Origin of the sequence: Plebeiibacterium sediminum, from assembly GCF_026013605.1 — a bacterium.
Lineage (GTDB): Bacteria > Bacteroidota > Bacteroidia > Bacteroidales > Marinilabiliaceae > Saccharicrinis > Saccharicrinis sediminus.
On the sequence record NZ_JAPDPJ010000050.1, the window covers coordinates 1 to 47558 of the forward strand.

Genomic DNA, 47558 nt, shown 5'->3' on the forward strand with positions numbered 1-47558 from the left:
GCGGAGAGAGAGGGATTCGAACCCCCGGTACGTTGCCGCACAACGGTTTTCAAGACCGCCGCATTCGACCACTCTGCCATCTCTCCAATACTTTTATATTTTATCTGAAATCATCCGTTTAAAGTCTCTTTCAGTGTGTATCTCTTTTGATAACGGCTGCAAAAATAGAGCATTTTTTTATATCTGCAAAACTAAAAAATAAAAAAAACATCAAGTTTTTTTCGGAGGGTAATCTAAGTGCTTTTTCTTCAGTGAAGTAAGTTGTAAAGTTTTTTTGAAAAAAAAAGTTGAATTTTGTTTAGGCAGTTTAATTTTACCCTAATTTCATTGTGTAATACAATTTCCATTGCATAATGCGGCTTTTTTAAGATTATAGGTACTTATTTTATTTTATAGTATTAAATTCGTCTTTTATTACAAACAAAATTAATATACTGAATTTTATCTCATGGATGGATTGAGAGCGTTAAAAGACCTAAGAGATGATGTTGTAAATAAAGCTCTTGTAATAGGTTTTGGCTTTGGTGTAATTTCATATTTGGTTACAGTAGTCAGGGCTTTTTCCTATGGTTTTAACTGGACTCTTTATGCCATAACATTGGTAGTTGTTTATTTAGGTATATTGGTTTATTATCGAAAAAAGGTAAAACTCGGATTTAAGGTACTTTCTGTTGCTTTTATCATATTGATGGCTTTAATTACTGGTTTATCTAAATATGGTTTTTTAGTATCCTCTAAAGCTTATATTATATTAATACCCATTTTTGTTTCGTTTGTAATGGGATACCGAAGAGCAATACTATTACTTATATTTTTTAGTTTTATATATGCTCTTTTTGGCGTTTTGTTTGTTTACGAAATTATTCCTTATACCATAGATGTCAGGGCTTATATATTATCACCCATATCCTGGGCCATGGATATTACCATAATTATACTTACAGCAGCTGCATTATTGGTTGTGGGAAAAAAATATTCCGACTCAATATTATTAAATCTGGCATTAATTAAGCAGCAAAATAAGGAATTAAACGAACGTGAGCGTAAGTTCTATTTGCTCTTTGATCATTCATTTGATGCTATTTTAATAGTTAAAGATGGTTTTATTGTAGATGTAAATACCATTGCAACTAAAGTGCTTAAAGTAGGTAAAGATGAAATTGTAGGAATGCATATTGAAGACTTTGCGCCGGAAAAGCAGCCGGATGGCACTGTTTCTGCATTGAAGATGAGGGAATTTGCAGATGAAGTAAGAGCAAATAAGTCAAAATCTTTTGAATGGAGACATCAACGTTATAATGGAGAGGAGTTTGATGCGGAAGTACATATAGCAGTTATTGATGTAGAGGAGAATGAGTTATTTCAGGTTTTAATCAAGGATATTACGGAGCAAAAACAACAGCAATCTGAAATTGAAAAATACAGGTTACATCTTGAGAACCTGGTAGAGAAGCGAACTGAAGCATTAAATCAGGCTAATCAGGATTTACTCAATTCCAATAATCAATTACGAAAACAACATGCCAAACTAGAGAAGTCAATTGCAGAGATAAAGTCCATGCAGGAAAAATTGATTGAAAAAGAAAAAATGGCTTCGCTGGGGGTTATGACATCAGGAGTAGCCCATGAAATTAATAATCCATTAAATTTTATTCAAACCGGATTGTATTCTCTTCGAAATACTTTTGATACAGATTTACAAAAATATCTGAGTCAGGATGATTTAACGACAAACAGGCAGGTGATTGACTATATGGAAGAAGGCGTAAATCGTATTTCAAGTATTGTTAATAGTTTGGGTAGTTTTAGTAGTAAAGGTACAGCCGGATTTACCGTATGTAATATAAACGACGTTATTGAGGATTGTTTGGTAGTTTTAAGTCACGAAATTAAGAATCGTATAGAGATTGTTAAGGATTTTTCAGCAAGCAAAATAGAAGTCATGGCATCTGAAGATGGTTTACATCAGGTGTTTTTTAGTATATTATATAATTCAGTTCAGGCTATAAAGCATGATGGAGTCATAACAATTAAGCTTTCTGTGGATGAAAACAATAATGTGATCGTATTTGTTAGGGATAATGGAATGGGCATGTCGAAAGTAACCATGAAAAAGATGTTTGATCCATTTTATACTAAAAAATCTCCGGGAGAAGGCTCTGGTTTAGGAATGACTATTGTGTATAATATAGTAAAAGAACATGGAGGAAGAGTAAAAGTGGATTCAAAATTGGGTGAAGGAACATTAATTGAAGTAGTATTGCCTATATTAGCGTAGGAAAAGAAATATATTATGATTTTATATGTAGATGATGAACACATTAATTTAAAATTATTTGAGTTAATGTTTAAAGATAAATACAAAACAGTTTTATCGGAGTCACCAGAAAAGGCTTTGGATATTTTAAAAGAGAATAACGAAATAAAAGTAGTTATTACAGACATGAAGATGCCTGTAATGAGTGGAGTGGAGTTTGTTGAAAAAGCCAAAACCTATAAACCAGAGCTTGCTTATTATTTATTGTCAGGATACGGGATGAATGAGCCCATATCAGAAGCTTTAAATTGTAAACTCATTGAGGGTTATTTTCAAAAGCCTTTAAAAAAAGGATTAATAGAAAAAGAATTGGATGAGCATTTGAAATAATACAGTTCTTTTATAAGATATTGTAAGCTGAAATTCTATTTTATATAGGATTTCAGCTTTTCTGTTTTTAAAAGGGGTAATTTGTAATTAAAAACTGTTGTAAAGTTACAAAGGGTAGTTTAAAGTGGGGTGTATGCTTTCGAAAAATATAAAAATTTGGAGGTAATACTTTAAATTTATAAGTTTGCATCCAGAGAAATGATTATTACCACCTATTAAGAAAAATTTTATGAAGAAAGCAATTCTTTTAGCAACTCTGTTGCTAGGGTTTTTTGTGAATGGATGGGCCAATACCGGTCCGGAAGTAGATGCCGGAGCTACGGCTTGGATGTTAACATCAACTGCATTGGTATTATTAATGATACCAGGATTAGCCATGTTCTATGGCGGTTTAGTAAGATCAAAAAATGTTTTAGGAACCATGATGCATAGTTTTGCAGCTATGGGCGTTATGAGTGTTCTTTGGGTATTGATAGGATACTCAATGAGTTTTGGAGATAGTATTCTTGGAGGTTTGTTCGGATGGAACAAAGATTATGTGTTACTTCAGGGTATTGATACTACTATTATGGAAGGTGGAGTGCCAGAATTGGTATTCTCTATGTTTCAGGGTAAATTTGCTATAATTACCCCGGCGTTAATAGCAGGAGCTTTTGCCGAGAGAGTTAAGTTTAAAGGTTATTTAGTATTTATTGCATTGTGGGGAATTATCGTGTATAATCCTTTATGTCACTGGGTTTGGTCTGCAGATGGTTTCTTACATCACTGGGGAGCTGCTGGTGCTATTGACTTTGCAGGAGGTACTGTTGTTCATATTTCAGCCGGTATTAGTGGTTTGGTTGCTGCTATTTATTTAGGTGCAAGAAGAGGATATCCTCACCGTCAGCAACGTCCTAATAATTTGGTTATGACAATGATGGGTGTTGGTTTGCTTTGGGTAGGCTGGTTTGGATTTAATGCCGGAAGTAGTATTAATAGTGGACTGGATACAGCTCAGGCGTTAACGGCAACTCAGGTTGCTGGTGCAGCGGGTGCTTTAATGTGGGTAATTATTGAAATGGTACACCATGGAAAAGGTACAGCTTTAGGATTTGCTTCAGGTATTTTAGCCGGATTGGTTGCTGTTACTCCTGCAGCGGGAGTTGTTCAACCATCAGGAGCGTTGTTACTGGGAGCTATATCTTCAATTATTTGTTATGGAGCCTTAATGCTTAAAGATAAATTAGGATACGATGATTCATTGGATGCTTTTGGTGTTCATGGTGTAGGAGGAATTGTGGGAGCGCTTTTATTATCATTCTTTATTAGAGATAGCTGGATGGCTGATGCTGCAGCAAATACTGCTGATGGAATCTGGACATCATGGGATCAATTTTGGGTACAAGGCGTTACTGTTGTAATTGCTATTGGATATTCAATAATTACAACTATTGTTATTATTTGGGTTGTTGAGAAATTTGTTGGATTGAAGGCTACTGATGAAGAAGAGATGACAGGTTTGGATCATTCATTCCATGGAGAACGTGGTTATGGTATGTTAAATCCAAACTAGAGTTAATCTATAATTGAGATGTTGTATTTTAATTAAAAATTTAACAGATTAAATGCGTTATAACTAAACTTTCTTCAATCAAAGAACGTTACGTTAATTGATAAGATTTATCTGGCAAATGAAAGAAAATTTAAGCAAATGAAACGAGCCATGTGAAGTGTTTCGCACACACGAGCATGATTAAATTTGGCGAGTTCCATATGGCTTATGAAAACAAATTATAATCATATGAAATTAGTAACCGCAATTATAAGAGCATACCAATTGGATCAGGTTCGTGAAGGATTGATTCAGGCTGGTATTACACGTATTACCGTATCCAGAGTATCGGGACATGGAAATCAAGTAAGTAAAGAAGTTTATCGTGGTAAGGAAGTAATTCCTAACTTAACTCCTAAAATGAGAGTTGAGATAGCGGTAAATGATGAATTTGTAGAAACTACAATCGAAGCAATTATACGAGCAGCTAAATCGCACAATGGTAACCAAGGAGAAGTTGGAGACGGAAAGATATTTGTAACACCCCTAGAACAATGTATTCGTATCCGTACAGAAGAGCGAGGTAGTTCTGCTATATAAAGTAGAGATTTGTACTCTAATCTAAACCAAGGCCCCATTGATATTTTTATCAGTGGGGTTTTTTTATGTAATATGTAGTCATTAAAACATACATTCCGGCATTAATGTCAGAGGTACTGACATAAAATATGTCTATATGTCATTATCTCCTGCTTGGCATACCATTTGAAATGATGCCTCCGGAAAAAATGTTTAATCAATAAAAAAACAAATAATACTATGTCAAAAGGTCATATTGGGGTAACGTCCGAAAATATATTCCCCATCATTAAAAAGTTCCTTTATTCAGATCATGAAATCTTTTTGAGAGAGTTGGTGTCTAACGCAGTAGATGCATCTCAAAAATTAAAAACTTTGTCTAGTGTAGGAGAGTTTAAAGGTGAAATGGGTGATCTGAAGGTTAAAGTTTCTATCGATGAGAAAAAGAAAACATTAACAATTTCGGATAGAGGGGTAGGTATGACTGCCGAAGAAATTGATAAGTATATTAATCAGATTGCCTTTTCAGGAGCTGAAGAGTTTCTTGATAAATATAAAAATGATGCTAACGCAATTATTGGGCATTTTGGATTAGGATTCTACTCTTCATTTATGGTATCGAAGAAAGTGGAAATTATCACTTTGTCGCATAAAGAAGGCGCTCAGGCTGTTAAATGGTCTTGTGATGGTAGTCCTGAATATACACTTGAAGAAGTTAAAAAAGAAGACAGAGGAACTGACATTGTTTTATATATCGATGATGAAAACAAACAGTTTCTTGAAAAAGCAGAGATCACTCGTTTATTAAATAAATATTGTCGCTTTTTACCTGTTGAAGTTGCTTTTGGAAAGAAAACAGAGTGGAAAGATGGTAAAGAGGTTGAATTAGAAGAGGATAATGTAGTAAACGATACAAATCCTTTATGGACTAAAAAACCTGCTGATTTAAAGGATGAGGATTACAATAAATTCTACAGGGATTTATATCCAATGAGTGATGATCCTATCTTTAATATCCATCTAAATGTAGATTATCCGTTTAATCTAACCGGAATTTTATATTTCCCTAAGATTAAAAACAATGTAGAGGTTCAGAAAAATAAAATTCAGTTATATAGTAATCAGGTGTTTATTACTGATTCGGTTGAGAATATTGTACCTGAATTCTTAACGCTTTTACATGGTGTAATTGATTCTCCTGATATTCCTTTAAATGTTTCCCGTTCTTATTTACAAGCTGACGGTAACGTTAAAAAGATATCTAACCATATCACTAAAAAAGTAGCAGATCGTTTAGCTGAAATCTTTAAAGCTGACAGAAAAGGTTTTGAAGAAAAATGGGATTCTTTGAAGTTATTCATCGAGTATGGTATGCTAACAGAAGAGAAATTCTATGATAAAGCACAGAAATTTACACTGTTAAAAAATACTGACGGTAAGTATTTTACTTTTGATGAATACAAAGATATCATCAAAGAAAATCAAACAGATAAAGATAAGCAATTGGTATATTTATATACCACAAATGCTGAAGAGCAACATAGCTTTATTGAAGGAGCAAAAGCAAAAGGTTATGATGTGTTGTTAATGGATGGACAGTTAGATACACACTTTATCAATCACATGGAACAAAAACTGGATAAGAGCAGATTTGTACGTGTAGATGGTGATGTAGCTGAAAAACTGATACCAAAAGAAAATACATTAGAGTCTAAATTATTAGCTAAAGATAAAGACGACTTAACAACTGTATTTACTGCTAAAGTGCCTAATAGCAATAAAATGAACTTTATTGTTGCTTTTGAAGCTATGGGTACAGATGCTAATCCTGCAATTATTACTCAGCAAGAGTTTATGCGTCGTATGAAAGAGATGAGTGCAATGCAAGGTGGCGGTATGAACTTTTATGGAGAAATGCCGGATAGTTACCAGTTGGTTGTAAACGAAAACCATCCGTTAATTGAGCGTATTTTAGAAGATAAAAATAAATCAGTTGGAGAGCAGGTTGATTCAGTTCGTAATAAGATTGAAAGCCTGAATGGTAAACGTCAGGAACTGGAAAAAGCGAAGGAAGGCAAGAAAGATGAAGAAATTCCTCAGGCTCAAAAAGATGAATTAGCTGATGTTGATAAGAAAATTAGTGAGTTGAATACTAAGAAAACTGAAATTTTAAATGGTTTTAGTAATGATAATAAATTAGTATCTCAATTAATTGATTTGGCATTGCTTTCAAATAATATGCTTAAAGGTGAAGCGCTTACTAAATTTGTTAAGCGAAGCATTGATTTGATATAGAGATTGATAAGAAGTTTTTTAAAGCTGTTTGAATTTTTCAAACAGCTTTTTTTGTGCTTTGTTAATAAAAATCACATTTCAAATGAAACAAAATCAGGTTACAAAAGTACATGGGTAGGAATGCTTACACACTTTAAATCGGGGTTTGGTTGATTGATTGAACTTTGGTTGTTAATATGGGGACAAACAGTGTTTTTACGGGAAAAAATCAAAATATGGTTTAGTAGCTTATTCCGGTCTTTACGGTTTCATTTGCTGTTCTGGAATTTTGCCCTTTTCTTTTATGTTTTTATAACAGGAAATCAATCTTTGTTTGTTAACTATTTCAATCTGCTTGCTGTAGATTCTATTTATACAAACACTGTTTTTTTGGCAGTTTCAATATCAACATTATTTACCTTTTTAGATACCCTTTTTTCTGATAGAATAATGCGTTTTTCGCCTATCAGATCAATGATCTTCTTAAGATCATTACTATACTTTTTGTTGGCTTTTGCTATTCTTTATCTGGCCGCAAACAAAACAGTTACGCTGGATTCTTTGAAAGATTATCGTACGATTCTGGCTAAGATGCCAAAGTTGGAAATGGAGCATATTCGCTTTCTGGCTTATTTTTATTTAGCGTGTATTGCCAGTAATTCCGTTAAGGAAATGTATAAGAAGATTGGAATTACAAACTTTTTCAATTGGTTTTTCGGCAGGTTAAATAAACCCTATGAAGAAAAGAAGATTTTTATGTTTGTTGACATGAAAGCTTCTACTACAATTGCAGAAAGACTAGGGCATGAAAAGTTTAGTCGCCTGGTTCAGGATGTTTTTAATGACCTTTCTATCATATATAATTATCACGGAGAAGTTTATCAGTATTTGGGAGATGGTGCCATTATTTCCTGGAATGTAAGAGATGGTGTTCGAAACAACAATTGTATTAAAGCCTTTTATTCTTTTCAGAGAACTGTTGAACGCAGGTATTGGTATTATCGCAGAAAGTATGGTGAGGAGCCTAAATTTAAAGCAGGTATTCATGTGGGTAAAGTAATGGTATTGCAGGTAGGAAGTATTCGTAGGGATATTTCGTATAATGGTGATACCATAAATACTGCCGCCCGTATAGAATCCATGTGTAATGAGTACAAACAGAATTTGTTGATTTCCGGAGTTTTGTATGAGTACTTTGAAAATAAGGATGAGTACAATTTTAAAGATGTGGGCACGATTAAACTAAAGGGGAAAAAGCAGGCAATTCTGTTGTATCAGGTAAAGCAGAAATTGCGACCTAAAAAGTGAAAAAATGCATTATTAAGAATTTGAGAATTTTTATAATGTTAAAGAGTGTTAATTTGTAAAATATTTTTAAATTGCAACGGTACAAAGTAATATAATCGTTGGGTAAAATTAATTTAAAATATTTGCTTCTCTTAATGCTGTTTGTTGGTGTATTTCATTCAGCTATAGCTATTAAGCCATTTTACGGGTTTGGTACTTTTGATAAGAATGTTCGCACAATGACAACAGAAGTAACCAAAACTTTGGTGAATAATGGTTTTGAGGTTGTTGGTATGTATCATCCTTCTCATGAGGATTCCTTGTGTGTGATCATTTTTACATGTGATGAATTAACAAGTATGGCAACCGGAGTAGGTGATAAAGCTGCTTTTGGCTCTACTATCAGGGTTGGGATTATTGGAAAGGGGCAGCAAAGTTTGCTGACTATGCTTAATCCCCATTATTTTGTACATGCCTATTTTAATAGCAAGGCTAATGGCGAGGATGTAGAGTTTATGACTTCGAAAATCGATTCTTTGGCCTTAAGTGCAATGTCTGTATTTTCTAAATCACCTATTAAATATGGAGATGATTTATCGGTGGAAGAATTAAGTTCCTATCGTTTTTTACCCACCATGGCAAAGTTTAATGATGTAGTTGAATTAGGAGAGTTTGATGAATATATAGAAGCAATTACTGTTGTTCGTCAGAATATTATGTCAGGAGTTGGTGATGCAGAATTAGCTTACGAAATTTGCTTTGAGGATAAAGAGATTGCTGTTTTTGGGGTTACATTTAATAATGCAGTCGAAAAGGAGCTATTGGAATTTCTTGGTGTGGAGTATATTTCATCGTTACCCTTTGAAGTGTTAATTCAGGATAATATGGCTTATATGTTGAGTCCTAAATATAGAATACCTCTTTATAAACCGGGATTAAGTTCATTCAAACTTCTGAAACTGATGTCTTTATCTTCAGAAATTAAAGATGGTTTATATGGAGTTTCAGAAGTTGACGAGTAGTGTTAAAGGTTATTCTTCTTCCTTGAGTTTTAGTAAATATCCACTTCCGTGAATGTTAATAATTTCAATTCTTGGTTCAGCTTTTAAATATTTGCGGAGTTTGGTAATGTATACATCCATACTTCTGGTTGTAAAATAATTGTTTTCACCCCAAATAGAGTTTAAAGCTTTTTCCCGGAGCATTACCTTGTTCATGTCAATGCATAAAAGCTTTAGGAGTTCAGCTTCTTTTGGCGACAGTTGATGTACACCTTCCTTTGATGTTAGTGTTCTTAGTTCAAAATTAAATTCAATACATCCTAAATTAAACGTGCTGGGAGTTTCCTCTTCCTCTTTTTGTGCTCTACGGTTTAAAATAGCATTGATTTTGGCAATAAGAATTTCAGAGTCAAAAGGTTTGGTAACGTAATCGTCAGCTCCAATTCCAAATCCTTGCAAAACATCTTCTTTTAATGTTTTTGCAGTTAAAAATATTAAAGGAATACTTTCTTCTTTTTCCTTAATTTCCTTTCCAATAGTAAAGCCATCAACGTTAGGTAACATCACATCTAAAATACAAATGTCAAAATGACCAACAACAAAGGTTTTCATGGCATTAATACCATCCTTGATCCAGGTAACATCAAAGCCATTAATTTCCAGATATGATTTCATTACTGTACCAAAATTTTGGTCGTCTTCTACCATGAATACTTTTTTCTTATCGCTCATTTTGATATTGTTTTACGCTGAAGTATGATGTTAAGTTGATTGTTATTTAAAGGGCAAAAATAATTTAAATTCTGAACCTTCGCCTAATTTACTTTTTACAAATATGTTTCCGCCATGCTGAAGCATGATAGCTTTTACATAACTAAGTCCTAAGCCAAAACCCTTTACGTTGTGAATATTTCCTTTTGTAGCTCTAAAAAACTTCTCAAATACTTTTGCTTGTTGTTCTTTGCTCATTCCAATTCCATTGTCGCGAATTAAAATGTCAATACCATTCTTATTGTTTTCGGTAATGATATCTATAACCGGATTTTCTTTAGAGTATTTTAAAGCGTTTTCGAGCAGGTTAACCAATACATTAGTAAAATGAACTTCATCTACATTAAAAACAGTTGATTCAGCATTTAAATGGCTTGATATTACAGCAGATTTTTGTTCTGCTAATAACTGCATTTTTTGCGTGGCGTCATTTATCAATTGGTGTATGTCTTTTTCAACCGGCAATAACTGAAAATCACGTTTTTCAATTAGCGACATTTGTAAAACGCGCTCAACCTGATTATTCATCCTTTTATTTTCTTCTTTTATAATTTTTAGAAACGAAGAAATATGTTCCGGTTTGTTAATGATCATTGGGTTGGCAATATTATCGGTTGCCAGATTTATGGTTGCAATAGGTGTTTTAAACTCATGAGTCATATTATTAATAAAATCTGACTTTATTTCTGAAAGTTTTTTCTGATTAACTATGGTTCGTAAGGTGTATAAAAACGTAAGTAAAATAAACAGTGTAAAAACAATGGAGGAGCCGAATAGTACCCCTAATGATTTTAAAATAAATTGTCCCTGATGAGGGAAATAAATGTCCAATGCAATAGGAGACCAGCTTCTGAAAATATCATTAGGAAACAGATTGGCAACAAACTTAAAATCACTATCATCCTTATAGTAATTACCAGTGTATATGTTGGTTAATTTACCGGTGTTTCTGTTAATAATACCATATTCATAATCTAAATCAATACCTCTGGCATTTAATTCGTAGTCTAAAACATTATTTAAGTTTTTAGTATTTAATCTTTGTAACGGATTAACAGAACGCATTTGTAATTCGTAGCTGAATTGATTAAACATATTTAATGCATCCATATTTCCGTTATTGCCTAAAACTCTTTTGATGGAATCTTCCATAAGAGAAATGGCTTGCTCCATAGCCTGAACATCGTCTTTGTTGTTGAAGTCAATGTTTTCTTTTTTAATGGTTACTTGTTGAGGTTCTCCATTGCTTTGTATTTCAAAATGAGCTTCAAAAGTACCACCACCTGAATTTGAAAGATCTTTATTTTCACCATCAGTTATATGGTCCAGAATATTTTCATTGTTTAATTTTGGTTGCGGGAAATAAGGTATGGTGTTTCTGTTGTTGTTACTTAAAGGTTGTTGCGATGGAATTTGATTGGATAAAAACTGTTGCATAAAAAAGTTTGCAGCCTGTTCTTTTTCAACCCTTCTAATAGATGCATTTAATGCATCGTATACTGTAGCTGTAAATTTTTCATTTTGAACTTGTATGGCATTGTTCATCCACAAAAATTGAACGAGAATTATTCCTAATAATGAAAATCCCATTAACACAATTAATCCTATTATTGATTTCTTTTTCATTGCTTGTTCTAATAATTCATTGCGTAAATATAAAGTATTTTCAATCTCGTATTTTTACTTTAACTTTTCCTTAACTGACTTTAACCCCGCCTTAACCGTAATGAATGAAATAGTTCTGTACTTTTGCTTCTGTCAAATGATAATTGATAACAAAGTATTGTGGTTGCTTAATGATTTGTCTGATTTTAAAAAGTAAATCAGTATATGTTTTGAGTAAACCGACAGATAAAAGTAAATAGAGTATTAATATATAGAAAAGAGCATTTAGTATTATGTAATAAAAAGTTCATTAAGTTTTTTCATACAAAGGTTTAGGTTAAGAAAAGAAAAGCATGGAAGTGATTCGCCATGCTTTTTTTTGTTTTCTGCTATTTAACCCGGATTACGTATGATAACTTTGTAATGAACATTGAAAGTGCCATAAAACAAGGCATTACTGAAATGAGGCATAGCATCGTTTTGGTGAATTGAAGCTACGTAGTTTCTTGTTTTAAAGCGATTTCAATGTATAATAGGCTTTTTAATGCATATTTCGGGTTTTAGTATTGTTATTTTACAAATGATGGAGAGGTGGCTAGCTGGCCAATTATGACATCACTAAAGCTTATGTTTTCTGTGTTTTCCATACTTAAAGGATTGGCGGTGCTGTCAATCTTGATGTTTTTAAAATAGATGTCAGACAGTTTCTTATCGGGAAAACCTTGCATAACAATTCCTGAGCTTTTTGCTTTTTGACATGAAATATTTTCGAAATAGATGTCTTTTATATCGGTAATATGCCCTTCGCCTTCGTTATGATAGTATGAGGTGATGTAAATACAGTCCTCAACTTCTCCAAATTTAACATCATTAATAAAGATGTTCTTGATATATCCTCCTCTGTCAGGATTTGATTTTAAGTAGATACCACGTTTTAGTTTTCCTGCAAAATCGCAGTTCTCAACATAAACATTTTCAACCCCAGCCGACATTTCGCTACCTATTACAATGGCATGTAGTCCTTTAAAATGGCAATTACGGACAATGATGTTTTCTGAATGGAACTCCGAGGCTCTGCCTTCGTCATCTCTTCCTGATTTAATGGCGATATTGTCGTCAGAATTATTAAAGGTGATATCTTCGATTAAGATGTTTTTAGAGTATTCAGGATCAATACCATCGTTGTTTTTATTGTAGGCCTCGTATTTTATATTTCTGACTGTAATATTTTCGCAGCGAAGAAGGTGAAGGCACCAAAAAGGAGAATCTTCAATTTTAACTCCCTCTACTAAAATGTTTTTACAGTCGTAAAGCTGAATTAATTGAGGACGCAAATAGTGACCCTCTCCAAAAATACGTTGGTCAATGGGTGTGTTGTTGTGATTCATTTCGCGGCTTAAAAGTTGATCTTTTTTTTGCAGACCATGCCATTTTGCCCATGTTTCTGATGCTTCTCCGTCAATGATTCCTTCTCCTGTTATACGAATATTTTTACAATTGTAGGCATAAATAAACGGACTGTAGTTGTATAGAAAAGTGCCTTCCCAACTGGTTTTTACAACGGGTAAATAATCGTTGTAATCAGAGCTAAAGAAAATTCGGGCACCTTTTTCAATGTGTAAATCCATGTTGCTTACCATATGAATGGGGCCATCCATAAAATATTGCCCGGCAGGAAATATTAATGTTCCACCGCCTTTACTGTTTAAGTCTTTAATTGCTTTAGCTACTGCAGCTTTATTAGGTGTAACAGAATCACCTTTAGCACCAAAGTCTGTTACACTTATTGAATATTCAGGAACAGAGGGTGCCTTGATGTTTTTTAATATAGAGTCAATAGTTGGAATTTCATTGGTATCAACAGAAACTTGAATTTGACAGGCTAAAATGCCAAATATTAAAAACAGGAAGTATATTTTTTTCATAGGTAAATATGTTTTATAAGTTGAATTTACTGTGTTCTATTGCAATTTTAGCTAAATAAAAGGAGAACTCAATGTATTAATGGGAGAGATGAAAATTATGATGCTGCAGTTCTATAATAAAATAGTAAAGGACTTGAGAATAAACATCAATAGATACCTTAAGAGTGTTTGATAATTTAGCTCCTTGGTGAGTATTGAAAATGAGGATGGTAACAGTATTGATTTGTTTGTTGTTTGTATTGGTGTAATATTCAGAAATACAGAGTTTTATAATGTTGATAAAAACATGTGTTTTGTGCTTTTAAAAGCGCCTAATTTTGTTATATTTGTAAGTCTTTTTTATTATGGTGAAAGCCATTGTTAAAGAACAATATAGAAGAAATAATGCAACGAAATCTATAATTGATGAGCGAAGAAAATATTAAAGAAAACAACCCAGGTCAGGGTAATGGTTATTCCGCAAATAGTATTACGGTATTAGAGGGATTGGAAGCTGTTAGAAAGCGTCCAGCCATGTATATTGGAGATGTTGGTGTGAAAGGATTACATCACCTTGTATATGAGGTTGTGGATAACTCAATTGACGAAGCATTAGCTGGACATTGTGATACAATAGATGTAAAAATACTTGAAAATAATTCAATCTCAGTTAAGGATAATGGTAGAGGTATTCCTGTGGATCATCATGAAAAAGAAGGAAAATCTGCTTTAGAGGTTGTAATGACAGTGCTCCATGCCGGTGGTAAATTTGATAAGGATTCTTATAAAGTATCTGGTGGTTTGCATGGTGTTGGTGTTTCTTGTGTTAATGCATTGTCTACCTATTTAAAAGCTGAAGTTCACAGAGATGGTAAGATTTATCAACAAGAGTATTCAATAGGTGTTCCTCAGGGGGAGTTACAGGAGATAGGTACAACAGACATTACTGGTACAACTGTAACTTTTACTCCGGATGGATCAATCTTTACTACTACCGAATATAAATATTCTATTTTATCAAATCGTTTAAGAGAATTGGCTTTCTTAAACAAGGGTATTACAATTACTCTTACTGATGAAAGAGAAGTTGATGGAAATGGAGATTTTAAAACAGAAGTGTTTCATTCAGAAAATGGATTAGAGGAATTCGTAAGATTTATTGATGAAACCAGAGAAACACTTACAGAAAATATCATTCATATCACTACGGAAAAGAATGATGTTCCGGTAGAGTTGGCAATTCAATACAATACTTCATTTAGTGAAAATGTATATTCTTATGTGAATAATATCAATACTATTGAAGGAGGTACTCATTTAACTGGATTTAGAAGAGGTTTAACCCGTACTTTAAAGACCTGGGCTGAGAAATCAGGAATGTTATCAAAATTAAAGTTTGATATAGCTGGTGATGACTTTAGAGAAGGTTTGACAGCTGTTATTTCAGTAAAAGTTCAGGAGCCACAGTTTGAGGGACAAACAAAAACTAAATTAGGAAACTCAGAAGTGAGTCTTGCTGTTGATCAGGCTGTTAGTGCTGCTTTAGGTCATTATCTGGAAGAGAATCCTAAAGATGCAAAAGTTATTGTAAATAAGGTGATTCTTGCAGCAACTGCTCGTCATGCAGCTCGTAAAGCGCGTGAAATGGTTCAGCGTAAAACAGTGATGTCAGGAGGTGGCTTACCTGGTAAGTTAGCTGACTGTTCTGAAAAAGATCCTTCTTTATGTGAGGTATTTCTTGTGGAGGGAGATTCGGCAGGAGGAACTGCTAAGCAAGGTAGAGATCGTAAGTTTCAGGCTATTCTTCCGTTGAGAGGAAAGATTCTTAATGTTGAGAAAGCGCTTCAACATAAGGTGTTTGATAGTGATGAGATTAAAAATATATTTACAGCTTTAGGTGTAACAATTGGTACCGATGAAGATAGTAAAGCTTTAAACCTTGCAAAATTAAGATATCATAAAGTTGTAATTATGACGGATGCCGATGTGGATGGTAGTCACATTACTACTTTGATCATGACTTTCTTCTTTAGATATATGAGGGGCTTAGTTGAAAATGGTTATTTATACATTGCAACACCACCTTTGTATTTATGTAAAAAGGGTAAAGCAGAAGCGTATTGCTGGAATGAACAGCAACGACGTGAATTTATTGAACAATATAGTGGCGGTAAAGAAGATTCTGTACACATTCAACGATACAAAGGTTTAGGTGAGATGAATGCAGAACAGCTTTGGGAAACAACTATGAATCCGGAGCAAAGAACTTTACGTCAGGTTTCAATTGAGAGTGCAGCTGAGGCTGATAGAGTGTTCTCAATGTTGATGGGAGATGATGTTCCACCTCGTAGAGAGTTTATTGAAGAAAATGCAACTTATGCAAACATTGATGCTTAATTGCTGAGTTTGCTTTAGATATTACAAAGTCGCCTTAATTTTTTAGGGCGACTTTTTTTATAAAAAAAATCCACCTCATAACGAAGTGGATTTTATATTGTATATTTTGAGAAATAGAAATTACGATCTGTCAGCTTTAAGTCTGTCGGCCATTGCTTTACCAAGTGCAAGACAAGCCTCATATTTGTCGGCTTTTAAAGCATGCTTTTCTTCAACACTTTCACCAACTAATTCCCAATTTAGTTCTTCACCAACAGCTGTTAATTTTTTAACTGCAGCACCAGCCCAAGAGAATGAGCCAAGTATTCCTAAATAGTGATTTTGAACTCCCATGTGAACCAATTTTGTAGTTAATGATTCCATGTTTGGATGAAGTTCGTTGCAATAAGTAGGACTGGCAAGAATTAATCCTTTGTATTTAAAAATATCTGAAATAATAAATGATGCATGTGATTTTGAAACATCATGTACGCGAATGTGTTTGATGCCATTTTCTGCAAGCTCTCTGGCAACAGCTTCTGCCATTTCTTCTGTATTTCCATACATTGAAGCATAAGCAACTACTACTCCTTCTTCAGTTTCGTATTTACTCCAACGATCATACATAGAAATTACTTCAGAAATGTAGTTTCTCCAGATAGGACCATGAGTAGATGCAATCATGTTGATTTCTAAGCCACCTAACTTTGATAATGCTTTTTGAACAGGAGAGCCATACTTTCCAACAATGTTAGAATAGTATCTTCTCATTTCATCACGATAGTAATCAAATTCAAACTCATCATCAAAAATACCTCCGTCAAGAGTTCCAAAAGTACCAAAAGCATCAGCAGAGAAAAGAATTTTTTCTGTTGATTCAAAAGTAACCATAGTTTCAGGCCAGTGTACCATAGGAACCATATAGAAATTTAAAGTGTGTTTACCTAAGCTTAAGGTATCACCTTCTTTTACTTCGATAGTGTTGTCAGAAATACCAAAGTAACCTTCAAGCATTGGTAAGGTTTTTTTGTTACCAACAATTTGAATGTTAGGATACATTTTTTTGATAATATCAATAGAACCACCATGATCAGGTTCCATGTGATTAACAATCAAATAGTCGATTTCCTTGTCTCCAATAATAGCCTTAATTTTCTTCAGGTATTTTTCAACTTGTCCTATTTCAACAGAGTCAATGAGAGCAACTTTTTCATCATCAATAACATAAGAATTGTAAGCAACTCCTCTGTCAATAGGCCACATGTTTTCAAACAAATGTGTTCTACGATCGTTAACTCCTACGTAATAAACACTGTCTGTTAGTTTTACTGGCTTGTACATATATTATTTAATTTATTATTTCGGTAATTAAGTGCTGCAAATATAGATAAAACTATTAAATTTCTTAATGGTCTTTATTTATGTAAAATGTTACATTTTTCTAATTAACAGCCAGGTGTCATTGTATTTCTCGTACTGATTTCTGATCATTCCAACTTTGTTTCTTGCATCCATTTCGTCGTTATAGGCGGCAACAGAAACTCGATATAAACCATTTTCATTTTCAAGAATTACAGGAGTAAAACCCTCTTCTATTAAAGTACTTTTATATGTTTTAGCATTGGATAAAACCTTAAAAGAACCAATAATTACATAGTATTTAAAAGATTTGTCTTCCTCTTCAATAACTTTAACCTTCTCTTCTTTTACAACAATATCCTTTGTTTCTTTAACTACAGGTTTAACTTTAGGCTCTTCCTTAACATATGGAGAATTGCTATCGCTAAAACTTGAACTTCCAGTATCACTTAATGATCTACATCCAATTAGTCCTATAAAAATAGCAACAGGTAAAATTATTTTTCGCATTTTCCTTTATGTTTAGTGTTTTCTTAAATCAAATAAACTTCAAAAATATAATATTCTATTTAATTCTATTTTATTTCTTAATTGAAATTGTGTTAATATGTGAGAATATTTGATTGAATTAAATATATTTGAAGTCAATATTAATTTTGTTTAATGAATAGCAAGGTGCGAAAAACAAAAATGAAGATGACCAAGACTCTCAGGAGAATGTGGCTTTTTATAGTTGTATTAGTATTGTTGGCTGTTTTGTTAGGAGGACGATTTTATCGTTATATATATGGTAATAATGTAGATCTGACAAAAGTAGAATCCCCTTATTTATATGTGCCTAATGGTACTACATTTTCCGGATTAAAAAAGATTATAGAAGATAAAGGTGCTTTAAAAGACATTGAAAGCTTTGTTTGGGTAGCTCAGAAAAAAGGGTACAACGATAATATTAAAGGAGGAAGGTATCTTCTGAAGCAAGGAATGAATAATAATCAGTTGATTAATTTATTGCGTTCCGGGCGTCAGGAAGCCATAAATATTACTTTTAATAATATTAGAAAACCAGGACAATTAGCATCTGTAGTTTCTGCCAAATTGATGGCTGATTCGGCAGAGCTTGTGTCGCTTTTTAGTAATGATAGTTTAATCAGAGAATTAGGTTTTACCAGAGAAACGTTTTTAGCCATGTTTATTCCTAATACATATCAAATGTATTGGAATACGGATGCAAAGGCTTTTGTTATCAGAATGAAGAAGGAGTATGATAGATTCTGGTCAGAAGATAAGAGAAATAAAGCTAAAGCATTGGGGTTAAGTCCTGTTGAAGTTAGTATTCTGGCTTCAATAGTAGATGAAGAAACCATCATGTCTGATGAAAAACCAGTGGTGGCCGGATTGTATATAAACAGGTTAAATAAAAAAATCAGGCTTCAGGCGGACCCAACGGTTAAATATGCGTTGGGAGATTTTACGATTCAGCGCGTGCTTAGTAAGGATTTAGAGATTGATTCTCCTTATAATACTTATATGTATGCAGGCCTGCCTCCCGGACCAATACGAATTCCATCAATAGTAGGTATTAACGCTGTTTTAAACAGAAAAGAACATAGTTATTATTATATGTGTGCTAAGGAAGATTTTTCAGGATATCATAATTTTGCAAAAACTTTAGCTCAGCATAATATTAATGCAGCCAGGTATCGTAATGAATTAAGAAAAAGAGGAATTAGACGATAATAAAAGATATAAATAAAAAAAGAGTCAATAGATAAGATTTTCTATTGACTCTTTTTTTATGTCTTAAATTGAATTATAAGTTTACTTCAATAGTACCATTAAACACAAATGTAGCCGGTCCGATTAACCAAATGTTTTTGAATCCATTTGTTTCGTCTCCTTCAAACTCAACTTTAAGTTTACCGCCTTTTACATCAATATCAAACGATTTACTTTTTTTATCCTTAACAAAAGTACTAATAGCAGAAGCTACAACACCGGTTCCGCAAGAATAGGTTTCATCTTCAACACCTCTTTCATAAGTTCTTACCTTGATGTGAGTGTCAGTTAATGCTTCAACAATATTTACATTTGTTCCACCCGGTTTAAATTGATCAGAATATCTGATTTCAGAACCGTATTTTACAATATCTACGTTGTCAATTTCATTTTTATGACTTACATAGTGTGGGGAACCTGTGTTTAAAAAGAAATAATCTTCCCCAGTTGTAATATTGGTAACGTCAGTCATCATTAAACTTACTATACCATCTTTATAACTGGCTTCATGCATTCCGTCAACCGCCTCAAAAAGGAATTTTTCAGTGTTGGTTACTGCATTCTGATGAACAGCAAAGGCTGCAATACATCTGCCTCCGTTTCCACACATCGAAGCTTCTTTACCATCGCTATTGAAATATCGCATGGTAAAATCAACATCTGGTTTGGCATTGTTTTCCAGTAACATTAATCCGTCAGCACCAATCCCCATTCTTCGATCACATAAAAAACTGACAAGTTGTATGTTTTCGCTGTCAAAATTACCGTTTCGATTGTCAATAACCACAAAATCATTACCGGTACCCTGATATTTGAAAAAGTTTATTTGCATCTTAATTTATAGAACTTATTGATATTTAGATTGTTTTGTATTTGTATTCTGTTTTAAAACCTGTACAAAGTTAAGGAAAATTGAGTTAAAATTAGGTTAATGGTGCTTTAACACTCTTTGAAAGGTATATAATTTGCGATTTTTGAAATAGAATTTATTAAATGCTTTATCGATAACTTTAAAATATACAGTTATGAATGTTAAAAAAATATTTTATGTGTTTTTAATAGCCGTGTTGGGAGCTATTGTTGGGGTTTATGCTTTTGTTTTAGTTGTCAAACCTCAATCGGGAATGGTTACAGTTGAAAAATCAGTTATACCGGCAGCCAGGTATGCATCATTACCAGGAAGTAGTGCACCTGCAGAAGTACCGGATTTTACAACTGCAGCTGAAAAATCAGTTGAAGCCGTTGTTCACGTAATGACTAAAAAACAATCTCAATCTAATGGATATTCGTATGGAAATCCACTTTTTGAATACTTCTTTGGTCCAAGAAGAGGAATGCCTGATCAAGGTCAGGGATTAGTTATGGGATCCGGATCAGGAGTTATTATTTCTGAAGATGGATATATTACTACTAATAATCACGTGATAGATGGCGCTGATGAAATTGAAGTCATATTAAATGACCGACGTTCTTATACAGCAGAATTAATTGGTACAGATCCTACTACAGATATTGCTTTGTTAAAGATTGATGAAAAAGGGTTGAAATATTTGACCTATGGAGATTCAGATGCACTTAAAATCGGAGAATGGGTATTGGCAGTCGGAAACCCTTTTAACTTGACATCAACAGTTACAGCCGGAATTGTAAGTGCAAAATCGCGTAATATTAATATTATGCGAAACAACAATCAACCAATGGGTATTGAGTCGTTTATTCAAACAGATGCTGCCGTTAATCCAGGAAATAGTGGTGGTGCCTTGGTAAATACCTATGGGCAGTTGGTTGGAATTAATACAGCTATTGCTTCTCAAACCGGTTCATATGCAGGTTATTCATTTGCTGTTCCTGTAGGAATTGTGCAAAAAGTAGTGGCTGATTTAAAAGAATTTGGAGAAGTGCAACGCGCCTTTATTGGAGTTCAAATCAGAGGCGTTGATGCCGAGTTGGCTAAAGAATTAGATATTGACAAAGTAGAAGGTGTTTATGTTGATGCGGTTACAGTAAATGGTGGTGCAGATAAGGCTGGAATAGAAGAAGGTGATATTATTATTAGTATAGATGGCATTAAAGTAAATACAAATTCTGAGCTTATTGAACAGGTTAGTCAACATCGTCCCGGAGATAAAGTAAATTTAATTGTAAAAAGGTCTGGAAAAAATAAACAATTTACCGTAATTTTACGTAATAGTTATGGTTCAACTGAATTAGTGAAAGAAAAAAAGGGAATTTCTGATTTGTTAGGAGCTGAACTTAGAGAACTAACAGAAGAAGAAAAAGAGAAATTAGGAGTAGGTTATGGTATGAAAATTGTTGAACTAACTGGAGGTAAACTAAAACAAAGTGGTATAAATGAAGGATTTATAATTTTGAAGGCCAATAGGTTGCCTATAAAAACTATATCAGACTTAAAAAATGTAATAGCTACCACTGACGGAGGATTGTTTATCACCGGAGTATATCCAAATGGACAAGTTGCTTATTATGCTATTAATCTTGAAGATTAGTAATAAAAATTAATTTGTCTCAATTATAATAAATTGTTGGATTTTATGTTTTAAAAGTATAATTTTGCGCCACATTTTGCATATCGGAATATGAGACAACTTAAAATAACAAAATCAATTACCAATCGTGAGAGTGCTTCCTTAGATAAGTATTTACAGGAAATTGGTCGCGAGGAATTGATATCTGTAGAAGAAGAGGTAGAATTAGCTCAAAGGATCAAAAAAGGTGATCAAGTAGCTTTGGAGAAGCTAACAAGAGCAAACTTAAGATTCGTAGTTTCTGTAGCAAAGCAGTATCAAAATCAAGGATTAAGTCTTCCGGATTTAATTAACGAAGGAAACCTTGGATTGATTAAAGCTGCTGAAAAATTTGATGAAACAAGAGGTTTTAAGTTTATATCTTATGCAGTTTGGTGGATTCGTCAATCTATATTGCAGGCTTTGGCTGAACAGTCAAGGATTGTTAGATTGCCATTAAACCAGGTTGGATCGTTAAATAAAATTAATAAAGCTTATTCTAAATTTGAGCAGGAAAATGAGCGTAAGCCATCTCCTGAAGAATTAGCTGATAAATTAGAATTACCTGTTGATAAGGTTGCTGACACATTAAGAGTCTCTGGACGTCATATTTCTGTAGATGCACCATTTGTTGAGGGTGAGGATAATAGTTTATTAGATGTTCTGGTTAACGGAGATTCTCCAAATGCTGATAAAACTTTAATTAATGAGTCTTTAGCAAGAGAGATTGAAAGAGCTTTAGCTACTTTAACAGAAAGAGAATCTGATATTATTAAACTTTTCTTTGGTATTCAAACTCAGGAAATGACTCTTGAAGAGATAGGTGAGCGTTTTGGATTAACAAGAGAAAGGGTAAGACAAATTAAAGAAAAAGCAATTAGAAGATTAAGACATACTTCTAGAAGTAAGCTTTTAAAGTCTTATTTAGGATAACAGATCTATAAGATAATATTAAAAGGCTGTCAATTTTTGACAGCCTTTTTTTTTGTCAAAATATTTGATTCTCAGTTCTAAATTTTTACTTTTATCGCATTAAATAAGAAATCATGAGTATTTACAGAACATCAAATTTAAAAAAGAGCGATAAAGGCTTGTATGAGTGCTGGATCTGTTGATGTTTTCTTTCCTTTTTAAGGTTGTTTGCACACTTCATTAATGCAACCTGATTTTTTTCTGTTTTCTTATTATAAATCAATTTATTTTTCATGGAAGGAAAGATATTTGATATAAAGCGTTTTGCTTTAAATGATGGGCCTGGGATAAGAACCACCGTGTTTTTTAAAGGTTGTCCGTTAAAATGTACCTGGTGTCATAATCCGGAAGGAATTTCTTTTGATATAGAAGAATTTGAACAAGAACGTTTTCTTGATGGAGAAAGGTTTGTTCATATTCAAAAGATAGGTCAATCTGTCTCCGTTCAAAAACTAATGGATGAGATATTGAAAGATGTAAACTTCTATATTCAAAGTGGAGGAGGAGTTACTTTTTCAGGAGGAGAACCTATGGCTCAAAGTGAGTTTTTAACTCTTGTATTAGCCGAGTGTAAGAAGAAAGGTTTGCATGTAACCATTGATACTACGGGTTTATGTAATACAGATAAACTTGATGTAATAAGTAATTATGCAGACTTGTTTTTGTATGATATGAAATTTGTGAACTCAGATTTACATTATAATTATACAGGAGTTAAGAATTCATTAATTATTGAAAACCTGGATTTTCTTCTGAATAAAAAATCAGCAGTAATAGTTAGAGTTCCTATAATTCCTGGTATAAATGATACAGTAGAATGTATTGCAGATTTAAAAGAATTCGTTAAAAACAGACAAAATCAAATTAAAGAATTACACTTTCTTCCGTTTCATAATATTGGGCAATCAAAGTATGAAAGGTTTAAGAAGGATTATAGTTTAAGCGCATTAAGTAGTCAACAGCCTGATGATTTAAATTACCTGATTGAAGAATTTAAATCGTTAGAGATTAAAACTCAAATAGGAGGTTTGTAAATTTTCAAACCTCATTAGATTTTGGCTTAGTTCATCATTCATTTTTATACTCATATTAATGATAAAATGATAAGCAATTTGTATTTATCTTAAAAGAAAAACATGAATCAGCGAATTGAAAAGCTTCGTCAACAGAGTTTGATGGCTGTAAATAGAATGTCGGTTGAAAGAGCCAGACTAGTTACAGAATTTTATAAAAGTATTGAAGGTTCAGATTACTCAGTACCAGAAACTCGTGCATTAGTATTTAAATATATATTAGAAAATAAATCATTATGTATTAACGATGGGGAATTAATAGTTGGAGAAAGAGGACCGGAGCCCAAAGCAACACCAACTTATCCAGAAGTATCCTTACACTCTCTGGATGATTTGGAAGTATTGGATCAAAGAGAAAAGGTAAGCTTTAAAGTGGATAATGAAACCCGTCAGTTATACGATTCTACGATAATTCCCTTTTGGAAAGGTAAAAGTAACAGGGATAAACTTATGTCCCGGATGACACCAGAGTGGCTTGAATCATACAAAGCCGGTATTTTTACCGAATTTCAGGAACAACGAGCTCCTGGTCATACCGTTTTAGGTGATAAAATCTATCACAAGGGAATTAAAGACATAATCAATGATATTCATTTAAAACGTACTGAACTTCAGGAAGCATCAGAGGCTGGCCAACAAGATCTTTTGGATGAATTAAGTGCAATGGAGATTGCAGCCAATGCAATAATGATCTATGCTCAGCGCAACGCTGACTATTTATTAGAATTGGCAAATGCAGAAAAGGATGCTATAAGGAAACAAGAGTTGGTTGAAATGGCTCAGGTTTGTCAAAATGTACCAGCTAATGCTCCGCAGACTTTTCATGAAGCGCTACAATATTACTGGTTTGTACATATTGGTGTTATTACAGAAGTAAATCCATGGGATTCATTTAATCCTGGTAGATTGGATCAACATCTGTATCCATTTTATGTAAAAGATATTGAGCAGGGAAGGTTGACTAAAGAGCGTGCAAAAGAATTGTTAATGTCCTTTTGGGTTAAATTTAATAATCAGCCAGCCCCGCCTAAAAACGGTATAACTGCTAAAGAAAGTAATACTTACACTGATTTTGCCCTAATTAATTTAGGAGGTGTAAAACCTGATGGGACAGATGCAGTCAATGAATTAAGTTTCTTAATTCTTGATGTAATAGAAGAAATGAGATTACTTCAACCAAGTTCTATGGTTCAGATTAGTAAGGAAAATCCGGATGCATTTATCCAAAGAACCTTACAAATTACAAAGACAGGATTTGGTCAGCCTTCGTATTTTAATACGGATGCAATAGTTCAGGAACTTGTAAATCAAGGAAAAGATATTGTTGATGCTAGAAATGGAGGTGCAAGTGGATGTGTTGAATCAGGAGCCTTTGGAACGGAAGCTTATTGGTTAACCGGATACTTCAATATCCCTAAAATATTAGAACTTACACTTCATAATGGCGTAGATCCCAAGTCGGGAAAATTATTGGGACTTGAAACTGGTAGTTTAGCAACCCTTGATACCTATGATAAGTTATTGAGCGCCTTTAATAAGCAATTAAATTACTTTTTAGATATTAAAATTGAAGGAAACAGAAGGATCGAATCTTTAATTATGAAAGAATTACCTGTTCCCTTTTTAAGTTTATTTGTTGAAGATTGTATTGGCAATGCTAAAGATTACAATGCCGGAGGAGCCCGATACAATACAAGTTATATTCAGGGTGTAGGGCTAGGTAGTATAACTGATGCATTAACAGCCATACAATATCATGTTTATGATCAGAAAAATATATCCTTAGAAGAAATGGTTAAGGCAACAGATCTTAATTTTAAAGGATATGAAGAATTACGATATAATCTCGTTTTCGAAACACCTAAGTTTGGTAATGATGATGCTTATGCAGATGCTAATGCTGTAAGAGTATTTGAGATGTATTACGAATCTATTAACGGTAAGTCCAATTCAAGAGGGGGTACTTTCAGGGTTAATTTATTACCAACAACTTGCCATGTGTATTTCGGACAGGTAATGCAGGCTTCAACAGATGGCCGAAAAGATGAAGAACCTCTTTCTGAAGGAATTTCTCCAGTTCAGGGTGCGGATAAAAATGGACCAACAGCAGTTGTAAATTCCATGCTTAAAATTGATCATACACGAACTGGAGGTACATTGTTGAATCAGAAATTTTTACCACAATTTTTCGATACAAAAGAAGGAATTGTTAAGTTAACGCATTTAATAAGAACTTATTTTAATCAGCTGGGCCATCATATTCAATTTAATGTTGTAGATGCGGATGTACTTAGAGATGCACAAAAGCACCCGGAAAAGTATCAGGATTTAATTGTACGTGTGGCTGGTTATAGTGATTATTTTAATGATTTAACCTTAGAGTTGCAGGAAGAGATTATAAAGAGAACAGCTCAGTGTGATATGTAAAAATTTATATTAACAATAGTATAGTGATGAATAAAAGTTTAATACTTACTCTTTTAATTTGTATTTCGGGTTTTGTAAATGCTCAAAGTTCAATTCTGGAAGAATTACGGAGTAATCCAAGGTTACAGGTTGAAAAAATAGAGACCTTTCCTGGTTATGATGAATCGTTTTTAATTATGATGAATCAGCCGATAGACCATGAAAATCCAGAATTGGGTTCTTTTAATCAACGTATTTGGTTAAATCACCTGAATAAAAAAGCTCCGGTGGTTATGGTTACAGAGGGATATTCTGCACCGCGTAATTATCAAACAGAAATTGCAAAAGAACTTAAGGCAAATCAATTGATAGTTGAACATCGATATTTTTTGGAATCAACTCCTGAAAACAAAGACTGGAGGTATTTGACTGTGAAAAATGCTGCAGCAGATCATCATGAAATTATTGAGTTGTTTAAAGATATTTATAAAGGTAAATGGTTAACTACAGGAATTAGCAAAGGTGGTCAAACAACACTCTTTCACCGAGCTTTTTATCCAAATGATGTTGATGTTTCAGTTCCATATGTAGCGCCAATTAACTTTTATAAAGAAGATCCGCGTCTTTTAGATTTCTTTGATCATGTAGGAACTAAAGAGGATAGAGAAAAGGTACATCAATTCCAGGTTCTTGTTTTAGAAAAGAAAAAGGAATTGTTGCCTTTATTTATTACTTATTGTAATGAACAGAATTTATATTTTTCCATGGGATTTGAAAAGGCTTATGAGATGGCTGTGTTAGAATACCCTTTTGCTTTTTGGCAGTGGGGAAATCCGGTTTCAGAAATTCCAGAAGAAAGTGATTCAAATGCAGAAATAATGGAGCACTTTATTAAAGGAGCCAGTCCCAGTTATTTTGCGGATCAGGTAATGAAGCAATATGAATCTTTCTTTTATCAGGCTTATAGAGAATTAGGCTATTATAATTATGTTCCGGGTGATTTAAAGCCATTAATGAATGTCATAAAGCAGGATACTGTATCAAACCATATATTTGCTCCAGTTGGAGATACATTAATCTATAACAGGAATACAATGTTATACGTAAGTGAACGATTGCACAAGAAAAATCCTCGAATGGTATTAATTTGTGGGGAATATGATCCATGGGGATCAACATCTTTAGATGTTACCGGAATGAGTCATTCCTTGAAAGTTGTTAAGCCAAAGGGATCACATCGTGCAAGGATTAATAACTTGTCTGAAGCAAAGAAAGAAGAAGTTTGGGCACTTATAAAGAAGTGGATGAAAGTAGATTAATAAGGAACTATATTTAGATTTTGAGACGCTGCCATACTAATATGAGCAGCGTTTTTTGTAATAATAAATGTTAAAAAACATAAATAAATGTTTTAATTCATAAAAATATTCAACTATCTTATGCTAGCAAAACAGTAGGAAAGGTAGTATATAAAATGAATGATATGAAGACACAATTAAAACTGCGTTATGTATTAGGATTGCTTGTAATTGTTATGAGCATTTCATTAAATGCACAAACTACTTTAATGGTAAAAAGTAGTCAAAGTGCTTTAAGTGTTTCCGGTACTTCTACTATTCATGACTGGGAGATGGAGGTTGAAGAAATGAAAGGAAATCTCCTGGTTTCGAATATGGATGATCTTGAGTCAGTTCAGAAAGGTGAATTATCCTTTAATGTGAAATCATTAGTAAGTGGACAAAGCTTAATGAATAAGAAAGCCTATGCTGCATTAAAAGAAAGTAAACATCCGGTAATAAAAGGAAAAATACTAAAGATTTATTCCTCAGCCAGTCAATATAAAGTTGAGCTGGAATTAACCGTTGCTGGCGTAACAAAAGCTATAACCTCAAATTTTAAAACTTCAATAGTTAATACCACACAAATTAAAGTACAAGGCAATTTTGATTTAAAACTGTCAGATTTTGATATTGAACCACCTGTGGCAATTATGGGAACCATAAAAACAGGAGATGCTGTTAATGTAAAATATTCTATCCTATTTGAAAAGAATTAATTTATAAAGAATCAGCTTGTTAATAAACTAAAATTTGAATTATGAAAAGAATTGTATTTTTATTAGCGTTATTTGTAAGTGTATTTGTTCTTCGTGCACAGCAATTTGAACCAGAAAAATTTAATCATGAAGATTTTAAGGATGTAAAAGTTCGTGTTGGTGGGGCATATGCTATTCAACTTCAGATGCTTGATCATGAATTAGCAAGTTCTTCAACAGAGACTTTAAAAGATATTAAGAATAATTTTAATCTTCCAACAGCTAATTTATCCTTAAATGTAGATTTAGCTCCCGGGGTTCATTTATTTGTAAACAATTATATGTCATCTCGTCATCATGAGGAAGCATGGGTTGAAGGAGGATATATAACTTTTGATTACTTACCATTTTTGCCTGCTGCAGAAAATATAATGAAGTATTTAACTGTTCGCGTAGGAGTTATGAATCCTAATTATGGCGATGCTCATTTTTATAGAAGTACCAATGGTTACGTAGTAAAAAATCCGTTTGTAGGTAATTTTATTATGGATAACTACACAACTAATCCTGGTATGGAATTTTTATTTAGAAAGGATGGTTTGATTGGATTAGTGGCGGTTAATAATGGTAGAATGAATTATGGAAGAGGAAATAATGTAGATCAGGATCTTGTTTTTAATTGGAAAGCTGGTTTTGATAAACAGCTTACTGATGATTTTAGATTAAGAGCTACATTATCTGGTTTTCATGTGGGTGAAGGACATAGTGGTGCATATTTGTGGGACGGAGACAGAGCCGGTGCTCGTTATTATAACGTAATGCAATTACAAGATGCAGATGATAACTTCAGATCAGGAAGATGGAGCCCAGGAAGCGGACAGACAGAAATGAATACTTATATGTTTAATGTATTTGCTCAATATAAAGGTTTTGAGCTGTTTACTGTACTTGAATCGATGAAGGGTGTTAAAGGGGGAGCAGACCAACATTTTACACAAACTGCTGTGCAACTACTTTATAGAACTGGAAGTGTTTATGTTGGAGGTAGATATAACCTTGTTTCAGATAAAAAAGATGATGAATCAACTGTGGACCGTGTAAATATAGGTGGTGGTTGGTTTATGACTCCTAATATTGTGTTTAAACTTGATTATGTAGTTCAAAATTATGATGGCCCGGCTCATGGTTATGCAGATGGAGGAAACTTTAACGGATTTGTTGTTGAGGCTGCTATTGCATTCTAAATAGGATTGTTTATCTGGCAACTATTTTTAGTTGCCTGAATTTAATAATAAGATCTAACTATAATGTTTGTAGATATTGAGATAAGGGTGTAAAAGGAAAACGGTTATGAAAAGGCATAAACAAATATTGAGGTTACTTTTTATAGCACTAATATTATTGAACTTTATTCAGTTTATCCATGCAGCTGGTATTGGGAGTGGTGAGTATTTATTTAGTAGGATAGTAATAAAAGGAACTACTAATGTAAATACATTTACAATCAATTATAGAAGTGAGGATTATATGCCTTTTACAATGCATAATTCTGAAGAAGATTCTCTTCTTTTATCGATTCCTGTTGATCAATTTACTGCAGATTCCAAATTAATGCTGCACGATTTTTTAAAGCTAATTAATGCAGAATCTTATCCATACATTCAAATACTTTTGAAGGATGTTATTGATAAAGATTTCTTTGAAGTATCAACAAATATAAAAAGGCAAATTACTATAGAGGTAAACGGAAAAACAAATTCTTACATTTGTAATACCAAATTGCAAGAATCATATCATAATAAATGGTATTTTTCAGGAGAATTGAATATTAAACTTACAGATTTTGACCTAATACCACCCGAAAAATTTTTAGGGATGATAAAAGTACGAGATGATGTAAGTATCTTCTTTAATATTCTGTTTGTAATAAAAAACTAAGTATTTGTGAGATGAAGTTTAGTACAAAAATAAGATATGGAATAAGGGCGATGACTACTATTGCCAGTGAAAATTCAGGTAATGGTGTTTTACAAAAGGAAATAGCTGAAAACCAATTGATATCAATTAAATACCTGGATCAGATTATTAGTGCCTTGAAAGCAGCTGAATTAATAGTAAATGTCAGGGGTAAAAAAAGTGGTTATATTTTAACAAAAGATCCTTCAGAAATTAAGATGCTTGATATTTATAGTGCTTTTGAAGGGGGTATTTATGTAATTGATTGTTTGAATGAATCTGTACAGTGTGATTTTCAGGATAAATGCACATCTCTTGTTTTCTGGGAAAATCTGAATAAATTAATTCATAATTATTTTAGTACAGTAACATTACAGGATGTAATATCCGGGAAAATACCAGAAGAAATAACATTTTTATAAAAAAAACGCTGCTCATATTATTATGGCAGCGTTTTTCTTTTTTTTGTATTTCGTACTTTATAATTTAAAATTAAAACCGGCTAAATATAATCCTCCAATTTTATCCATGAACACATATTCTTGCGTGTCGTTATTTAAAACATTGCGTGCATTTACAAATACACTAATATTATTGTTGATTTTATAATTAACCTTTGCGTTTAAAGAAAACTTACCATCAATATGTCCTGTGTATTTAGGATCAGCAGGGCGATTAGAAGATGTTTCATATTGAGAATATAAATAGTACTTGTCGTAGTAGTACCCTTGCGCAGTAATATCTAATTTGTCAGTTGGTTTGTACGTAAAAGACAAACTTCCCCAAAATGAAGGTATCGCCTCGTTATCCATATCCTTATAATAGCTTTCCCCAGGTTGGTAACCAGAACTATAACTAGCATTAGGTGCATCGGCATATGGGCCCTGACCTGTAATGTACAGATAGTAATTAGTGATGTCATTGGTAAGTGCTGGCTGATACTGAGCTCCTTGTAATCCCGCCACTTGGTTTCTGCTAAGATCTAATAAATCAGTTACTTTAGATTGTTGGTAAGTGAAATGAGCTTTTAATAATAGTTTTTCAGAAAGTACCATATCTGCACTCACACTAATACCATATTGTTCACTCTTAATATCCAGATCTCTATAAGAAGTATATAGCGTAGTGTATGTAGATAGGTTTGCAGCAACATTAGTTCTCATACTATCAGGCATCAAAGCACTATAATCTTTTGATTTATTATAGAAAGCTTCAATATCTATCAGAAGATTTTTAGCTGGTCTTGTACGATATCCAATTTCAAACATATCCTGAATCATCATGCTAGGTTTTGCACTTCCTCCAAAATGTACAGCATCAACACTATTACTTGTACCTTCTAAGTTCCATGTATAATTACTAAAAGCATTAATCATAAATGTACTTTGATTAGCTCTTGAATATACAGCTCTAAGAAGGTTGTTATCATTAATTTTATATGATCCGGTAAATTGAAATGATGGTTGCCATTTATCTGGTTTGTTGTATTTCTCATCTCTTAATGCAGCTACAAATCTTAATTTGTCTGTTGGATGATAATCAAATCTGGCACTTACAGCGTAGTTTTTTAATGAAACTCTACCATTAAAATATCCATCTCCAATATTCTCAATATGGTCTCTGTCATCATAATAAATGGATTGATAGCTTAATCCCGGGCGAATACTTAATTTGTTGAATTTTAATAAATAGTCAAGGGATATATTGTATTGTTCCGTTTCCTGAGTCCATCCAATATGTTTTTTATTAAAAACCTGTAATGTGTTATTTAAACAAGCCTGCAAGTTAAAACCATAAATATTACCAGTAAGGTTGGTATAATATCCGTATGAAATTCTTTGATTGTAAGGAGAAGGTGTATCACCGATTGTACTCGTAATGGCATTGGCATCCAAATAGCCGGTAGAAAGTTGCAGAGATAAATCATCGTTGGCATTATAAGTTGCATAGGCATTTATTCCTTGCTTTTCTTTACCTCTTTTAGGATCGTTGTATACATCATTTTCTATATGTAAATCCCATAAAGCAACAGCGTTTCTATCATTATATTCATCTAAAGTATAATACTGATCATCATAAATAGCATATATTTTTTCTGAACCTCTGTTTCTGGATTCCAGATAATATGAAACTCCTGCACTAAATTTGTTACTGAATTGCTTTTTAACAGAAACATCACCAATTATAGTATTTAGTGTGCCTCCTTGAAAATTGGCACTAACAAGTGGAGTATCTGATTTTGTTTCTTTAGTAATCAGGTTAATTACACCATTTACAGCATTAGGGCCATATAATGCACTTGAAGGACCTCTGACTACTTCAATTCGGTCCAACTCTCCAAGACTTACAGGAAGCGTTTCCCAAAGGATACCCCCCATGCCGTAATTAAACACAGGTCTTCCATCAATCATAACCAGGGTGGTGGTGTTTTCTGCATAAATAAGCATGTTATTCATTGGCATATTTTGTCCGCCTCTGATTTGTACATCGTAGTTACCATTTGTTTTTTCACGAATAATAATGCCGGGAACCAGTTTTAAGGCTTCTTCAATTGAAGTTGCTCCGTTCGAAACAATTTCCTCATAACTTAAAACAGTGGTAGATAAAGATGAATCAAAAAGACTTTCTTCAGATTTTGATGCTGAAGTAACATCCTTATTTAAAAGCAATTCGTATAACTCTTCAATTGTAGAAGCACCTACAATATCCATTAGTTTCATTATTTCTTCCAGATCATAGGCCGAAAGTTCTTCAATATTCATTTGCAGAACTTCTTCTCGCGAAATGGAATTAACATCTTTCTTTGATTCCTGAGCATATATTGATACAGAAAATATCAATAAAATTAGAGCGTATAAATATTTATTTATCATTTGATTAAATTATTTTATTTCAATACCTAGGGCAATTAGTTTTTGGTCAACATTTAAGTTATGACAGGAAATGTTTTGTCTTGAAATTTCGTATTTCATTTTGCCGCCTTGCATAGTGTAATTAATGCCTGCGCCATTGAAACAAGCATCCTGATCTTCGCAGATAATTAATGTTGGTTTATTGGCAAAATAAGTTTTAACGTTATTAATATTTGAAGATTTAGATGTTGGAATAAAAAAGATGTTGGAGTCAGTTGCATCTTTTACATCCTTTACATTTTTAATAACGATGGTTTTGTTGTTTATTTTTCGAGCACTGGCCAGTTTGTTTAGTTCTGAAACAATTTCATCGTTTCCAAGTACTCCGATAATAAATTCTTTTTGGTCGGTTTGGTCAGGCCATTCAATGTATTTAGCAAAGTTAAACATGAACAGTGCTTTAAACATGGCGTTTTGACCATGCATTGATAATGATGAAGCGATCATTATCAAAACAATCCATTTTTTTCTCATATGTAAACAGTTTTGTTTTGGTAATAAAAGAAGGTTATTCGTAATTTATAGAATAAGGTTTCAGGTTTTGAGTATTTATTATAAAAAAAGGAAGAATCCATTGTAATTAGATCCTTCCTTTAAGTATATTCAGTTTATTAGAATTTAAAGTTTACACCTGCAAATACCATTGTTGGCACTTTATCCATAAATGCATATTCTTGCGAATCTTGATTGAATAAATTTTTACCGGTAACGCGGAATGTCAATTTATCAGTTGCTTTGTATGCCACTGTTGTATTGAAAATAAATTTACTATCTATTTTCACTGTTCCATATTGGTTTTCAAAAGTTTGTTCGCCATAGAAATATGAACTTGGCATAATTTCAAGCTTTTCAATAGGACGATAGGTTAAAGAAAACCCTCCGTAATATGATGGAGTTGATTTATGCTCATAATCGTTTTTGTAATTTTTCTCAAAATTATTAGAACCAGCATAATAAAGTTGCGCAGGAATATCATCTATCGACATTAATCCGTTTGCAATCAGGTAAGCCCATGTTCCTATTTGAGTATCAGCAGCATTTGTTTCGTCAGTATGGGTTTGAGCATCTCCAATTAACATTTCAATGGTATTATCTCTGCTTAAACCTAAATAGTTATCTAATTTAGTTTGTTGTACCGAGAAATGTGCATTAGCCATAAGTTTTTCATTAATTACCCAGTCAACATTTACACTAGCACCTAATTGCTTTGATTTAAGCTTTAAGTTGTTGTATTGCATATGTACCGAGTCAGGAAGCACAACTGGAGTAACCGTCTGAGCAGTTAATAATTGTTGTACAATCTGTGCCGGGTTTTTGATGTATAAATCGGCATAATCAGGCATAAGGGCTCCAAAATCATTACTAACATTATAGTATGCTTCAAAGTCGATAAGAATGTTTTTAGCAGGACGAACTCTGTATCCTAATTCAAACATATCTGTAGTCATTAAATCATACTCTTTATTACCGCTAAATTGCATTACTCTAGGGTATGGACGATTGATCAGGTTCCATGTATAATTAGAGTGTGCATTAACCAGGAATGAAGATTGATTAGCTCTTGAGTAAACTAAGCGGAATATGTTATTCTCATTTATTTTATAAGAACCTACAAACTGCCATGATGTATAGAACTTATCAGGGTGATTGTATTTTTCAGTTCTTAAAGCAGCAATTAATCGAAGTTTATCAGTTGGTTTATAGTCCAAACGTAAACTTCCTGCCATAATATCAATAACTTTTTTACCATTTAAATAACCACGTCCTAATGTTGAAATGTAAGGAGAGTCATCGTATGAAATGTTCTGATAATTTAATCCCGGACGAATTGCAATTTTATCCAGTTTTAAATTGTACTCAGCAGTAGCATTAAATTGACGTAAATCTAATTCAAAACCTTCATTACCTGTCATAAAGTCAATGTCACCACCATTGTAATTAGCCTGAAAATTGAAATCTTTAATATTCGCTCTAAGGTCGATATATCCGGTTTCTGCAACTTTACCAGAATATGGAGTAGGCATATCACCCATAGTTGAAGTTAAAACATCAGAATGCTGATAACCTCCGGAAATATTAATGTTAGTAGTGCTATTAGGGGTTAATTCAACATAACCGTTAACAGCATATCGCTCTTTTGATCTTTCTGGATGAGGAAAAATATCATCAATGCCATAAATAGTAATATCATATCCATTTAATTGACCAGTTTGTCCAACCTCTGGAAAAATCATAAATGGTTCCATATTATTACGAGGATTTAAATATGGCTCAACAGAATTTGGATCATTTTGAGGGTTTGCAAGTTGCAATCTTTTAATTTCTTCAGTGCTGTATAATCCGGTTCCAACACGCTTTCCATCCAATATGTACTTTTTAACGTCATTAGCTTCATCATAATATCCATTATAAACAAGTATTTTATCGGTTTCACGATCTCTGGTTTCGTAGTTGGTAGTAATACCAAAAGCCAATACATCATTAATTTGTTTACGGAAGGCAATATCGCCAATATATGAGTTCATACTACCAGCTTTCAAATTTCCGGAAACTAAAGGTGTTTCTTTATTGATATCAACGGTAATAATATTGATAACCCCAGAAACCGCATTAGGCCCGTATAACGCACTGGAAGGACCTCTTACTACTTCAATACGATCAACATCTTCAAAACTTACAGGTAATGATTCCCATAATGTTCCTCCATGTGAATAGTTAAATACTGTTCGGCCATTGATCATAACCAGCGTTTGAGAGTTCTCAGAGTACAATAACATGTTTTTAGAAGGTAAATTGTCGTTTCCTCTAACATGAACATCAAAATTTCCGTTTGATTTTTCGCGAACAATAACACCAGGAACCATTCTTAAAGCCTCTTCAAAACAAGTAGCCCCGGAAGCAATGATTTGATCATGACTTAATACAGTAGTAGATAAAGGCGAATCAAATAAACTTTCTTCTGATTTAGAAGCAGATGTTACATCTTTATTTAATAGTAATTCGTATAATTCTTCAACAGTAGAGGCGCCAACGATATCCATTAGTTTCATAATTTCTTCTAAATCGTAGGCCGAAAGTTCCTCAATATTCATTTCTAATACTTCTTCACGAGATAAAGTATTAACGTCTTTCTTAGTTTCCTGAGCATAAACAGCTAATGAAAAGATTAGCATCAATGCTAGTGAAATATATTTTTGTAGCATGTTTTTTTATTCAATTATTTAACTTCAATTCCTAATGAAATTAGTTTCTGATCAACTTTTAATTGGTGCGATTCAATGTTACCTCTGCAAATTTCGTACTTCATTTTTCCACCTTGAAGAATGTAGTTGATAGCAGATCCTTCAGCACATCCACCTTTCTTTTCACTAACAATTAAGGTAGATTTACCCTTGAAAAAAGAAGTTACTTCACCAATGTTTCCGGATTTGGATTCCGGTATATAAAACAATTGTGCATTGGAAGCTTCTGAAAGAGTTTTAACACTTTTCACAACAATGGGTTTGTTGTTTATTTTTTTTGTACTGGCAAGTTTTTTAAGTTCAGGTACAATGTCATCATGACCATAAACTCCAATAATAAACTCATTTTGAGAAGAATGGTTTGGCCATTCAATGTATTTCGCAAAATTAAACATGAATAGAGCTTTAAACATTGATTGCTGGCCGGTTAAAGATAATGACATGCAGATCATTATCAGAACAGTCAACTTTTTTTTCATTTTAAAAATTTGAGGTTTTTATTTATTTTTATGTGTTGGGTGTTTATTCGCAGCAAGAAAGTAAAAGGTTACTTAAATTCAATGATCGTACATTAAAAAAATGAGGGATTACAAGTAATTTAGAGAGAAAAAAAATAAACTACCTTACCAGGTATAATAGTAGAAAGCTTTATTAAGTAAAATAACCTATTGAAAATTAGAAAAATGTATCGATTTTAACCTAGGTTATTTTTAATGATTTTTTACCTGATATGTATTTTTTTAGCGTTTTATTTATAAGGTGAGGTATTGTTAAGTTTTGACCAACGTACGTTTTTCTTACATTAAATAAAATTCATTAACCGAAAATCAAGAGTAGCTATGATCCATTTTCGGTCAAATATCTGCAAATTATCATAGGTCTGTTTATAAAGTAATATGTAACTTTATAATATAACATTTTTATCTAAACTTTTATTTTGGAAACACCTTTATCAATATTATCTATTTTACCTCTTCATCGGTTCCAGAATGTAAAAAACAGAGATTCTTTCTGCATGTAAATCAGTCACAGATCATAGAGTAGGCTTATAAAGCCAGGTTTGTTACATCTATTTCATTTTTTGTTGTTTATTAGGTTTTTATGCTATAAATCTTTTGTATAAGATCAATTGTAGTGTAAAAAACACTGTCATTATTTATTAAAAACACAAATAAATATTGTTATGGAATTACCATTTGCAGAATCATATAAAATTAAGATGGTTGAACCCATCAGAAAAAGTACCAGAGAAGAGCGTGAGCGTTGGATAAAAAAAGCCAATTACAATTTATTTAACCTGAACAGCAATCAGGTATTTATCGATTTATTAACCGACAGTGGAACGGGAGCCATGAGCGACCGTCAGTGGGCGAGTATGATGTTGGGAGATGAGAGTTATGCAGGAGCGTCTTCGTATTATAATTTGAAACAGTCCATCAAAAATATATTTGGATTTGATTATTTTCTACCAACACATCAGGGAAGAGCTGCTGAAAACGTCCTATTTTCGGCATTGATATCAGAGGGAGATGTGGTTCCTGGTAATACGCATTTTGATACAACCAAAGGGCATATTGAATTTAGAAAAGCTACGGCAATTGATTGTACTATTGATGAAGCGTTTGATACAACTATTCATCACCCGTTTAAAGGAAATATTGATTTAAATAAACTTGAAAGTGTGTTTATTCAATATACAAGCGACAAAATTCCTTGCATAATTGTAACGGTTACATGTAACTCGTCGGGAGGGCAACCTGTGTCAATGGAAAACTTGCGAGAGGTGTATCAGCTTTCGAAGAAATATGGAATTAGAGTGATTTTTGACTCGGCTCGATTTGCAGAAAATGCCTATTTTATTAAAACCAGAGAAGAGGGGTATGCTAATAAAACAATTAAGGAAATTGTTGCAGAAATGTATACCTATGCCGATGGAATGACCATGAGTAGTAAAAAGGATGCCATTGTAAATATGGGTGGTTTTATTGCACTAAGAGAGGAAGAGTTATTTAAAAAGGCTGCTCAGTTTAATATTATGTATGAGGGGTATATAACCTATGGAGGAATGTCGGGGCGTGATATGAATGCGCTGGCTCAGGGATTAGATGAGGGAACGGAGTTTAATTATCTGGAAACCCGCATTAAGCAGGTGGAGTATTTGGGAAGTAAGCTTAAAGAATTTGGTGTACCTGTTCAGGAACCTTTTGGTGGTCATGCCATATTTATTGATGCAAAGCGTTTTTTACCCCATCTGCCTGTTGAACAGTTTGTAGCTCAAACTTTAGCTATTGAGTTATATAAAGAAGCCGGAGTAAGAGGTGTTGAAATTGGCACTTTACTGGCAGACAGAGATCCTAAGACAAGGGAAAATCGTTATCCTAAGTTGGAGTTGTTACGATTGGCAATTCCTCGTCGTGTATACACAAATAATCATATGGATGTAATAGCTGTTGCGCTTAAAAATGTATTTGACAGAAGAGAAGAGATTACTTCGGGTTATCGAATTGTAAATGAAGCTCCAATTCTTCGTCATTTTACCGTAGAACTAGCACCTTGTCAGGAAGAAATGAGTTATTAAATAAATGTAGTGTTATTAATTGGGACCTAGTCCCAAACCCTACTTACTTTTTTCTTTGAGATTATTGCTTCGTTCAACATAATTCAAGCATGCTTGAACCTGTATTCACTTATCGCAATAATTGTCATTGCCACAAAAAGGTAAGCAAAAAAGTCTAGTCGAGGAGAATGCCTGCGTTCTCTTTCCAATTGTTTATAATTCTGCAGAAGTAAGTGTTTTAAAACACAAGGACAAGCCCCTTCTGTGAATTATATAACAATTGGAAATTCACACCAACAATGGCCTTCTACTCCTCGACTGGCCATCCCGCTTTGATTTACAGCTACAAGTTGTATTGCAATAGAGTCACTTGTGTAAAAAGGGTGAAAATAATGTATTAGTTTGATTAAGAGGCATGTTTTAAGCATGTCTCTTTTTTTTTGCTGTAGTGTTATCATATTTTACCAGGAATTTTCTTCCAGGTAATAAGTAGTAAAATTGGTTATTGTTAAACAAAGCTGTTAATTTTGTGTCTTATATACACACAACACAAAATTTATTATTATGAAAAAAGTTTTATTGACATTATTAGTCATTGTAACTGCAGTTATTGTTTATTCATGTTCAGATGATGGGCAGGGAAGTGCCAAATTTAGTTTAAGATTAACTGATTCTCCAGGAGATTTTGAGGAAGTTCTTATTGATGTGCAAGAAGTAAGAGTGAGTTTTCAATCTGATGGCGAAGAAACTTCATGGATTACTCTGAATGGAGTAGTGCCAACTGTTTATAATTTACTGGAGCTAACCAATGGGGTGGATATTTTATTAACTGAAGAGGAATTACCTGTTGGTACGATCTCACAGATACGTTTAGTATTGGGAGATAATAATCAGGTAAAAGTTGATGGTCAATATTATGACATTAAAACTCCATCAGCACAGCAATCCGGATTAAAATTAAATGTTCATGCAGAATTGGAAGACGGATTAACTTACAAAATGTGGATTGATTTTGATGCAGGAAGATCGATTGTTGAAAAAGGGAATGGTGATTACTCCTTAAAACCAGTGATCAGAACATTTACAGAAGCAACAAATGGAGCTATTAAAGGAGTAGTTTCACCAATTCAGACAAGAGCATATATTCATGCTATTTCAGAAAATTTAGATACGGTTTCAACTTATGCCGATCAGGAAACAGGTGCTTTTTTAATCAGGGCATTGGATCAGGGTGAGTATAAAGTAAAGTTTATACCCGAAGATGATTATCTGGAAAAAGAAGTAGAGGATGTAGCTGTTAATGTAGGTGTTGTTACAGACCTTGGAGTGATTGAACTGGAAGAGAAAGTAATCGTTGAATAAAGAAAATTTTTAACATTTAAATAAAGAGAAATCAGAAATGGTTTCTCTTTTTTTATGCGGAGTAATCAGATATATGCTTCTTTAATTTCAAATTTTAATTCGTTGTTCGCCATGATGTAAAGAACCGCCGTATATGTTCCTCCATCTTGAAAGTCTAGTGGACTCTTAAAATGGAAGAAAGGAGCGAAGATCGCGTACATACGGTGGTGAGAGAGCTTCTTCACCAGGCTTTTTTTGCATAGTGGCTGGCTACTCATTTATATCTCGTTTTTATTCTTTCAATAATTTCTCAATCTTTTCTTCCACATACTTCGGTCTTAAGTGAGTGCCTTTTTCAACGATAATCCCTTTTTTATTAATTAGAAAATAATGAGGAATCCCATTAACCTCAAATACTTTTCTAATATCTGTGCTTTGTTCCTTTGTCAAAAAATAATGTTGACCTGTTAGTTGTAATTCTCCAAGGCATGCTTTCCATAGTTTTTCCTCAGAATCAAGACACATATAAACGAAAGCAACATCTTGCCCTTTCATTTTTCTCATTAATTCTTTTGAATATGGCATTTCAGCCCGACAAGGTGCGCACCAAGTTGCCCAACAGTCAATATATATTACTTTGCCCTTGTTTGTCGACATAAGGCTGTCCATTATTTGCTTTGCTGATGAATTAGCAATTTTTTGCAACATTGCGTCTGATGCTATCTGAGGATTCTCTAACTGTTCTTTTATTTGATTGTACTTTTCCAGTAAAGGTTCAATCAAAAAGGGATACTTAATATTTGATTCAATTACATTCCGATATTTTTCAAAAAGTTTAATGTCAGAGTAATCAAAATTTTGACGTATTAATTCTGTTAACACCATTTGTTTTAGAAGGGGGTCTGGTGTGTGTTTAATAATGCCAAAAACTGTTAATGAATCCAAGACATTTTGGGGTGCAGCTATGTATCCGTTGTTTAATTTATATTTTTCTAATTCTGGTTCTTCCAATAAATTATTTCGAACATAATTGTAATGAAATCGATTAATGAAATTCGACAAAGCATAACCACTGATAAACATAGACTCTGTTATAGGCAATCGCTTTTTTAGGTTGTCATAATAGCTAACAGGAACAGACCATTCTTTATTATTCAGTTTATTGGCTCTTGAATGGTCTGCTGGGTAAAAGGCTAATGCATCATAGTAGCCTTCATCAAGGTATATTTTTGCCCAAATTTTAGTTTCATCATTAGGATTAACATCAGAAACAAATTTATTATATAATCTATCTCTAATATTTTGCATGGAGTCTAGATAGCTTAAGTATTTATCCATGTCAAGTTCTTTCACAGCTTTTGATTTAGCATCCCAATCGTAATACATTGGATTTGAAAAATACATCAATTGAAACTTTGCAGCATCTTGATTTTGAGATACTGCATCTCCACTAAATTTTATTGATTTTAATATTTCAGGTCGCTGTTGCAGGTTTCCATCAAATTCAACATAAATACTATCACCAGGATGAGTTAGAACTAAAAAATTTGTTTTGTACCTAACCCAGACATCGGAAGCAGTGTAACTTAGGAAAGAAGCAGTAAAATATCCAAGACTATCTAAATCTTCATGAATTTGCAATGAACCCAATCCTAATCGATTTACACTAAAATGTACCTTGGGGTTTTCTGGATTGAAGTTTAATACTTTTCCTGCTATTATTACTTTTTTAGGTACATTGTAATTATTCTTATTGTTAGTAAAAGATGTAATAAGCAGAATGATTAATAAGTAAATTGCTTTTTTCATATTGGTTATTTGACTATAAGTAGGTTCTTTATTTAAATGAGCTATAAAACGGCCTGTCGGGCTTATGTGTTATATGATTTTCTTAACTGGAATTGGAATACATTCATCAATATTTGTAACAAACATTAGATTTTCTTTGGGGTCATTCATAGAACCAATGTTGTTCATTTTCAGTCTTGACTCACCAGACAAAATTTCTTTCGGTAGAATATATCTAAGAGCTGTTTCTGTTTTTGTATTATGATATAGTTTTTTAGGTTTTCCCATATAGATTATGGTTCTTGTAAATTAATTAAACCCAACGTTTGCTGGATGAAGTCGTGGCGCATTAGTCTTGGTGTCGAGTCTCCCGATAGGGGGACTAAGACGATAGACAAAGGCGTCAGGACGAGCAAGCTGCGCCAAGCTTTATTCCAGCGGGTTTGCGGTAGATTTTTGTTTATTGAATTCTGTCATTACTCTCACAGATAATTCTTTTGCCTTTTCTTTATTCTGCATTACTTTATTTAGTTCAGTAATCCCATCCTTAACCAAATTCTCATTTTTATTTGATATAGCTAATCCAATATTTTGCATAATGATATCCAAGGCTGTTTTGTACATGTCATAACCAATTGATATATTCCCGTTTACTGCTGCTTTAATTGTCGCCTGCTGTTGGTAATTTTCATCCGTTAGTATTTGATAACCTTTTCCATATATGCTTTTTTCATTATTTATTATTGTATATAAGATAGTGTCATTAGTGTACTTATCTACAGGAATTAATTTTAAATAATCATCCAGTGCTATATCTCCTTTTTGTCCAATATTATTTTTTAGTTGCATATATTTTAACAAAAAGGCTTGTTTAGTTTTATTCTTAGTATAGCTCTTTTCCATTTGAGCAATTTCGTATTCCGGAGAAACCTTATCCTTAGCTACTTTACCTAAATTTATTAAATCAGAGGGGGTTTTATAGCCACCGCTTTTCATCAATACTTTTCCATTCTTATCTAGGAAATAGTATTGTGGAACTGCAGGAGTTTGATTTCTGAGAAGCCTTGAAATTGAATCATTTTGTATGGAATCAAAATCGATGTAAATTTTTTTACATAAAAAGTTAGATGAAAAATAATCAGCAACATCTTTATCCTGAAAAGTCGTTTTTTCCATTTCCTGGCATGGTTTACACCATGTTGCTGTCATGTCGATAAAAATGAGCTTGTCAAAATCTTGTGTATTATTAATTAGTTCAAGAATTGATTCATTTAAAAAAGTAATTGAATCTTTTTGCCCTCTTGTATGAAGAGTTATTGCAAAAAGGATGGACATTAATATAACTCGTTTCATTTTAGTCTATTTGTTTATTTTCTCTTTAAGTTTATTGATAATGTAGGTGGTATGAGGTCGTGGCGCATTAGTCGTGGTATTGTGTCACCCGATAGGGGGACTAAGACAGTAGACAAAGGCGTCACACGATGCGAACAAGCCATGCTTTATTTCCAGCGTGTTAGCCATAGTATTTTATTGTTTCAAAATCCATTCAAATATAGGGTCATATCCATTCTTAAAATCGGTAAAACTTGGTTCTATTTCTTTATCTGGGGTGATAGTTTTTAAATCCTTGTCTGTTTGTTTAAAATATTTAGTCGAATATTGCAGTATAAGAGCCGAAGATGGCAGTTTAAAACTTCTTATTTCGCCAAGATGATTAGGTTTCCCAGAAGTTTCTTCTCCAACTAAAATTGCATTAGTCTTATTTTTAAAGTCCATAATATTAATTATTGCTGAAGAATATGAATCTCTCCCTGTAATTACATAAAGGTTTCCTTTACTTTTAAGTTTATCAATAGTTGATAGTTCTTCAATTAATTTTGTTCCCTGATAAGAATTACCTCCACCATTGAAACGAAAGTCAAAAACAACTTTATCGTAATCATTTTGCTGTATGCTGTCTACTATTGCTTTATGAAAATCAGAGAATGATGGAAGCTTTTGAATGTCTCCTTTATATCCTGATGGTGGGTATTCTCTACTCCAACATTTATTATACTGAATATAAAATACGTTTTCCTTTGTCAAAACTTTACTCCAGAAAGGAAGTCTTGTATTTTGATAGCAAAGTGGTGTAGGATTAGGAAGCACTCTCATCACATTATTTCTATTCATCTGTTCAGGATGAATTAAGTACTCTAACGTTTCTCCATCTTTTTCAAGAGTTAGTTTTATTTCAGGTTGTGCAACAAAACCAAAATATTCTAGAAACTGTATTACAGGAATTATTTTAGGAGTGCTTGTTTTTACTGAAGCTTGATTATCTATGGCTGAAATCGTGCTTAATGAATCTATAATTTCGCTAATTACATAACCATTTATTTCTATCAGTTTTGCTCCCAATATAGTCTCATTGCTTTTAGTTGTTGATTGCACCCAAAGTCCATCGCTGAACCACATCAGACCAATAGGAAGAATCTTATTGTAATCAAGAAATGGATTCAAGCTTAAGTTTGTATGTGAATCTCCAAAAGTTGCTATCAACTGCTGTAATTTGACTGCTACTTCAAAATCAGATAGTTGATCTTGAATTTTAGAAATGTCATCAAGTCCATTGTAAAAGTCTTGTTCACTTTTTAGCATATACAAATTATAATGACATTTAGGGAGTTCTACTTTTATGTACTCTATATCAGCATTCCAATCAGTTTTTTCATTATTCTGCGAGAATGCTGTAAGGCAAGCAAAAAGTAGAGTTAGTAAAATCAGATTTTTCATAGGTTTAGTTGTTTTTTTAATAATACAGCCAACGTTTGCTATTAATTTTGAGGCAGTTTGCGGACTGCAAAACTTTCAAGCGATACTATACTTAATGCGGGTTACAAACCTCCAAACTACATCTAATCGGCAATTATTTATTAGCGCGTGTAAGCAAACGTTATTAATTAGTATTTGTCTTTTCCATTGACACTACTGAATAATTTAATCTTCGTAATTGATTAATTAATCCTTTTTCACCTCCCAGATGACCTGCACCAACTGCAATAAAACTTGAATTACTCTTAATTAGATTTGGGATTTTATTCATCCATAAATTATTACGTCCATCAATTAACAACGTCTTCTGAATTTCTTTAACATCGTCACTTACTATATATGATAATAAAGTGTTAATCTGCAGATTTTCTTCCATTTGTAATTGTTCAAAAAGATTAAGGTCTTGTTGTAAATATATTGATAATATTTTGTCCATATGCTCATTTTTAAAGGAGTCTATTTTTGAATAGTTTTGAATATAATAAATCAGAAAATCAGCCTCAGAGCAATAACTTATTAATGGAATGTACCTAGATATTGAATCATTTATATTTTGGAGTTCTTCTTTCGAATCTAGTTCAACAACATTCATATTAAATCTTTTTGCCAGTTGTTGTAAATAAACATCAAGAATCATTGATTTAATAGAATCATTGACAAGATTATCTTTACTGGAAAGCTTATTGTTTTTATTATCCTTTCTGTGCGAACGTTTTATAAAATTGATAGCTTTGCTTGGCCTTATATTCCAATCTTTAATAATTTGGAGAGACTTATCTTTCTTGATTACTGAGTCTAAAATACTTTTTTGCTTATCTGTCAATATATTCTCATATGTTGAATCTGTAACAGGCCATGGTTTTAAATAGCTACTTGATTTTGAATCTTTTTTTTCTAAAAGTAGTTTGGGAGCGTTCATAAAATCAATTTCACAGATAAATTGATTAGAGGAAGTAAAGATTGAATCAAAAGACTGAATTGAATCAAGAATTAGCATTCCTCCCTGTCCATGAAATGTACCTAATAAATAAGAGGGAGATTGAAGGTCGTTCCCTGTAATTTTCCATAATAATCCATGGTTAGGTAATGATTCTTGTTGATTATGCTTTACTCTACATCCAATAAACGCTAGAAAGACAATAATAATTAGTAGGTTAGTTCTCATAAAATATAAGTTAAATATGTGTTCCTCTGTGGTTTGTTTTTTAATGTTTGCTAACTTCTCAGTAATCCCAATATACTTGGCCTTATTTTGTCTATGTATTTGGGTTATGTTTTTGCTAATGTAGCTATTATTACTTTAAAATATTACCTAACGGATTAAATTACACCACTATTATGTTTGTTTACTAAAGTAATATTTAGTGTATACATCATAAATAAACCGCTAATGGTGTTGAATTTGAGTGATATATGGATATGGAGGCGTTTTTTGTGTATGATAAAAAAATTAAAGGCAAAAGATTATAATAATGGTAAGCAAAGCTTTAAAGTTGTTATTATAAAGCAGATAATTAAGAAAATGTTAAAACAAAACGTCATCAAATAATAAATAGAAAAAATAAAGCAGTGAAAGAGTAGCAGCTTTTTACAAATATTTTCCAAAATACTATGTTATTAGTTTTTAATCTTGAATTATAGATCAATAGTTCTGAATGTATCATGAAGCCAATTGGTTTGTAACTTATGTTACTTGATTGGAGCAAGCTATTCGCTGCTGGAGTATCAGAATTAACTGATTGTAATTAAAAAAATCAATAGGTATTTAGGGACTTACACTGTGTCGGGTTATAAAGCCTGTTGAAGATTGATATTTTGGTGATTAAGTCCGTTTTTTTTGGTGTGGATAAAAAAAATGAAATAAGAATTGGAAAAAAGTTCAAATGAACCGCTAAAAATGCCGTGTGGCGTGTCGTAAAGCCTGCTGAAGATTGATATTTTGGTGATTAAGTCCATTTTTTTTTGTGTGGACAAAAAAAACTGAAAAAAGAATTGGGAAAAAGTTCAAATGATCCACTGAAAACGCCGTGTGGCGGGTCATACGGCCTGGTGAAGATTGATATTTTGGTGATTAAGTCCATTTTTTTTGGTGTGGACAAAAAAAACTGAAAAAAGAATTGGAAAAATGCTCAAATGATCCACTAAAAACGTCGTGTGGCGGGTCATAAGGCCTGATTAAGATTGATATTTTGGTGATTAAGTCCATTTTTTTTTGTGTGGATAAAAAAAATTGAAAAAAGAATTGGAAAAATGCTCAAATGATCCACTAAAAACGCCGTGTGGCAGGTCGTAAAGCCTGATTAAGATACATATTTTGCTGATGAAGACAATTTTTTTTGCTGCGGGAAGGGACATTATTGCTGATTATTTACATAAAATACCCTGAAGGGAGGGTAAAATTGCTGTGTGGCACCCTAAAATCACTGATTGACTAGATTATTTTGCTGCGGGACTGGGTTATAGTACTGCGGGACGGGGTAAACATGCCTCGGGACCAGTAAAAACAAGAGGATAGATGAACAGGTAGAATGGTTAACGGTAACAAGGAAAAAGGGGTGAAATACAGATTATGAGGATTTGACTATTTTTTAGAATTAAAAAGATACGAGCTACAAGCTCACACCAGTGAAAAGTAGTTAACTAAATTCTAACAGTGAAGAATAGATGTTTCAATCTCGAATGGTTCTTCCGGCATTAGCTGATGAGCCAAAAAACAAGATGCTGTAGTCGGTAAAAGCGGTGTTGTTTGAAGACTTGAGGTACGAAAGTCAAGTTCAGCGCTTTCGACGAAGGCACCGTAGTTTTTTGAGCGAAGCAGGTGTAGCCG

The 47558-nt window shown here is 33.0% G+C and carries 36 protein-coding genes and 1 tRNA gene; 20 read left to right on the plus strand and 17 right to left on the minus strand.

Annotated elements, in window-relative coordinates; translation table 11 throughout:
• Position 1: 1 nt before the first annotated feature.
• Positions 2-86 (minus strand) — tRNA-Ser (locus tag OM075_RS17660).
• A gap of 362 nt (positions 87-448) precedes the next feature.
• On the opposite strand from OM075_RS17660, the gene OM075_RS17665 reads away from it, so the two are divergent.
• The 7 genes from OM075_RS17665 to OM075_RS17695 all read left to right on the plus strand — a co-directional run bounded on the left by OM075_RS17665 (position 449) and on the right by OM075_RS17695 (position 9340).
• Positions 449-2278, plus strand: a complete 1830-nt coding sequence (locus tag OM075_RS17665; RefSeq protein ID WP_301191863.1) for an ATP-binding protein — start codon at positions 449-451, stop codon at positions 2276-2278.
• A gap of 15 nt (positions 2279-2293) precedes the next feature.
• Complete coding sequence (locus OM075_RS17670; protein WP_301191864.1) at positions 2294-2647, plus strand: response regulator; 354 nt, start codon at positions 2294-2296, stop codon at positions 2645-2647.
• A 229-nt stretch (positions 2648-2876) separates the two neighbouring features.
• Entirely contained in the window at positions 2877-4199 is a 1323-nt protein-coding gene (locus OM075_RS17675; RefSeq protein WP_301191865.1) for an ammonium transporter, read from the plus strand.
• 228 nt (positions 4200-4427) lie between these two features.
• Complete coding sequence (locus OM075_RS17680; protein ID WP_301191866.1) at positions 4428-4778, plus strand: P-II family nitrogen regulator; 351 nt, start codon at positions 4428-4430, stop codon at positions 4776-4778.
• 219 nt (positions 4779-4997) lie between these two features.
• The gene (htpG, locus tag OM075_RS17685) at positions 4998-7052 is read left to right on the plus strand and encodes a molecular chaperone HtpG (protein WP_301191867.1); all 2055 of its coding nucleotides are present in this window, start codon (positions 4998-5000) and stop codon (positions 7050-7052) included.
• A gap of 369 nt (positions 7053-7421) precedes the next feature.
• Positions 7422-8339 carry an adenylate/guanylate cyclase domain-containing protein gene (locus OM075_RS17690; protein WP_301191868.1) on the plus strand — a complete coding sequence of 306 codons (918 nt, stop codon included), beginning with the start codon at positions 7422-7424 and terminating at the stop codon, positions 8337-8339.
• 218 nt (positions 8340-8557) lie between these two features.
• Positions 8558-9340: a hypothetical protein gene (locus OM075_RS17695; protein ID WP_301191869.1), complete on the plus strand. Its 783-nt coding sequence runs from the start codon at positions 8558-8560 to the stop codon at positions 9338-9340.
• Between the two features lie 9 nt (positions 9341-9349).
• On the opposite strand, the gene OM075_RS17700 is transcribed toward OM075_RS17695, so the two are convergent.
• From OM075_RS17700 to OM075_RS17710, 3 genes are all read right to left on the minus strand, one after another.
• Entirely contained in the window at positions 9350-10051 is a 702-nt protein-coding gene (locus OM075_RS17700) for a response regulator transcription factor (protein ID WP_301191870.1), read from the minus strand.
• Between the two features lie 42 nt (positions 10052-10093).
• On the minus strand, positions 10094-11716 hold the full coding sequence (locus OM075_RS17705) for a sensor histidine kinase (protein ID WP_301191871.1): 1623 nt from the start codon (positions 11714-11716) through the stop codon (positions 10094-10096).
• A 548-nt stretch (positions 11717-12264) separates the two neighbouring features.
• On the minus strand, positions 12265-13620 hold the full coding sequence (locus OM075_RS17710) for a glycoside hydrolase family 28 protein (protein WP_301191872.1): 1356 nt from the start codon (positions 13618-13620) through the stop codon (positions 12265-12267).
• A 405-nt stretch (positions 13621-14025) separates the two neighbouring features.
• Here OM075_RS17710 and gyrB point away from each other — a divergent pair, with 405 nt between their 5' ends.
• Positions 14026-15996, plus strand: a complete 1971-nt coding sequence (gene gyrB / locus OM075_RS17715) for a DNA topoisomerase (ATP-hydrolyzing) subunit B (RefSeq protein WP_301191873.1) — start codon at positions 14026-14028, stop codon at positions 15994-15996.
• Positions 15997-16116: 120 nt separating this feature from the next.
• Here gyrB and OM075_RS17720 read toward each other — a convergent pair whose 3' ends face one another.
• Positions 16117-17316, minus strand: a complete 1200-nt coding sequence (locus OM075_RS17720) for an FprA family A-type flavoprotein (RefSeq protein WP_301191874.1) — start codon at positions 17314-17316, stop codon at positions 16117-16119.
• A 90-nt stretch (positions 17317-17406) separates the two neighbouring features.
• Positions 17407-17844, minus strand: coding sequence for an SPOR domain-containing protein (locus OM075_RS17725; protein WP_301191875.1), 438 nt, complete (start codon positions 17842-17844; stop codon positions 17407-17409).
• 186 nt (positions 17845-18030) lie between these two features.
• On the opposite strand from OM075_RS17725, the gene mltG reads away from it, so the two are divergent.
• A complete protein-coding gene (gene mltG / locus OM075_RS17730; RefSeq protein ID WP_301191876.1) occupies positions 18031-19071 on the plus strand; it encodes an endolytic transglycosylase MltG in 1041 nt (346 codons plus the stop codon).
• Between the two features lie 73 nt (positions 19072-19144).
• Here mltG and dapF read toward each other — a convergent pair whose 3' ends face one another.
• Positions 19145-19942, minus strand: a complete 798-nt coding sequence (gene dapF, locus OM075_RS17735) for a diaminopimelate epimerase (RefSeq protein ID WP_301191877.1) — start codon at positions 19940-19942, stop codon at positions 19145-19147.
• A 193-nt stretch (positions 19943-20135) separates the two neighbouring features.
• Here dapF and OM075_RS17740 point away from each other — a divergent pair, with 193 nt between their 5' ends.
• From OM075_RS17740 to OM075_RS17780, 9 genes are all read left to right on the plus strand, one after another.
• Entirely contained in the window at positions 20136-21617 is a 1482-nt protein-coding gene (locus OM075_RS17740; protein WP_301191878.1) for a Do family serine endopeptidase, read from the plus strand.
• Between the two features lie 90 nt (positions 21618-21707).
• A complete protein-coding gene (locus tag OM075_RS17745) occupies positions 21708-22568 on the plus strand; it encodes a sigma-70 family RNA polymerase sigma factor (protein WP_301191879.1) in 861 nt (286 codons plus the stop codon).
• 272 nt (positions 22569-22840) lie between these two features.
• On the plus strand, positions 22841-23641 hold the full coding sequence (locus OM075_RS17750) for a glycyl-radical enzyme activating protein (RefSeq protein WP_301191880.1): 801 nt from the start codon (positions 22841-22843) through the stop codon (positions 23639-23641).
• Positions 23642-23743: 102 nt separating this feature from the next.
• Positions 23744-26107 carry a trans-4-hydroxy-L-proline dehydratase gene (gene hypD / locus OM075_RS17755; RefSeq protein ID WP_301191881.1) on the plus strand — a complete coding sequence of 788 codons (2364 nt, stop codon included), beginning with the start codon at positions 23744-23746 and terminating at the stop codon, positions 26105-26107.
• Positions 26108-26133: 26 nt separating this feature from the next.
• Complete coding sequence (locus OM075_RS17760) at positions 26134-27405, plus strand: S28 family serine protease (protein ID WP_301191882.1); 1272 nt, start codon at positions 26134-26136, stop codon at positions 27403-27405.
• Between the two features lie 164 nt (positions 27406-27569).
• Positions 27570-28142, plus strand: a complete 573-nt coding sequence (locus tag OM075_RS17765; protein ID WP_301191883.1) for a YceI family protein — start codon at positions 27570-27572, stop codon at positions 28140-28142.
• 41 nt (positions 28143-28183) lie between these two features.
• The gene (locus OM075_RS17770; protein WP_301191884.1) at positions 28184-29365 is read left to right on the plus strand and encodes a hypothetical protein; all 1182 of its coding nucleotides are present in this window, start codon (positions 28184-28186) and stop codon (positions 29363-29365) included.
• A gap of 106 nt (positions 29366-29471) precedes the next feature.
• Positions 29472-30059, plus strand: coding sequence for a YceI family protein (locus tag OM075_RS17775; RefSeq protein ID WP_301191885.1), 588 nt, complete (start codon positions 29472-29474; stop codon positions 30057-30059).
• Between the two features lie 11 nt (positions 30060-30070).
• A complete protein-coding gene (locus OM075_RS17780; protein ID WP_301191886.1) occupies positions 30071-30499 on the plus strand; it encodes an RrF2 family transcriptional regulator in 429 nt (142 codons plus the stop codon).
• 57 nt (positions 30500-30556) lie between these two features.
• Here the strand turns inward: OM075_RS17780 and OM075_RS17785 are convergent, their stop codons facing one another.
• From OM075_RS17785 to OM075_RS17800, 4 genes are all read right to left on the minus strand, one after another.
• A complete protein-coding gene (locus OM075_RS17785; protein ID WP_301191887.1) occupies positions 30557-32950 on the minus strand; it encodes a TonB-dependent receptor plug domain-containing protein in 2394 nt (797 codons plus the stop codon).
• 9 nt (positions 32951-32959) lie between these two features.
• Entirely contained in the window at positions 32960-33463 is a 504-nt protein-coding gene (locus OM075_RS17790; RefSeq protein ID WP_301191888.1) for a YfiR family protein, read from the minus strand.
• A gap of 137 nt (positions 33464-33600) precedes the next feature.
• Positions 33601-36192: a TonB-dependent receptor plug domain-containing protein gene (locus OM075_RS17795; protein WP_301191889.1), complete on the minus strand. Its 2592-nt coding sequence runs from the start codon at positions 36190-36192 to the stop codon at positions 33601-33603.
• A 14-nt stretch (positions 36193-36206) separates the two neighbouring features.
• Positions 36207-36710 carry a YfiR family protein gene (locus tag OM075_RS17800; RefSeq protein ID WP_363321635.1) on the minus strand — a complete coding sequence of 168 codons (504 nt, stop codon included), beginning with the start codon at positions 36708-36710 and terminating at the stop codon, positions 36207-36209.
• A 704-nt stretch (positions 36711-37414) separates the two neighbouring features.
• Between OM075_RS17800 and tnaA the strand changes: the two genes are divergently transcribed.
• Both tnaA and OM075_RS17810 read left to right on the plus strand, forming a co-directional pair.
• A complete protein-coding gene (gene tnaA, locus OM075_RS17805; protein ID WP_301191890.1) occupies positions 37415-38809 on the plus strand; it encodes a tryptophanase TnaA in 1395 nt (464 codons plus the stop codon).
• A 543-nt stretch (positions 38810-39352) separates the two neighbouring features.
• Positions 39353-40150 carry a DUF4382 domain-containing protein gene (locus tag OM075_RS17810; protein ID WP_301191891.1) on the plus strand — a complete coding sequence of 266 codons (798 nt, stop codon included), beginning with the start codon at positions 39353-39355 and terminating at the stop codon, positions 40148-40150.
• Positions 40151-40420: 270 nt separating this feature from the next.
• Here OM075_RS17810 and OM075_RS17815 read toward each other — a convergent pair whose 3' ends face one another.
• The 6 genes from OM075_RS17815 to OM075_RS17840 form a co-directional block, all read right to left on the minus strand.
• Positions 40421-41938: a TlpA family protein disulfide reductase gene (locus tag OM075_RS17815; protein ID WP_301191892.1), complete on the minus strand. Its 1518-nt coding sequence runs from the start codon at positions 41936-41938 to the stop codon at positions 40421-40423.
• A gap of 69 nt (positions 41939-42007) precedes the next feature.
• On the minus strand, positions 42008-42205 hold the full coding sequence (locus OM075_RS17820) for a hypothetical protein (RefSeq protein ID WP_301191893.1): 198 nt from the start codon (positions 42203-42205) through the stop codon (positions 42008-42010).
• 141 nt (positions 42206-42346) lie between these two features.
• Positions 42347-43270 carry a thioredoxin family protein gene (locus OM075_RS17825; protein WP_301191894.1) on the minus strand — a complete coding sequence of 308 codons (924 nt, stop codon included), beginning with the start codon at positions 43268-43270 and terminating at the stop codon, positions 42347-42349.
• Between the two features lie 174 nt (positions 43271-43444).
• Positions 43445-44692 (minus strand): S41 family peptidase, encoded by a 1248-nt coding sequence (locus tag OM075_RS17830; RefSeq protein WP_301191895.1) that lies wholly within the window; start codon positions 44690-44692, stop codon positions 43445-43447.
• A 163-nt stretch (positions 44693-44855) separates the two neighbouring features.
• Positions 44856-45896 carry a TraB/GumN family protein gene (locus OM075_RS17835; protein WP_301191896.1) on the minus strand — a complete coding sequence of 347 codons (1041 nt, stop codon included), beginning with the start codon at positions 45894-45896 and terminating at the stop codon, positions 44856-44858.
• Between the two features lie 1482 nt (positions 45897-47378).
• The coding region (locus OM075_RS17840; RefSeq protein ID WP_301191897.1) for a hypothetical protein at positions 47379-47558 on the minus strand (180 nt) is incomplete at its 5' end.

Excerpts from the sequence above, each read along its gene's own strand:
- OM075_RS17665 (WP_301191863.1), top strand. The coding sequence starts at position 449 with ATGGATGGATTGAGAGCGTTAAAAGACCTAAGAGATGATGTTGTAAAT.
- OM075_RS17670 (WP_301191864.1), top strand. The coding sequence starts at position 2,294 with ATGATTTTATATGTAGATGATGAACACATTAATTTAAAATTATTTGAG.
- OM075_RS17675 (WP_301191865.1), top strand. The coding sequence starts at position 2,877 with ATGAAGAAAGCAATTCTTTTAGCAACTCTGTTGCTAGGGTTTTTTGTG.
- OM075_RS17680 (WP_301191866.1), top strand. The coding sequence starts at position 4,428 with ATGAAATTAGTAACCGCAATTATAAGAGCATACCAATTGGATCAGGTT.
- htpG (WP_301191867.1), top strand. The coding sequence starts at position 4,998 with ATGTCAAAAGGTCATATTGGGGTAACGTCCGAAAATATATTCCCCATC.
- OM075_RS17695 (WP_301191869.1), top strand. The coding sequence starts at position 8,558 with ATGACAACAGAAGTAACCAAAACTTTGGTGAATAATGGTTTTGAGGTT.
- OM075_RS17700 (WP_301191870.1), bottom strand. The coding sequence starts at position 10,051 with ATGAGCGATAAGAAAAAAGTATTCATGGTAGAAGACGACCAAAATTTT.
- OM075_RS17705 (WP_301191871.1), bottom strand. The coding sequence starts at position 11,716 with ATGAAAAAGAAATCAATAATAGGATTAATTGTGTTAATGGGATTTTCA.
- OM075_RS17710 (WP_301191872.1), bottom strand. The coding sequence starts at position 13,620 with ATGAAAAAAATATACTTCCTGTTTTTAATATTTGGCATTTTAGCCTGT.
- gyrB (WP_301191873.1), top strand. The coding sequence starts at position 14,026 with ATGAGCGAAGAAAATATTAAAGAAAACAACCCAGGTCAGGGTAATGGT.
- OM075_RS17720 (WP_301191874.1), bottom strand. The coding sequence starts at position 17,316 with ATGTACAAGCCAGTAAAACTAACAGACAGTGTTTATTACGTAGGAGTT.
- OM075_RS17725 (WP_301191875.1), bottom strand. The coding sequence starts at position 17,844 with ATGCGAAAAATAATTTTACCTGTTGCTATTTTTATAGGACTAATTGGA.
- mltG (WP_301191876.1), top strand. The coding sequence starts at position 18,031 with ATGACCAAGACTCTCAGGAGAATGTGGCTTTTTATAGTTGTATTAGTA.
- dapF (WP_301191877.1), bottom strand. The coding sequence starts at position 19,942 with ATGCAAATAAACTTTTTCAAATATCAGGGTACCGGTAATGATTTTGTG.
- OM075_RS17740 (WP_301191878.1), top strand. The coding sequence starts at position 20,136 with ATGAATGTTAAAAAAATATTTTATGTGTTTTTAATAGCCGTGTTGGGA.
- OM075_RS17745 (WP_301191879.1), top strand. The coding sequence starts at position 21,708 with ATGAGACAACTTAAAATAACAAAATCAATTACCAATCGTGAGAGTGCT.
- OM075_RS17750 (WP_301191880.1), top strand. The coding sequence starts at position 22,841 with ATGGAAGGAAAGATATTTGATATAAAGCGTTTTGCTTTAAATGATGGG.
- hypD (WP_301191881.1), top strand. The coding sequence starts at position 23,744 with ATGAATCAGCGAATTGAAAAGCTTCGTCAACAGAGTTTGATGGCTGTA.
- OM075_RS17760 (WP_301191882.1), top strand. The coding sequence starts at position 26,134 with ATGAATAAAAGTTTAATACTTACTCTTTTAATTTGTATTTCGGGTTTT.
- OM075_RS17765 (WP_301191883.1), top strand. The coding sequence starts at position 27,570 with ATGAAGACACAATTAAAACTGCGTTATGTATTAGGATTGCTTGTAATT.
- OM075_RS17770 (WP_301191884.1), top strand. The coding sequence starts at position 28,184 with ATGAAAAGAATTGTATTTTTATTAGCGTTATTTGTAAGTGTATTTGTT.
- OM075_RS17775 (WP_301191885.1), top strand. The coding sequence starts at position 29,472 with ATGAAAAGGCATAAACAAATATTGAGGTTACTTTTTATAGCACTAATA.
- OM075_RS17780 (WP_301191886.1), top strand. The coding sequence starts at position 30,071 with ATGAAGTTTAGTACAAAAATAAGATATGGAATAAGGGCGATGACTACT.
- OM075_RS17785 (WP_301191887.1), bottom strand. The coding sequence starts at position 32,950 with ATGATAAATAAATATTTATACGCTCTAATTTTATTGATATTTTCTGTA.
- OM075_RS17790 (WP_301191888.1), bottom strand. The coding sequence starts at position 33,463 with ATGAGAAAAAAATGGATTGTTTTGATAATGATCGCTTCATCATTATCA.
- OM075_RS17795 (WP_301191889.1), bottom strand. The coding sequence starts at position 36,192 with ATGCTACAAAAATATATTTCACTAGCATTGATGCTAATCTTTTCATTA.
- OM075_RS17800 (WP_363321635.1), bottom strand. The coding sequence starts at position 36,710 with ATGAAAAAAAAGTTGACTGTTCTGATAATGATCTGCATGTCATTATCT.
- tnaA (WP_301191890.1), top strand. The coding sequence starts at position 37,415 with ATGGAATTACCATTTGCAGAATCATATAAAATTAAGATGGTTGAACCC.
- OM075_RS17810 (WP_301191891.1), top strand. The coding sequence starts at position 39,353 with ATGAAAAAAGTTTTATTGACATTATTAGTCATTGTAACTGCAGTTATT.
- OM075_RS17815 (WP_301191892.1), bottom strand. The coding sequence starts at position 41,938 with ATGAAAAAAGCAATTTACTTATTAATCATTCTGCTTATTACATCTTTT.
- OM075_RS17820 (WP_301191893.1), bottom strand. The coding sequence starts at position 42,205 with ATGGGAAAACCTAAAAAACTATATCATAATACAAAAACAGAAACAGCT.
- OM075_RS17825 (WP_301191894.1), bottom strand. The coding sequence starts at position 43,270 with ATGAAACGAGTTATATTAATGTCCATCCTTTTTGCAATAACTCTTCAT.
- OM075_RS17830 (WP_301191895.1), bottom strand. The coding sequence starts at position 44,692 with ATGAAAAATCTGATTTTACTAACTCTACTTTTTGCTTGCCTTACAGCA.
- OM075_RS17835 (WP_301191896.1), bottom strand. The coding sequence starts at position 45,896 with ATGAGAACTAACCTACTAATTATTATTGTCTTTCTAGCGTTTATTGGA.